The sequence below is a fragment of the Flavobacterium shii genome (genome assembly GCF_025847235.1).
Taxonomy (GTDB): Bacteria; Bacteroidota; Bacteroidia; order Flavobacteriales; family Flavobacteriaceae; genus Flavobacterium; species Flavobacterium shii.
In genome coordinates, this window is the sequence record NZ_JAOZEW010000008.1 from 115,343 (window position 1) to 173,013 (window position 57,671).

The 57,671-nt window shown below is 33.3% G+C and carries 52 protein-coding genes and 1 pseudogene (1 of these 53 cut by a window edge); 22 read left to right on the forward strand and 31 right to left on the reverse strand.

Going from position 1 to position 57,671, the window contains the following annotated elements; genetic code table 11:
• A protein-coding gene (locus OIU83_RS09310) for an alpha/beta hydrolase (RefSeq protein WP_264205980.1) crosses the window boundary here: on the reverse strand, nt 1-77 show its 5' end (the start). 889 nt of this gene lie to the left of the window's left edge; the window shows 77 of its 966 coding nt (coding positions 1-77); it begins with the start codon at nt 75-77; the stop codon falls past the left edge of the window.
• 12 nt (nt 78-89) lie between these two features.
• Entirely contained in the window at nt 90-1,037 is a 948-nt protein-coding gene (locus tag OIU83_RS09315) for an NADP-dependent oxidoreductase (protein ID WP_264205981.1), read from the reverse strand.
• An 86-nt stretch (nt 1,038-1,123) separates the two neighbouring features.
• Between OIU83_RS09315 and OIU83_RS09320 the strand changes: the two genes are divergently transcribed.
• From OIU83_RS09320 to OIU83_RS09335, 4 genes are all read left to right on the forward strand, one after another.
• Nucleotides 1,124-1,975: an AraC family transcriptional regulator gene (locus OIU83_RS09320; protein ID WP_264205982.1), complete on the forward strand. Its 852-nt coding sequence runs from the start codon at nt 1,124-1,126 to the stop codon at nt 1,973-1,975.
• 189 nt (nt 1,976-2,164) lie between these two features.
• Complete coding sequence (locus tag OIU83_RS09325; protein WP_264205983.1) at nt 2,165-2,839, forward strand: hypothetical protein; 675 nt, start codon at nt 2,165-2,167, stop codon at nt 2,837-2,839.
• 242 nt (nt 2,840-3,081) lie between these two features.
• A complete protein-coding gene (locus OIU83_RS09330; RefSeq protein ID WP_264205984.1) occupies nt 3,082-4,197 on the forward strand; it encodes a helix-turn-helix domain-containing protein in 1,116 nt (371 codons plus the stop codon).
• 202 nt (nt 4,198-4,399) lie between these two features.
• On the forward strand, nt 4,400-6,172 hold the full coding sequence (locus OIU83_RS09335; RefSeq protein WP_264205985.1) for a T9SS type A sorting domain-containing protein: 1,773 nt from the start codon (nt 4,400-4,402) through the stop codon (nt 6,170-6,172).
• Nucleotides 6,173-6,260: 88 nt separating this feature from the next.
• On the opposite strand, the gene OIU83_RS09340 is transcribed toward OIU83_RS09335, so the two are convergent.
• The 7 genes from OIU83_RS09340 to OIU83_RS09370 form a co-directional block, all read right to left on the reverse strand.
• Nucleotides 6,261-7,172: a carbohydrate kinase family protein gene (locus tag OIU83_RS09340; protein WP_264205986.1), complete on the reverse strand. Its 912-nt coding sequence runs from the start codon at nt 7,170-7,172 to the stop codon at nt 6,261-6,263.
• 90 nt (nt 7,173-7,262) lie between these two features.
• Nucleotides 7,263-8,954, reverse strand: coding sequence for a RagB/SusD family nutrient uptake outer membrane protein (locus OIU83_RS09345; RefSeq protein WP_264205987.1), 1,692 nt, complete (start codon nt 8,952-8,954; stop codon nt 7,263-7,265).
• A gap of 105 nt (nt 8,955-9,059) precedes the next feature.
• Nucleotides 9,060-12,164, reverse strand: coding sequence for a SusC/RagA family TonB-linked outer membrane protein (locus OIU83_RS09350; protein WP_264205988.1), 3,105 nt, complete (start codon nt 12,162-12,164; stop codon nt 9,060-9,062).
• 250 nt (nt 12,165-12,414) lie between these two features.
• Nucleotides 12,415-14,022: a glycoside hydrolase family 32 protein gene (locus OIU83_RS09355; protein ID WP_264205989.1), complete on the reverse strand. Its 1,608-nt coding sequence runs from the start codon at nt 14,020-14,022 to the stop codon at nt 12,415-12,417.
• Nucleotides 13,985-15,343: a sugar porter family MFS transporter gene (locus OIU83_RS09360; protein WP_264205990.1), complete on the reverse strand. Its 1,359-nt coding sequence runs from the start codon at nt 15,341-15,343 to the stop codon at nt 13,985-13,987. Before OIU83_RS09360 ends, OIU83_RS09355 begins: the two co-directional genes overlap by 38 nt.
• A 471-nt stretch (nt 15,344-15,814) precedes the next feature.
• Nucleotides 15,815-18,529, reverse strand: a complete 2,715-nt coding sequence (locus tag OIU83_RS09365; protein ID WP_264205991.1) for a substrate-binding domain-containing protein — start codon at nt 18,527-18,529, stop codon at nt 15,815-15,817.
• Nucleotides 18,530-18,787: 258 nt separating this feature from the next.
• Complete coding sequence (locus OIU83_RS09370; protein WP_264205992.1) at nt 18,788-19,543, reverse strand: LuxR C-terminal-related transcriptional regulator; 756 nt, start codon at nt 19,541-19,543, stop codon at nt 18,788-18,790.
• A gap of 354 nt (nt 19,544-19,897) precedes the next feature.
• Here OIU83_RS09370 and OIU83_RS09375 point away from each other — a divergent pair, with 354 nt between their 5' ends.
• Together OIU83_RS09375 and OIU83_RS09380 are read left to right on the forward strand one after the other, a co-directional pair.
• Nucleotides 19,898-20,578, forward strand: coding sequence for a Crp/Fnr family transcriptional regulator (locus tag OIU83_RS09375; protein ID WP_264205993.1), 681 nt, complete (start codon nt 19,898-19,900; stop codon nt 20,576-20,578).
• Between the two features lie 211 nt (nt 20,579-20,789).
• Nucleotides 20,790-23,813: a T9SS type A sorting domain-containing protein gene (locus OIU83_RS09380; protein ID WP_264205994.1), complete on the forward strand. Its 3,024-nt coding sequence runs from the start codon at nt 20,790-20,792 to the stop codon at nt 23,811-23,813.
• Between the two features lie 99 nt (nt 23,814-23,912).
• On the opposite strand, the pseudogene OIU83_RS09385 reads toward OIU83_RS09380, so the two are convergent.
• The 4 genes and pseudogenes from OIU83_RS09385 to OIU83_RS09400 form a co-directional block, all read right to left on the reverse strand.
• A pseudogene (locus OIU83_RS09385) lies at nt 23,913-24,464 on the reverse strand (alpha/beta fold hydrolase); the annotation flags it as partial.
• Between the two features lie 15 nt (nt 24,465-24,479).
• Entirely contained in the window at nt 24,480-24,806 is a 327-nt protein-coding gene (locus tag OIU83_RS09390; protein ID WP_264205996.1) for an alpha/beta fold hydrolase, read from the reverse strand.
• Nucleotides 24,807-24,811: 5 nt separating this feature from the next.
• Complete coding sequence (locus tag OIU83_RS09395) at nt 24,812-25,300, reverse strand: SRPBCC family protein (RefSeq protein ID WP_264205997.1); 489 nt, start codon at nt 25,298-25,300, stop codon at nt 24,812-24,814.
• Between the two features lie 4 nt (nt 25,301-25,304).
• Nucleotides 25,305-25,685, reverse strand: coding sequence for an ArsR/SmtB family transcription factor (locus OIU83_RS09400; protein ID WP_264205998.1), 381 nt, complete (start codon nt 25,683-25,685; stop codon nt 25,305-25,307).
• A gap of 367 nt (nt 25,686-26,052) precedes the next feature.
• Here OIU83_RS09400 and OIU83_RS09405 point away from each other — a divergent pair, with 367 nt between their 5' ends.
• The 4 genes from OIU83_RS09405 (at nt 26,053) to OIU83_RS09420 (ending at nt 30,739) form a co-directional block, all read left to right on the forward strand.
• Nucleotides 26,053-26,403 (forward strand): hypothetical protein, encoded by a 351-nt coding sequence (locus tag OIU83_RS09405; RefSeq protein ID WP_264205999.1) that lies wholly within the window; start codon nt 26,053-26,055, stop codon nt 26,401-26,403.
• A gap of 463 nt (nt 26,404-26,866) precedes the next feature.
• On the forward strand, nt 26,867-27,352 hold the full coding sequence (locus tag OIU83_RS09410; protein WP_264206000.1) for a DUF4625 domain-containing protein: 486 nt from the start codon (nt 26,867-26,869) through the stop codon (nt 27,350-27,352).
• A 9-nt stretch (nt 27,353-27,361) separates the two neighbouring features.
• Complete coding sequence (locus tag OIU83_RS09415; RefSeq protein WP_264206001.1) at nt 27,362-29,791, forward strand: TonB-dependent receptor; 2,430 nt, start codon at nt 27,362-27,364, stop codon at nt 29,789-29,791.
• A gap of 30 nt (nt 29,792-29,821) precedes the next feature.
• Nucleotides 29,822-30,739: a DUF4625 domain-containing protein gene (locus OIU83_RS09420; protein WP_264206002.1), complete on the forward strand. Its 918-nt coding sequence runs from the start codon at nt 29,822-29,824 to the stop codon at nt 30,737-30,739.
• Between the two features lie 62 nt (nt 30,740-30,801).
• Here OIU83_RS09420 and OIU83_RS09425 read toward each other — a convergent pair whose 3' ends face one another.
• Entirely contained in the window at nt 30,802-31,023 is a 222-nt protein-coding gene (locus OIU83_RS09425) for a helix-turn-helix domain-containing protein (RefSeq protein WP_264206003.1), read from the reverse strand.
• Between the two features lie 281 nt (nt 31,024-31,304).
• On the opposite strand from OIU83_RS09425, the gene OIU83_RS09430 reads away from it, so the two are divergent.
• Nucleotides 31,305-32,300: a metal-dependent hydrolase gene (locus OIU83_RS09430; protein WP_264206004.1), complete on the forward strand. Its 996-nt coding sequence runs from the start codon at nt 31,305-31,307 to the stop codon at nt 32,298-32,300.
• 304 nt (nt 32,301-32,604) lie between these two features.
• Here the strand turns inward: OIU83_RS09430 and OIU83_RS09435 are convergent, their stop codons facing one another.
• A complete protein-coding gene (locus OIU83_RS09435) occupies nt 32,605-33,402 on the reverse strand; it encodes an alpha/beta hydrolase (protein ID WP_264206005.1) in 798 nt (265 codons plus the stop codon).
• Nucleotides 33,403-33,567: 165 nt separating this feature from the next.
• Between OIU83_RS09435 and OIU83_RS09440 the strand changes: the two genes are divergently transcribed.
• Nucleotides 33,568-34,170, forward strand: a complete 603-nt coding sequence (locus OIU83_RS09440; protein ID WP_264206006.1) for a Crp/Fnr family transcriptional regulator — start codon at nt 33,568-33,570, stop codon at nt 34,168-34,170.
• A gap of 34 nt (nt 34,171-34,204) precedes the next feature.
• Here the strand turns inward: OIU83_RS09440 and OIU83_RS09445 are convergent, their stop codons facing one another.
• From OIU83_RS09445 to OIU83_RS09495, 11 genes are all read right to left on the reverse strand, one after another.
• A complete protein-coding gene (locus tag OIU83_RS09445; RefSeq protein WP_264206007.1) occupies nt 34,205-34,750 on the reverse strand; it encodes a hypothetical protein in 546 nt (181 codons plus the stop codon).
• Between the two features lie 13 nt (nt 34,751-34,763).
• A complete protein-coding gene (locus OIU83_RS09450) occupies nt 34,764-35,456 on the reverse strand; it encodes a pirin family protein (RefSeq protein WP_264206008.1) in 693 nt (230 codons plus the stop codon).
• A 22-nt stretch (nt 35,457-35,478) separates the two neighbouring features.
• Nucleotides 35,479-36,231, reverse strand: coding sequence for a dioxygenase family protein (locus OIU83_RS09455; RefSeq protein ID WP_264206009.1), 753 nt, complete (start codon nt 36,229-36,231; stop codon nt 35,479-35,481).
• Nucleotides 36,232-36,514: 283 nt separating this feature from the next.
• On the reverse strand, nt 36,515-37,204 hold the full coding sequence (locus OIU83_RS09460; protein WP_264206010.1) for a LytR/AlgR family response regulator transcription factor: 690 nt from the start codon (nt 37,202-37,204) through the stop codon (nt 36,515-36,517).
• Nucleotides 37,201-38,319 (reverse strand): sensor histidine kinase, encoded by a 1,119-nt coding sequence (locus OIU83_RS09465; RefSeq protein WP_264206011.1) that lies wholly within the window; start codon nt 38,317-38,319, stop codon nt 37,201-37,203. Before OIU83_RS09465 ends, OIU83_RS09460 begins: the two co-directional genes overlap by 4 nt.
• A gap of 106 nt (nt 38,320-38,425) precedes the next feature.
• Nucleotides 38,426-38,749, reverse strand: a complete 324-nt coding sequence (locus tag OIU83_RS09470) for a cupin domain-containing protein (RefSeq protein WP_264206012.1) — start codon at nt 38,747-38,749, stop codon at nt 38,426-38,428.
• 4 nt (nt 38,750-38,753) lie between these two features.
• On the reverse strand, nt 38,754-39,716 hold the full coding sequence (locus tag OIU83_RS09475; protein ID WP_264206013.1) for a bifunctional helix-turn-helix transcriptional regulator/GNAT family N-acetyltransferase: 963 nt from the start codon (nt 39,714-39,716) through the stop codon (nt 38,754-38,756).
• A gap of 690 nt (nt 39,717-40,406) precedes the next feature.
• Nucleotides 40,407-40,955, reverse strand: a complete 549-nt coding sequence (locus tag OIU83_RS09480) for a YceI family protein (RefSeq protein WP_264206014.1) — start codon at nt 40,953-40,955, stop codon at nt 40,407-40,409.
• 12 nt (nt 40,956-40,967) lie between these two features.
• Nucleotides 40,968-41,354: a c-type cytochrome gene (locus OIU83_RS09485; protein ID WP_264206015.1), complete on the reverse strand. Its 387-nt coding sequence runs from the start codon at nt 41,352-41,354 to the stop codon at nt 40,968-40,970.
• Between the two features lie 12 nt (nt 41,355-41,366).
• Nucleotides 41,367-42,209, reverse strand: a complete 843-nt coding sequence (locus OIU83_RS09490) for a DUF5777 family beta-barrel protein (protein ID WP_264206016.1) — start codon at nt 42,207-42,209, stop codon at nt 41,367-41,369.
• A 16-nt stretch (nt 42,210-42,225) separates the two neighbouring features.
• Nucleotides 42,226-42,615 carry an OB-fold putative lipoprotein gene (locus OIU83_RS09495; RefSeq protein WP_264206017.1) on the reverse strand — a complete coding sequence of 130 codons (390 nt, stop codon included), beginning with the start codon at nt 42,613-42,615 and terminating at the stop codon, nt 42,226-42,228.
• A 284-nt stretch (nt 42,616-42,899) separates the two neighbouring features.
• Between OIU83_RS09495 and OIU83_RS09500 the strand changes: the two genes are divergently transcribed.
• The 6 genes from OIU83_RS09500 (at nt 42,900) to OIU83_RS09525 (ending at nt 49,001) form a co-directional block, all read left to right on the forward strand.
• On the forward strand, nt 42,900-43,298 hold the full coding sequence (locus OIU83_RS09500) for a winged helix-turn-helix transcriptional regulator (protein WP_264206018.1): 399 nt from the start codon (nt 42,900-42,902) through the stop codon (nt 43,296-43,298).
• Nucleotides 43,299-43,381: 83 nt separating this feature from the next.
• The gene (locus OIU83_RS09505; protein ID WP_264206019.1) at nt 43,382-43,864 is read left to right on the forward strand and encodes a CAP domain-containing protein; all 483 of its coding nucleotides are present in this window, start codon (nt 43,382-43,384) and stop codon (nt 43,862-43,864) included.
• Nucleotides 43,865-44,199: 335 nt separating this feature from the next.
• Nucleotides 44,200-44,958 carry a GH12 family glycosyl hydrolase domain-containing protein gene (locus OIU83_RS09510; RefSeq protein ID WP_264206020.1) on the forward strand — a complete coding sequence of 253 codons (759 nt, stop codon included), beginning with the start codon at nt 44,200-44,202 and terminating at the stop codon, nt 44,956-44,958.
• A gap of 228 nt (nt 44,959-45,186) precedes the next feature.
• Nucleotides 45,187-46,359, forward strand: coding sequence for an oxygenase MpaB family protein (locus OIU83_RS09515; protein ID WP_264206021.1), 1,173 nt, complete (start codon nt 45,187-45,189; stop codon nt 46,357-46,359).
• Nucleotides 46,360-46,461: 102 nt separating this feature from the next.
• Complete coding sequence (locus OIU83_RS09520; RefSeq protein ID WP_264206022.1) at nt 46,462-47,277, forward strand: enoyl-ACP reductase FabI; 816 nt, start codon at nt 46,462-46,464, stop codon at nt 47,275-47,277.
• A gap of 464 nt (nt 47,278-47,741) precedes the next feature.
• Nucleotides 47,742-49,001 carry a phosphatidylinositol-specific phospholipase C domain-containing protein gene (locus OIU83_RS09525; protein ID WP_264206023.1) on the forward strand — a complete coding sequence of 420 codons (1,260 nt, stop codon included), beginning with the start codon at nt 47,742-47,744 and terminating at the stop codon, nt 48,999-49,001.
• An 84-nt stretch (nt 49,002-49,085) separates the two neighbouring features.
• Here the strand turns inward: OIU83_RS09525 and OIU83_RS09530 are convergent, their stop codons facing one another.
• The 3 genes from OIU83_RS09530 to OIU83_RS09540 form a co-directional block, all read right to left on the reverse strand.
• The gene (locus OIU83_RS09530) at nt 49,086-49,829 is read right to left on the reverse strand and encodes a polysaccharide deacetylase family protein (RefSeq protein WP_264206024.1); all 744 of its coding nucleotides are present in this window, start codon (nt 49,827-49,829) and stop codon (nt 49,086-49,088) included.
• A gap of 162 nt (nt 49,830-49,991) precedes the next feature.
• Nucleotides 49,992-50,369: a DUF1622 domain-containing protein gene (locus OIU83_RS09535; protein ID WP_264206025.1), complete on the reverse strand. Its 378-nt coding sequence runs from the start codon at nt 50,367-50,369 to the stop codon at nt 49,992-49,994.
• Between the two features lie 130 nt (nt 50,370-50,499).
• Nucleotides 50,500-52,944: a glycoside hydrolase family 2 TIM barrel-domain containing protein gene (locus OIU83_RS09540; RefSeq protein WP_264206026.1), complete on the reverse strand. Its 2,445-nt coding sequence runs from the start codon at nt 52,942-52,944 to the stop codon at nt 50,500-50,502.
• 517 nt (nt 52,945-53,461) lie between these two features.
• Between OIU83_RS09540 and OIU83_RS09545 the strand changes: the two genes are divergently transcribed.
• Complete coding sequence (locus OIU83_RS09545) at nt 53,462-53,620, forward strand: hypothetical protein (RefSeq protein WP_264206027.1); 159 nt, start codon at nt 53,462-53,464, stop codon at nt 53,618-53,620.
• A 142-nt stretch (nt 53,621-53,762) separates the two neighbouring features.
• Here the strand turns inward: OIU83_RS09545 and OIU83_RS09550 are convergent, their stop codons facing one another.
• Nucleotides 53,763-54,902, reverse strand: a complete 1,140-nt coding sequence (locus OIU83_RS09550; RefSeq protein ID WP_264206028.1) for a patatin-like phospholipase family protein — start codon at nt 54,900-54,902, stop codon at nt 53,763-53,765.
• Between the two features lie 172 nt (nt 54,903-55,074).
• On the opposite strand from OIU83_RS09550, the gene OIU83_RS09555 reads away from it, so the two are divergent.
• The 3 genes from OIU83_RS09555 to OIU83_RS09565 all read left to right on the forward strand — a co-directional run bounded on the left by OIU83_RS09555 (nt 55,075) and on the right by OIU83_RS09565 (nt 57,031).
• Entirely contained in the window at nt 55,075-55,713 is a 639-nt protein-coding gene (locus OIU83_RS09555) for a GNAT family N-acetyltransferase (protein WP_264206029.1), read from the forward strand.
• Between the two features lie 147 nt (nt 55,714-55,860).
• The gene (locus tag OIU83_RS09560) at nt 55,861-56,307 is read left to right on the forward strand and encodes a DUF2141 domain-containing protein (protein ID WP_264206030.1); all 447 of its coding nucleotides are present in this window, start codon (nt 55,861-55,863) and stop codon (nt 56,305-56,307) included.
• A 34-nt stretch (nt 56,308-56,341) separates the two neighbouring features.
• Nucleotides 56,342-57,031, forward strand: coding sequence for a DUF4397 domain-containing protein (locus OIU83_RS09565; RefSeq protein WP_264206031.1), 690 nt, complete (start codon nt 56,342-56,344; stop codon nt 57,029-57,031).
• Nucleotides 57,032-57,170: 139 nt separating this feature from the next.
• Here the strand turns inward: OIU83_RS09565 and OIU83_RS09570 are convergent, their stop codons facing one another.
• Complete coding sequence (locus OIU83_RS09570; protein WP_264206046.1) at nt 57,171-57,560, reverse strand: RidA family protein; 390 nt, start codon at nt 57,558-57,560, stop codon at nt 57,171-57,173.
• Between the last annotated feature and the right edge of the window lie 111 nt (nt 57,561-57,671).

A 57,671-nucleotide genomic window follows, 5' to 3' on the forward strand; every position in this document is an offset into this window, starting at 1 on the left:
TAATCTATTTCATTAAAAGGACTATTAGTAATAGCTTTCCAAAGTCCATTATCTATTTTTTTAATTGTACTTTCCATACTTGAATTGTTTTACACTTTCACCACAACTTTCCCCACCGTACGCCCTGTTTCGATTTGCAGATGTGCTTTTTCCATTTCGTCAAAGTCGAATACATGGGAGACATGAGGCTTCAATAAACCAGTTCCTAATAAGGAAGCGATATATTCAATATCCGAAGAATTGGAATAAACCGCCATAAAATAACAAGCATGCAGATGTTTTGTTTCTGCACTGAGCTCATCGTTATTCGTATGCCCGGAATTCAACGCGACGATGGTACCAAAAGGCTTTAGAACACGAACTGATTTTTGAAAATTATCACCTCCAACGGATTCCAAAACAAAATCAATATCTTCAAGAATTCGTTCAAAATGAGTAGTTTGATAATCAATGTGTTCGTCTGCTCCCAATTGCAGCACAAAGTCTCGATTGGATACCGAAGAGGTAGCAATAACATAAGCTCCGATATGTTTGGCAATCTGCACTGCAAAATGTCCTACACCACCCGCTGCTGCGTGAATAAGAACTTTATCTGTTGGTCTCAATTTTCCATAACGATCAAAAGCTTGCCAAGCAGTTAGCGCCGCCATTGCACTGGCAGCGGCTTCGATATGGCTGATGTTATCGGGTTTCAGAGCCAAGTGTTCGCTTGAGGCAGCCACATATTCTGCATACGCCATACCGTGTCCGATAAAGTTTATCATCCCAAACACTTCATCTCCGATACGAAATCGTGTAACTTTATTTCCAACCTCAACAACTTCTCCTGAGATATCCCAACCTAAGATCAGAGGATCAAAATGAGCCAAATCCTCTGCCAATGGCGCTTTTTTATTCCGAACCTTAATATCCACCGGATTGATGCTGATAGCTTTTACTTTAATAAGCACTTGATTTTCGCTTATTTCAGGTTTTTCAATATCTTGATGAACGAGATTTTCGACACCTCCAAAAGTTTTCAATACTATTGCTTTCATTTGTTTAACTATTTATTTGGCAAAAATAGACTGAATTACAAAGGAACTACAGGTACATTCAAAGTCTATTTAGGTATCTTTGCGTTATGGCAAGAGAAAATATCCATAATTCATTAGAGGTATATTACGAAAAGATAGACTGCTGTCCACTACAGGATCGCCAATTCAATTTTTTTGAATTTGTCTATGTATTATCTGGAAAAGGAAACCACGGAATCAATGGCAATCAACTTCCTTTTAAAGGAGGAGATCTATTTTTGATCACGCCAAATGATTACCACTCGTTTAATCTGGATCTGGTCTGTGAGTTTATGGTAGTACGTTTTGCTCCCTCTTACGTAAAAAGTTATAGTTGGCAAAGTATAGACCATATTGAATGTCTCTTATATTATGCCTCCCATTTTTCGGGTTCCATTATAATAAATGAAGCTGATAAGCTTATGGTTGCCAATTTAATGCAGAATTTACAGCACACAGCAGAACTGAAATCTATATATGCTGAAGATCTAATGCGTCATTTGGTCAATGCAATTATTGTGATTGCTGCCCGAAACATATCGGTTATCAAACCTGAGTCTATTTCACCAAATGCAGATACCCGAATACTACAGATAATTGACTATATCCAGGAACATATACGTCAGCCCGAACTGCTAAAAATAAATGTAATTGCTGAGAAATTCGGTCTGTCTGATACCTATTTGGGTAGTTATTTCCGAAAACAATGCAATGAATCAATACAACAGTACATTTCTTCGTACCGGATTCGACTGATAGAACATCGATTACGTTTCAGTAATAAAAGAGTTCATGAAATAGCCGATGAATTTGGATTTGCAGATGAGAGTCATATCAATAAGTTTTTCAAACGACACAAAGGAATGAGTTTGAGCCTTTATAGGAATACCTCTAAAAGAGAAAATGTTATAGCCTCCTGATTTTTTTCTTTATTTTTTAGGTATTAAATTTAAATGTACTTCCCGATTCTAAATGTTTTCAACTCCTATATACTTAGCAAAGCTATTCGTAGTCCACTATACTATTTTAGACAGAAAAAACATGGTCAATTTTACTGTTTTTTTTAATTATTCTGTAAATTTGTAACTCATAAATGAAAACATGTTAGTATGCATATTAGATCAATTACATTTTTTTTCTTGTTAATATTTAGTCTATCAGGAAATGCACATTCACCCTCTAAAGATAAAAGCTATATCGTAACGAAAACTAATGATACGATATACGGTAAAATCAAAGTTAATATTTTAATAGGAGGCTTAAAACTAATTACAGCAGATACTAGTTATGTAATAAATCCAAACATCTATTTGGCTTATTATAATGCGAAAAAAAAGGCTGTTTATCGTAGTAAAGTACTTCCAGGTTTTATTCCTGAGAAATTAGCCAAAAAATTATCTCTAGCTGAAAAAGCCGATTGGCTAAAATGTATAGAAGATGGAGAAATAAAATTGTATGAGTACAAACATTCTAACTTAGGTAATAATGCTGACAACGTACTCGATGTTGCGTGTACGATTAGCTCAGTTATTGCTACGAGCGGCGCTATTCCAAATATAGAATTTACCAACTGGTATGTCGAAAAGGAAGGAACTCAACTAACTCCAATTATATATAGCTCCTTTACAGTTGCTGGTAGTAAACCAAGGAAAGAGCGTAAGGAACTATTAAGAAGTTTGCTGGCAGACAACGGTAAAGTATCCCAAAACTATAGTCAAACCAAGCCTTTTACATTTAAGACCGTGCAAACATTAATTCAGGAATATAATATATCAAAAACATAAGTAGAGCGAAAACATAATTTTAGACTAGCAGTACCTTTAGATATTTTCATAGAAGATGCCAACGGAGAAAATGGATAGAACGATTTAAAAATCGTTCTATCCGGGTTAACATTCTATTTTTTTTAACAGCTGTACACCTAAACTTATTTTAACAGACTTAAAAGCAATTAATTCAACAATCAATCCTAATTTATCACTACCCACATAAAGGATTGCAAATTAATATTATATTTGCGACTGTTATGTTTCAGCAAAATTTGAAGAACTGGTTTAATCAGTTCAAGCAGTACTTTTTTACGTACAGCAATGGTTTTTATCATCTCCCTTATAGTAGCAAATCTCCTGAGGCCTTGGTGGAGAGTTTTGCTAAATATCCCTTTGTAAAACATAATAAAGAAAGACAAAGCATTTATGCTAAAACTCCTTTTTGCGATGGAGGTTTCAATTACCAAAAACTTGAAGAAGGATGCTGGATTATTTATTCTAAAGTGAGGTATAAAGCCAATGTCGCTTTTGATCTTATTTATGACGATCCAAAAGAGGAGAAAATAGAAGACAAAGGTTACTATATGTTAAGCCTGAATCATATTACAAATCAGGTAACTATTGATAAGAAAATTTATGAAAAACAGCTTTGTTTTTCAAACTACAGCTGGACATTCTTTAAGCCTAAAGAACGTAACTGCGATCTGAATTTTAAAGGTTCCGATAATAAATATATTACCCTATATTTTAATGATGAATGGCTACAACGTAACCTTGCCCAGAATAACCTTTTCTCAGAGGGAGGTCTTACCAGTTTTATTGCTTCAAACGAACCATATATTGCCTGGCCTTTAACAGGCAACGAAGAAGTGCTTAAAAATTTTAGCCATTTTGATGATGTTATGAACCTTAATGGTGAAGCTGCTTCTATAGACTTTCTACAACTAAAATTCTCAACGATAAACCTTATTTTCGATTTTTTCAGGCTTTGCAGTGAACAAAAGGTTATGGAGAATTATTCGGGTATAGACTATGATGATAAATTCAATATCAACAGGGTTGAAAACTATTTAACGAATCATTTGTTTGATAAATTTCCAGGTATCGCTATACTGTCAGCAAAATTTAAAATATCCGAGAGTAAGCTAAAATCGGAATTTAAGCAATTTTTTGGAAAACCTATTTATAAATATTTTCAGGAAAAACAAATGCAGCTGGCAAAAGAACTTATTATTGAAAATAAGTTTCTAATAAAAGAGATTTCCTATAAATTCGGTTATGAAAATACCAGTAAATTTTCGGCAGCCTTTAAAAAACATTATAATATCCTGCCAAGTGATCTGCAAAAGCAGGAATTTGAGATAGAAGGATAACCATCTTTATCATTATTTTTTACACTTTATTTAGCCCTAAAACTTTTCGGGCTATAGATTTTCTTTAGGAAAACTTTTTGGAGTATTCCTAATCATATTCCCTACTATAATTTTGCGATTAATATATGGCAGTATACAAAAGCCGCTGTAAAATGGGCGGTAATATCGATAATGCCTAGTAACTATTAAATAAAACGTGATAATGAAAAAAACTCTACTCTTATTTTTACTTTCCTTTATTAACTTTCAATGTATTGCACAGGTAACTGCACCTACTGTAGTTAGTAAAAAAGTTGCAATAGGAACAAATTCTGTAGTTTTGGCAGCAACAAACAACGCAATTACGACAAATAGCGTTGTATTAGGTACAAATGTTAATATTCCAAACTATGGAGTTGTAACGCTTACTGGCAATGTTACAATTCCCGATGGAGCAGTGGTTACTTCCGCTAACCTTGTCTTTAATGGATTCAATTTAGGAATGGGGTCGATAATTTTTGATTTTTATGTAGCAGCATCCGGTGCAGGAACTTTACCTAACAGTACGATATCTAATACTTCGAACACAAATAAAATATACACAAAACCCATTAATAATCTCACTAACGGTACAATAAATATTTCAATTTACGATGACTATCATAACCCCTTTATGAATATATCTGCAACCTCAACAAACATAACACTTGTTTATACCTATACTCAAACCAAATGGTATGATGCTAGTGTAGGTGGCAACTTATTGGGAACAGAAAATACTCTTGAAACTGTGGGTACATCGGTCTTACCAAATACTGCAACAGTCGGTACATACTATTTCTATACAGAAGCTATCAATGCATCAGGCACTAGTAGCAGAACTCAATCAGCTGTAACTGTAGTTCCGCTACTTGAGGCATCAATTATCTCTAATAACTTAACATGTTATGGCGTGCCTACCGGAAGCGCAACAGCAGTTACCTCAGGAGGAGCACCTCCATTTACCTATGAATGGCTGCCGGGAGGAACCACACAAACAATAACTGGTTTGGCAGCAGGTCCATATACCTTAAAAGTAACTGATGCCATAGGGCAGGTTGCCACACCTAATGTTACAATTACCCAACCTGAAGCAATAATAAATTCACAACCACAGAATCAGGCAATAGCTACGAATGCTAACGCCACATTTAGCATTAATGCATTAGATGCAGATCAATACAAATGGCAGGTAAGTAAAGATGGTGAGAATTGGCTTGATATTACAGATGGAGGAAACATTCCATTCTATTCGGGTACAAATACTGCTACACTTACAATACTAAATACTCCTTTTGGGTACAATGGTTATCAGTACAGAGTCTTGGTTAGCAGTAATAGCTGTGTAATGGAATCTAATGAGGTAACATTATTAGTAACCAATGCGCTTTTGGCCAATGATGACGACTTTAGTAACACTCCTCTTTTAACAGGTACTGAACGAATTGCTGGAAATTTACTTGCAAATGATCTTTACAATAATTTTCTTGTTGCTGCCTCCAATATAACAATATCACTTATAGATAATGGCGGGCTTACAGATACAGCTATTGCTAATGATGGTAATCTTGTAATTCCTGCAACAGCCTTACCTGGAAAATATACTATTACCTACTCAATATGCGATATAAATAAATCTTCAAACTGTAGTACAGCAGAAGCAACTGTTGTTGTATCAAAACTTCTTGGAATAGACGAATTTAATAATGATAAATTTACTTTATACCCTAACCCTGCTTCTACAGAGGTATTCATAAATCTAAACGACTTTGAATATAAATCGGATTTAATACTAAACGTCTACGATCTTAACGGTCGACTGATTAAAACATCCCAAATAACTCCCAAAACACAAAAAATTGATGTTTCGACAATGGAATCAGGTGTTTATATATTCACAATTACCTCAGGCAAGTCTAAAACCTCAAAACGAGTTATTATATCCAAAACTTTATAATTATAAACTTATGCAATTAAAAGGGGCTTCTCAAAATGAGATAGCCCCTTTTTTATATTTATATCTCTTAAAAGTTCAATCGTATCTCTTAAAAAAGCTTGATTTTTTCGACCATTAAACTTTCAATTTCCGAATAGGAAATCTCAGGATTGGCTCCTGGAGCTTGAGCAACCAAAGCTCCTATTGCACAAGCAAAATCGATAGCAGTTTGTGGTGCCTTTCCTGTAAGCAATGAGGTGATGAGAGCTGCCAAAAACGAATCGCCTGCTCCTACTGTATCAGCAACCTCCACAGGATAACCTCCGTTTTCATAGAGTTTTCCTCCCCACATTAATAATGCACCGTGTTTCCCTTTGGTTACACACATTGCAGTAACATTTGTTTTTTTGGCAATAAAATGCATATTATCTTCTAAACTGGTAAAAGGTGACTGCATCGCTGCGGCAATCTCTAACAATTCTTCATCATTAAACTTTATAAAATCGGCTGAATACATTAATTTTTCCAGTATTTCATACGAGTAATGAGGTTTTCTTAAATTGACATCAAAAACCTTATACACTTTTGTTTGCAACAATTCTTCCAAAGATTTTCTTGACACTTCGTCTCTACAAACCAGACTTCCATAAATTAAAACATCAGCATCGGCAACTATTTTCTTTGCAAAATCATTCAATACAATTTTATCCCAAGCCGATGGATAGCTAATTTCATAACTCGCAGAACCCCGATCGTTTAGTGTCACGTTTACTAATCCTGTTGCAAAATTTTCCGTTTGCATAATAGCATCCGTTTCGAGTCCTAAACTTTTTACCTGATCTATAATCGCTTGTCCATCTTCATCATTTCCTATGCAGCTTATCATGGCCACTTCACAACCTAATGTTTTCATGCGCAAAGCCACATTTAGTGGAGCTCCACCAATCTTCTTTTCATTGCCAAAAACATCCCAAAGCACCTCTCCATAGGCCACTGCCTTAAGGTTTTTTCCGTTACTCATTTTAAAATTATTTTTATATTAATGTTATTTTGGTTGCATAATCTTGAGGTTACACAACCAGAATTTTGTTATCCTTCAGCTATTAAATCATTAATAGCCCAGATTTTGCTTATACAATCCTTGACTAAAATTAATTTGCTTTAACGGAATTGGACAATACTCCTCTTTATGAGCATCAAAAAAGGCATCTTGATAATAGGTGCGTTTAGTTTTTTCTCCTGTATAAAAATCATTCATCACCTGATCTGTAACGCCCCAGCGAACTAAATCAAAGAAGCGATTTCCTTCCATTGCCAATTCCAAACGGCGTTCCCAACGCATGGCTTTACGAGCAAAATCTTGTGTCCAATTACAATTAACGCCATCAACATAAGTATTGATCTTAAAGTTGTTTACATACGGTAGCCTTCCTGTACTTTGAGTCGCGCGTTCCCTGATTTGATTAATTAATGGTAAAGCTTCTGTTTGTCTTCCTAATTCAATCAGAGCTTCTGCACGCATCAAAATCACATCGGCATAACGAATCTGTATTCTGTTTTTTGAATTTCCATAAAATGGATCAATATTAACTATACAACTACAACTTGGAGCTACGTTTTCTTTTAATGATGCAAAATATCCATAGGTTCCCGGAGATCTTACCCAAGCTTCTACATATAAAAATTCAGGATCATATTTATAAGGTAAACCAGGCATTGCTACTGTGTGATATAATCTAGGATCAACTGTATTGGCATTTATATTTTTATAATCAAAATCCTGATCGTTGTAGGTATCAAATTCCGGTAAACCATTGGCGTCTGTTTTAAAAGCATTTACTAAGTTCTGACTTGGTTTATGAAAATCGCAACATCCTAAACCTTGCGGAGTTGAGAGTACATCTGAAAAGTTTAATCTTCCGTACAAAGTCCCGTCATTATCAGAAAACTGAATTGAGAAAATAGATTCAGATCCGTTTTCAAAAGATCCAGGCAAAAAGTTGTTGGCAAAATCAGGCTCTAAACTTGCTTTCCCAATTACTTTATCTGTCGCAGCAATTACTTCTTGCAAATGTTGCTGATTGATTCCTATAACTTTATATGTTTCGTCCTGTGTATATGCCTGATACAATCGTGTCTTAGCCAAATAAGCGTAAGCTGCTTTTTGAGTAGCACGACCTACTTGTGGTTGTATTTCTGGTAAATTATCGGCTGCAGCCTGAAAATCTTCGGCAATTTTATTCCAAAGTTCCTCATTCGAAAGTGTTTTATTTGAGATCTTTTTATACTCTTCTACCGGAATATCTTCTGTGATATAAGGAACATTTCTGAACATAATTTTCAGCATAAAATAAAAATGTCCTCTTAAAAAACGCATTTCAGCCATACGTGTTTTCTTCAACGGATAATCCGATTCTGAAATTTGTTCTAATGCTTTCAATGCTTTATTTGCCCTTGAAACACCAACATAACTGATGTACCAAAAATTATCCAATTCGTCAAAATCTGGTCTGATATTATTCGAAACTTCAAAAAAGTGAAAATCCTGAATATCGTTAGTTCCGCTTCCTCCTTTGTAAGCATCATCAGAACGAACATTTCCAAAAGGCCATAAACTGTATGGCGAATCATAATGATCATTACCCAATTGTGCATAAGCGGCATTCATAAATCCTTCTACCGATTGTGGTGTCACAATATCTTCTTCGGATAATACGCCTCGAGGGTTATTCTCCAAAAAATCCGAACAGGAAGTAATAATTCCAAGTATTAAAAACCCTGTTATATATAGTATTTTTTTCATGTGTAGATGCTATTTGTTTTTTAATAGAATATGGTATCGCCAATCTTCATTACAGTTTATGATCTTGATTCATGGCGATTTCATGTTTTTCAATTTAATCTTTTATTATAAAGTAAAATTAAGACCAGCTGTAAAAGTCATCGGCTGCGGATATCCGAATCCTGCATTTTCAGGATCTACACCAGTGAAATTTTTAGCATCAATGATCAGTAAATTTTGTCCGCTGATGTACAATCTAAAACTGTCGAAATTTATTTTCTTCAATAGCTCTTTTGGCAGGCTATAGCCAAATTGTAAAACTCTAAGTTTCAAATAACTTCCATTTTCTACATAATAAGTTGAAAATCTTGATTCTGCATTTCTATCTACAGTTGTTAAAGCTGGAATAGTCGAATTTGGATTATCTACAGACCAAGCATTTAGTAAACGAGTTCCTTTATTAGAACCTACATCATCAACACTCCAAAAATCCGTTTGATATTTTGTTTTATTAATTACATCAACATTACCTACTCCTTCCCAGAAAGTTGTGAAATCGAAATTTTTATATCCTAATCCTAAATTAAATCCGTAGAGCAAACCCGGATTTGGATTTCCTATCCAAGTACGATCTTTATCTGTAATAACCCCATCTCCATTTAAATCTTTATAGCGAATTCTCCCAAGGCCTTTTCCTTCCTGAGTTGCCGAGTTATCTACTTCTGCCTGACTTTTAAACAATCCGTCAGCAACATAACCGTACATAGAATTAATTGGACGACCTAAAATATTATCGCTTAATCCATCGCCACCGTAATTATTTCTTACTTCATCAGGCAATTGTGTAATCTTGTTTTTGTTTGCCGAGATATTAGCCGAAATATCATATTTTAATCCAAATGAAGTTTCATCGTGATATCCTAAAGTAAATTCCCATCCTGCATTTTGCATTGAAGCACCATTAACCCAACGATTTCCTCCTTCGCCAATTACTCCTAAATAAGGTGGCAAAACCAAGATGTCGTCTGTTTTTTTGATATAATAATCAACAGAACCGCTTAATTTTTGTTTGAAGAAACCAAAATCCAAACCTATGTTCGTTTGTGTAGTAGTTTCCCATTTTAAATCCTCATTACCCGATTGCGTTGCAATAAAACCAGACGGTAATAAACCATTTCCGTTTCCTGCAATGTCATAAGCTGTACCAAAAGAAGTTGCCCAAGTTGGACTTCCCCCTGCATAACTAGCCAAGTAAAGGTTATAAACCGCAGTATTACTAATTTCTTGATTTCCGGTTTGTCCCCACCCCACTCTTAATTTTAAATCAGAAATAGTAGGTACATTATTTTTAATGAAATTTTCATTGCTAATTCTCCATCCAGCCGAAACTGCCGGAAAGGTCCCGAATTGATTGTTTTTACCAAAACGAGACGAACCATCACGGCGAATTGTAGCCGAAAGTAAATAACGATTATCAAACTCATAATCTGCTTTTCCGAAATACGAAAGCAATGAATACACTGTTGATGTTCCGCTTGTAAACGATTCACCAGTTCCTGCATCAGGGTACATATAATCTGGCGTTTCGATCAAAAAGCCGTTTTTTCGTAAAGTAGTTGTATCATAACTGTCTTTATACATCTCGGTTCCTGCCATTAAATTCAAATTGCTTTTTCCGAAATTCAAACTATAAATAGCCGTATTTGTCCAAGTCCATTTATCGCTCACCGATTGATCGATAGTAACCGATGTTTGATCATTTTGTAAATACCCGGATTGGTAACTTCTTTGCAAAGTGCGCTTTTTATAAGATCCATAATCGATACCAAAACTACTCTTGATATGGAGGTTTTTGATTATCTCTAAATCGGCATACATATTACCAAAAAGGCGCAAATAATCGTATTTATTATCTTTATTATATTCTAAAAGGCGAACTGGATTCTGTCTGTCGTTCATTCCTCCTACTGGTCCACCCCAACCTTTGCCATCGACGGTATGTATTGGAATAATAGGTACTGCACGAAGAGCTTGTTCTAAAACTCCTGGATCTGCAACTTCATTAGTACGATTTAAACTAAAGTTTTCTCCAATAACTAATCTTCCATCAAAATATTTATAAGAACCATTCATTCTGGCAGAAATTCTTTCAAAATCTGTTGTTTTTACAACACCTTCATTTCCATAATATCCTAAAGAGAAAACATAACTTCCTTTATCGGATGCATTCGAAACCGATAAATCATAAGAATTGGCTATTCCTGTTTGCGAAATCGCATCATACCAATTTGTATCTGAAGACTTAAGTGTTTTATTTGCATCTAAATATTCCGGAATTAAAATATTGTTTAATTGTGGTTTGTTATTATTTAACGACCAATCAAATTGGTAACGCAGGTTATTGCTGTTCGGGTCTAATCCATCGTTAATATTTGCCTGCCATAAAGCCTGACCAAATTGATTTGCATTAAGCACTTTCTGCTTTTTTGAATAATCAGAAATAGACGTATAAGTACTAAAATTAATTCTCATTTTGCCTTCTTTTCCTTTTTTGGTCGTGATGATTATAACTCCATTTGAAGCACGAGAACCATAAATACTCGCCGAAGAAGCATCTTTTAAAACCTGAATCGATTCAATATCATTCGGGTTTAGCTCTTGCATTCCGGATTTAGTAGGCATTCCATCAATAACATAAAGAGGATCTGTGTTGTTTAAAGTTCCTACACCTCGAATCACCACTTTTGTATTTCCCCCACTTGGCGATCCGTCCGACGAAATTTTCACCCCGGCTACTCTTCCTTGTAACGCTTTTATTGGGTTCGGTTCCGGTTGCTTCATGACTTCCTTCATGTTTACAACAGCAACAGCCCCGGTGATATCTGTTTTCTTTTGTTTAGAATATCCTGTTACAACAACTTCATTCAATTGATTATTATCTACTTTTAAAGTTATATTTAATATTTTTTGCCCTTTGACAGAAATCGATTGCGGTGCAAATCCGATAAAAGAAACAACAATTATAGCATCTGGATTTATTTCTTGAAAAGAAAAATTTCCATCAAAATCTGTTACGGTACTGGTATTGGTACCCGAAATAAGTACAGTCGCTCCGGGAAGAGCCATTCCGTCATCAGACGAAATTACCGTTCCTTTAATCCCTCCTTCCTGTGCTGTAATAATCAGCATGGGAAAGAAGAAAAATAGAAAATAAATAATTTTGGTTTTCATAGTTAATAGTTTTGGTTTGGTTATTTTTAGTTTATATTTAATTGGTTAAGTACTAGGTTGCTCAATTCTATCAAGTCATAAAAATTTTGTTTAACACATAGAAACATAGTTTTCTTTCTTTTGAAAGAGAGTAGAAAGAAACTCGTTTCTCACACATAGCTATGTGCTTTTAAACAAGTGAAACGCCTACTTTCTTAGCCTACAAAATCTATGTTTCTATGTGTTAAAATCAATTACATCAAATGGGATCTTATTTTATATTTAATTGGTTAAGTACGAGATTACTCAATTCGATTCCTTGGTTTGAAGAAATAGAAAGTGAAGTAAATGGCTGGTTTGGAAAAAAGATTTCGGTTATTACTTTTTCGCCATTATTGTAAAATATTTCAATAGATGTTTTGTCTAAAATGATTTTAAAAACACCTTCTTTTTGATTTCCATCTAAAGCTGCTTTGGTAATCGTGGAAGCAAATTTTTCAGAAAAATCATTTTTTCCAGATTTCGAACGGTCTACAAATAAATAATGCTCTGAATTATTTATTCCGAAAGTCAAAGATTCTCCACCAGCATTTGAAAGCGTAAAAGTGTACGTATCTTGTTTTAAGTTTTTTAAATTAAAATTGATAATCGCTTGTGTCAAATCAATTTTTCCTGCTTCTGGAATCAATAGTTTTCCTTTTCCTTTCAGGTTTTTTCCTTTGATTGTTTTAGAAATGTATTTATTAATTTCTTTTACAGGATTACTAATCAAGCTGTAGTCATTACCTTTTTTTACTAATTGAATTTCACGTGCAATTGTGGTACTGCTTCTCCAAGATTGTGTTGGAACTTCTTGTGCGTAATCCCAATTTGACATCCATCCTATAAATAATCTTCGTCCGTCGGTACCAGGGACATTATTCCAGGTAACACCCGCATAATTATCTTTTCCGTAATCGAGCCAAACGGCATTTTCTTTTTCTACTTTTTTAGCAAAATTAGAGTCCAATGTAAAAGTACTTCCGTCAAAATCTCCAATAAAATATTGCGTTCCTGAACCTCCGTTGGCTCCTCCTGGATTTAAATTCAAAATTAAGACCCATTTGGTTTCGTTGGTTCCTTCAGCTTTTATCTCAAAGAAATCCGGGCATTCCCAAACGCCACCATGAGCACCAATATTTTTTCCAAATTCAGATAAATATTTCCAGTCTTTTAGATTTTTAGAACTATAAAACTGAGTTCGATCTTGGGCTGCCAATACCATTATCCACAGTTTGTGAGTTTCGTCCCAACTAACTTTTGGATCCCGAAAATCACGAATACCAGGATTTTTCACGACAGGATTTCCTTCCTCAAATTTCTGCCATGTAAAACCGTTATCATTCGAATATGCAATATCTTGCTGCTCTACATCAATTTTATTTTCTTTTTCTTTTGTCATATCATGTAGCGTATAAATCGCTACAATTGGAGCCGTTTTTCCAGTACCCAAACCCGATGTATTATGTGTATCTACAACAGCACTTCCGGAAAAAATGTATTTATCATTGTCTGGATACAAGGCAATTGGTTGTTCTTCCCATTTAATTAAATCTTTGCTGGTAGCATGTCCCCAATGCATTGGTCCCCAAACACTTTTATCTGGATAATATTGAAAATACAAATGATAATATCCATCAGCATAGAACATTCCGTTAGGATCATTCATCCATCCTTTTTTTGGTGTAAAATGAAAATTAGGACGGTACATTTGTTCCTCTGAAGTAGTTGATATTGAAATAGCTGTAGTTTGTGCAACAGCCGAATATGGTTTTAAACCTCCTGTTAATAGTAGTATTGCACTACAAAATGCCAGCGGTAGATGTTTCTTTGATTTCATTTTTTTTGATTTTTTTTTTGGTTAAATTTTCACTTAATACTTCTAAAGAAATTCCTTTGGTTTCCGGCATTATAAAAATTACAAAGAGTAATTGCAAGACCATCATCAAGGCAAAAATTAAGAACACTACGTCAGGTCCAATTTCAGAAAATAACATTGGGATTAAGGACGGAATAATCGCTGCCAAAACCCAATGCACTGAACTTCCAAAAGCCTGTCCTGAAGCACGTATGTGGTTTGGGAAAATTTCTGAGATGAAAACCCAGATAACAGCGCCCTGCCCAATAGCATGTGATGCAATAAATAAGAAAAGGAAAATAGGAACCGATAATCCTCCCCAATTGTAGTAAAACGAAGCCGAAACTAATCCTAAGGAAATAATATATCCAATAGAACCTATGTACATTAACAACTTTCTTCCTAATTTGTCGATTAATGCTACGCCGATTAAAGTAAATATAAGATTGGTTATCCCGATTCCGATGCTGCTCAATAACGCTGTATTTTGTCCCAAACCTGCTTCTTCAAAAATTCTGGGTGCATAATACAAAAAGGCATTGATTCCAGAAAACTGATTGAAAAATGCAATAAAAAAAGCTAACATTAATGGAAAACGGTATTTTTTCATGAAAATATTTTCGTGTTTCGTAACACCATTTTCTCTAGAATCATCCATGATGTCTTCGAGCTTTGCAGACGGGTCGATTTGAAATAATACTTTTCGGGCTTCTTCGTCACGATTTTTAGATAATAACCATCTTGGGCTTTCTGGGATTGTAAGTATAAAAAGGATATAAATAAGAGATGGAATAGCCTGAACTCCTACCATCCAACGCCAGGCGTTTTCGCCAATATCTTTTAAAAAGTAATTTGAGATAAAAGCAATTAAAATTCCCAGAACAATATTAAACTGATATAACGCTACTAATCGTCCGCGTTTATCTGCCGGAGCAATTTCAGACACATAAGCCGGAGCTGCAATAGTTGATGCTCCAACACCTAAACCTCCAATAAACCTGAAAGCAGCAAAAATATAAGGGTCATTTGCAAAAGCAGCACCAATGGCAGAAATGAAATATAAAATCCCGATCCAGAATAGTGTTTTTTTACGACCTATTTTATTGGTGGGAATTCCTCCGAAAATAGCACCAATAACAGTTCCCCACAGCGCCATTGCCATAACAACAGATCCGTGAAAAGCATCGGAGGAATGCCAAAGAAGCTGTAATTGTTTATCAGCTCCAGAAATAACTACGGTATCAAAACCGAATAGAAAACCTGCCAGTGCAGCAGTAATAGACCAAATCAATATCTTATTCATTGTAGATGTATTAAAAACTTGTTGCTAATGTATTCGCAAAAAAAACAACTTATTTTTAATGATGTTACAATTTAATTCTATAATTATTGATAGTTTGATACTTTTAAGCCAAATCGTTTATTTACAAGCTTTTAAATATATTAAAATTTATTTACGAAAACCTTGTAGTTTCGATTTTGTTACATTTTGTATAAAATTGATACATGAAATGATTGAAAAAAGGTGCAAAGGTTCTGAGGTTCTGAAGTTTTAAGTTGTTAAAAATTATAAATAAATAAGATTTTATATTTTATTCTAAGTTTTATCTTTTAAAATGGTTTCAGTTGAAGCTGAAGTTTATGTTGTTATCCTAACAGGTTTCTAAAACCTGTTAGGTCTTCTTTATATTGTATTCTATCCGCAAGGCCAAAAAAAATACAGAAAAACAATTGACATAAACTTTCTACTCAAAAAAACAATACTAAAAGTTCATTAATACTTATCATTTTTATATTCTTTTGGCGAAATTCCAAATTTATTCTTAAAAGCGGTAGAGAAATAGTTTGGAGAAGAGAATCCAAGAGAATAAGCAATTTCAGAAATATTCATCTCATTCGACTTTAAAAGTTCTGCTGCTTTCTCTAGTTTTATATTATTAATATGATCACTAATATTAATTCCGATAATCGCTTTTACCTTTCGATACAATTGAACTCTGGAAACCCCAAGTTTATCGGCTAAATCCTCGACAGAAAATTTAGGGTTTTCCACATTCGTTTTAATAATATCATTCATTTTCGTAATGAAAGTTTGTTCCTGATTACCAAATTTTGATTCAGGTTCTATGCGATAGATATTATTGGTATAATAATAACGAAGTTTTTCTCTGTTGAAAAGCAAACTTGAAATAGATTGTTTTAAAATAGAAAGACTAAAAGGCTTGGTAAGATACTGATCTACACCACTCTGCAATCCTTTTAAAATAGATTCTTTATTGCTTTGTGCCGTTAAAATAATAATTGGGATGTGCGAGGAACGCAAATCTTTCTTCAATTCTTTACTAATTTCATAGCCATCTTTATCTACTAAATTAATGTCGCAAATAATAATGTCGGGAACAATATCCATTGTTTTTTCGATAGCATCACTCCCATCAGAAGTATACACTATATATTCAGCTGATAATTTAGCTTTAAGAAATGTAACCAAATCATTGTTATCTTCTATAATCAAAAGAGAGTGTTTCTCTGCATCAGAAATAATATTCACTTCATTTAAATCAGATTCTATATCTAAATTATTTGTTATTAAATTTGGAGTTATATTTAAATCTTCGGCTTTATTTACAATTTCAGAAGGTTGTAAATGGCTATTTCCTTTTAATAAAGTTATGACAAACTCGCTACCCTGCTTTGATTTTAGTTCGATGGTTCCGTGATGCAAAAGCATGAATTCTTTAGACAAGTGAAGCCCGATTCCGGAGCTATTTTTATTATTATTGGAAGCTTTAAAAAAAGGATTAAAAACATTAGACAATTCATTTTCGGGGATTCCAATTCCAGAATCTTTAAAATGAATTTTTGCTGTATTATCTTGATTTTCAATAATCGAAATCGTAATTTTCCCGTTATCAGGTGTAAATTTAAAAGCATTAGAAAGCAAATTAAAATAAACTTTATCCATCAGGCCCCGATCGATAAACAATTCCATATTTTTATTTTTACAAGCAAGCTGAAAATCAATATTTCTGCGGGCTGCCTCCCCTTTAAAGTTAGTCATTACTTCATTTGAAAAATCATAAATAGTAGTATTTGAAGCTCTTAAAGTAAACTTTTGTTCCTCTATTTTTCTAAAATCCAGCAACTGATTTATCAATCTCAATAATCTATTCGAATTCTTATGAATCAGTTTGACTTCATCAATAAGCACGGTTCCTTTAATTTTTTCATTTTCTATTAATGACTCCACATAACTCATAATCAAAGTTATTGGCGTTTTAAATTCATGAGAAAGTCCTGTAAAAAAATTCAATTTGGCTTCATTACTTTTCTCTGCAATTTTTGCCATTTCTTGAATTTCATTATTCTGATCTATTACCGTTTGATTAATCCTTTCAAGTTGTTTTTTCTTTTTGGAAATAGAAATCGTCGAATAAATACTGTAAATCGTTAAACTCAAAATAATCACCAAGAAAAAACTCAGTAATCGAACCAAATTATTTTGCGAAGCATACTCACTTTCCTGAATTTTTATTGCTCCTTGTTGGGACTCAATAACCGCTTGTTGCTGATTGACTTTATCCATTTGATTTCCGATAATTTCAGCATTATTCCGGTCGATAATAATTGTATTTAGTATATTATTTTTTGAAATTGGCTCTTTGTTATACATTTTTAAGGCCAATTTCAATGCTTCATTTCCTCCTGTCGGATACAAAATAGTACCGTCTAAAACACCATTTTTCACCAATTCTATTCCGCCATTCACAGAGTTTAATCCGTCGACTCCTAAAAATTTGATTTTCTTTTCTAATCCTATCGTTTTGGCAGTTTCCCAAGCACTTAATGCCATACGATCGTTATGGGCAAAAATATACTCAATATCTGGATTTTGTAAAAGAATGGCTTTTAAAGGAGCTTTAACCGATTCTCCCTCCCAATCTCCATGAATTGTATTCACTACTTTGCAACGTATATTTTCATTGATTACTTGATCAAATCCTAAACTACGTTCATAAGCCGGCGACGAACCGTTTGCTCCGGTAATTTCAATAATTTTACCTGAACCTTTACTGTGTGTAACGATATATCGGGCAGCAATTCTTCCTATTTCAATATTGTCGGCTCCAAGATAAGCAGTGTAGTTTTCGCTATCAATTTTTCTATCTACCACAAGAACTGGAATTCCTGCTTTTATCGATTTTTCGACAACTGCCGTTAAAGGTTTTGATTGAATTGGAGATACAATAATTACATCTACTTTATTCGATATAAATTTTTCTATATCTGCGATCTGTTTCTCGATATTGTTATTGGCATCACTAATCCTTAAATCGACTTCTGGACGTAACGAAGCTTCAATTTTTATGGAATTGTTCATTTGTTTACGCCAATCATCTGTAGTCATTGCCTGAGAAAATCCAATTTTGATTTTATCTCCTTGTTTTTGTTTACAGGAAACAAAACTTAATGATGCTAAAAAAAGCATCAAAATATATTTTATAAATTGATACATAGAATTATGAGTATATATAAATAAAAATGAGTTTTTAAAAATACCTTCTTAGACCTACAACCTGTCAAAATAATTAGGAAGGATTATTTTGTACTGACAAGCAAGAAGGGAATATATAATTTAAAAAGTAAAATTAAACTTTTATTTTATTTACACAAGTCCACAACCTAATAACAGAGATTAGAAGTTATGAGAAATACTCCATGAGCATTTTTAAGCGTTTAAAGTAGATTATATTATGCCTTGAAGAACGCAGTTTTTAATGAGTTCAATAGTGTTTTTACACTCTGATTTTTCCAGAATATTACGGCGGTGCTTTTTAACGGTTAAAGCACTGATAAAAAGTTTTTCGGCAATTTCATTATTACTTAAACCATTACTAATTAACTTAATAATTTCCATTTCTCGCTTAGAAAACTCTTTTATTTCCTGATTGCTTTCATCCATGCTTAAATTCATAAAAGAAGGTTCCCCATGTAAACCAATAAGTGAGACTTTATAGGTATTTTTATTGCTAAGATGATCAATTCGGGTGTGTATGTTTAACGATTTTCCATAACCTCCATTATCATCCATAGTGAGCATTAATGATTGATGATTGAACAGCGTATAGTCTCCATTCTTTAATCGAGCCCTAAAACTATAACTTATTTTATAGCTCATCATTTTTTCCCTACCGATCTTCTCAAAAAAAAATTTGGTTAAAAATGCTTCTGCTTTTATAACAAATTCTATATCATCTGGATGAATGGCCCCGAGTATATCATTAAATATAAATTTTTTGGGTTCAAATCCATGTATGTCGTAAATAGAAGGGCTAACATGTGATACCGACATATCATAAAAGTCTATAATATAGAACGAAAATGGTCCTGTACTAATAATTGAATTAGTGAGGTCATCAAAAGATATTTGATGCGATGTAGTGGTTCTAACCGTTCTATTGGAAAGCCAAACATCATGAAGGGTTTGTATTTCAGAATTCATGAGGGAGGAATTTTGTTCAACAAATTAACATAATAATTTGTTAATTTCAAAATCATATTTAACAGACAAACACTTAATATCAACACATTACATCACAAAAAAAACTCCTGAAAAATATTTATAAAACCTACGAAATATCTACAAAATTAGACAGTTTATTATACTAACTCATGTAAAAATATTTCACTTTTTTGACTTTTTACGAACACTGGGATCGAAAAGTTTATTTTGAATATTATAATAAAATGTAAGTATACGCTTAATGCAAATATTGATATTTACGAATTATTATATAAAAACTTTGCTACTTTTATCGGGAAATAAATGTCTTTTCCTTGATTAGTATTTAGTATTATGAAGGGATTTTTTTTAAAATACCACAAAACCCCAATAATAGCTATGCAAGGACTAACCAATAATCCCCAAGAACACAGCACACCTGAACAAGCTGCAACTCTTTTGTATGTTTTTAATAGTGTTTATCCAATTAGTAAAAACAGCCAAACCTTTCTTATTGAAAACACATATCCTATTACAGTAAAAAAAGGTAAAAAATTACATAAAGCCGGTGAAATCTGCGACATGATTTATTTTGTAAATAAAGGCGCCATTAGAGGTTATGTCAAAGAAGAAAAAAAAGATATTACAACCTGGATTACAGTCGAAAATGAATTGGTAGCTTCCATACACAGTTTTATATTACAAATCCCTAGTTTTGAAAATATGGAAGCCATTGAGGATTCCGAATTGCTGCGAATGAGTCATAAAGACCTGCATCATTTATATGACATAGAACCACAATTTAATATAATGGCACGGAGAATTTATGAAAAATATTATGCCGATGCAGAGATTAGAGCCTTAATCGCCCGATTGAGCAAAGCCGAAAAAAAATACGAATACTTCTTAAAAACCTACAGCCATCTTTCTACAAGAATTCCACTTAAATATATCGCCTCCTTTTTGGGTATTAATCTGGAAACATTAAGCCGTGTTAGAGGGCTAATTCGCAACTTCACTGAAAATAAAGTTTGACAATTGTCAAATAATCACACTGCGCTATTTTTAAAACACCTTCGACACACACATTACAAACTGCTAAAAACAAACAAGTTACACATTAGTTTTTTCAATATAAATTCATATTAACTTTATTTGGCTATTATTTAGCTGTCATATTTCTCAAAATTTTAACTCTATTTTCGTAGCATTAAATTGCGCTACGGTGCTTTAAAATTTAGTTATTATGAAACAACTTTACTTTTTATTTTCACTCTTCTTTTCGATCTTTTATTGTCATCTGCAAGCACAAACAACTACCACGGCAAATCGCAAAACAAATACTGTAGATAACTTTCAAACAGCAAAAAATAACATTTCACAAAACGCTGTCGCCTCCGAAATTTGTATCACACCGACTATTTTTAACGTAACTGGTGGAGGAAATGGATGCTTTACTACAGGAGTTCCTGTGGGATTACTAAGTTCGGAAATAGATGTAAATTATCAATTAAAATTAAATGGTGTTGCTACGGGTAATTTAATTGCAGGAACAGGAGCAGCATTATCATTTGGAAATAAAACCACTTCAGGAATTTATACTATTGATGCAGTAACTAGTGTTGCAGGTTGCCCTACTACTGTTATCACTATGGGATCAACAGCAACTGTAAATATAGACCCCGTTTCGGTTGGTGGTAGTATATCTGGGACAAAAACTGTTTGTAAAGGGGAAACAAGTGATCTCTTAACATTAAGTAATCAAACAGGAAATGTGTTGAGATGGGAAAGTTCCGTAAGTCCTTTTTCAAGTTGGACACCAATTACAAACACTACTCCAACCTATACATCCGGAGCTTTAACGCAAGCAACTCAATTTAGGGCAATTGTACAAAATGGATCTTGTTTGGGAATGGCTTCGGCAGTAGCAACCATAACAGTAAAATCTATTACAGCTACAATAGCCAGAACAAACATTTCTTGTAATTTGGGAAGAGATGGTACCATAACTGTAACTCCAGATGGTGGTACTGCTCCCTATTATTACCTATGGACATCGACATCTGGAGGTCCATCTGGAGCAACAACAGCCAAAGTTACTGGATTATTAGCAGGTAATTATACTTGTACTGTTACGGATGCTCTAGGATGTTCTACTGCTTTTACTAATCTTATAGTTACACAACCAACTGCATTACGAACAACTCAGGTTCGTTTAATACCCGTTTCTTGCAATGGTGGCTCCAATGGATCTGCAACTATTTCTGCCACTGGAGGAACGTTTCCTCTCACCTATAATTGGACTCCCGGAAATCCCACAGGAGATGGTACTACCACGGTAACGGGTTTAACGGCTGGATTATGGACTTGTAACATAACCGATGCCAGTGGCTGTACAATAAGTCGTGATTTTACGGTTAAAGAACCAACAGTAATAGTGACTACTCAGGCAAGCTTAACCAATGTTACTTGCAATGGAGGCGCAAATGGGACAGCAAGAATTTCTGTTTCTGGAGGAACTACAGGCTATACTTTCGATTGGTCACCTGGTACTCCTGTCGGCGATGGAACGGCGAGCGTAATAGGATTATCAGCTGGCGAATGGACGTGTAACATAACAGATGCCAATGGTTGTACTGCAAAAAGATTTTTTACAGTTACAGAACCTGCAGTTTTAGCTGCTTCAACCACACAAACTAATGTTTCTTGTAATTTAAATTCTAATGGTACAGCAACTATAAATACTCCAACTGGGGGAGCTTTTCCTTATACTTATTTATGGAATACTGGAGCCACATCTCAATCTTTGTCTGGTTTGAGTGCGGGAATATATTCTTGTACTATTACTGATAACAATGGCTGTACTTTGGACAAGGATTTTACTATTACAGAACCTGCAGTTCTTGCTGCTACTACAACACAAACTAATGTTTCTTGTAATTTACAGTCTAATGGTACAGCAACTATAAATACTCCAACTGGGGGAACTTTTCCTTATACTTATTTATGGAATACTGGAGCGACATCTCAATCTTTGTCTGGTTTGAGTCCAGGAATATATTCTTGTACTATAACTGATAACAATAACTGTACTTTAAAGAAGGATTTTACTATTACAGAACCTGCAGTTTTAGCTGCTTCGACCACTCAAACTAATGTTTCTTGTAATTTACAGTCTAATGGTACAGCAACTATAAATACTCCAACAGGAGGAACTTTTCCTTATACTTATTTATGGAATACTGGAGCCACATCTCAATCCTTATCTGGTTTGAGTGCGGGAATATATTCTTGTACAATTACTGATAACAATGGCTGTATTTTGGACAAGGATTTTACTATTACAGAACCTGCAGTTCTAGCTGCTTCGACCACACAAACTAATGTTTCTTGTAATTCAGAATCTAATGGCACAGCAACTATAAATACTCCAACTGGAGGAACTTTTCCTTATACCTATTTATGGAATACTGGAGCGACTTCTCAATCTTTATCTGGTTTGAGTGCAGGAATATATTCTTGTACCATTACTGATAACAATGGCTGTACTTTGGACAAGGATTTTACTATTACAGAACCTGCAGTTCTAGCTGCTTCGACCGCACAAACTAATGTTTCTTGTAATTCAGAATCTAATGGTACAGCAACTATAAATACTCCAACAGGGGGAACTTTTCCTTATACCTATTTATGGAATACTGAAGCGACATCTCAATCTTTATCTGGTTTGAGTGCAGGAATATATTCTTGTACCATTACTGATAACAATGGCTGTACTTTGGACAAGGATTTTACTATTACAGAACCTGCAGCAATCGATATTTCGCTTGCATTATCTTCGGGTATAATTACAACCAATCAAAATGGGGCAACTTATCAATGGATTAAATGTCCTAATACTGCATTAGTAGGACAAACAAATCAAAATTTTACTCCAACAATCTCAGGCGATTACAAAGTTAAGATAACCATTGGAAATTGTACCGTAACTACAAATTGTATTACAGTAAGTACATTGGGCAATGAAAAATTTGAATCGAAACCTAAAATAATCGTATATCCTAATCCATCAAACGATGTGTTTTTTGTAAATATAGCCACTAACTGTACTATGATTACATGTGATTTATTGGGTAAAACAATACAATCCCAAAAAATCGATTCGGGTACTACAAAGATTGATTTAAGCAATCAGCCAACTGGAATCTATTTACTGAAAGTAACTACCGAAAATAACCAAACTCAAACAATAAAGCTGATTAAAAAATAAAATTTCAGATTATTATAAATAATTTAAAGAGTGTCGAAAGGCACTCTTTTTTGTATAAAAGACTGTATTTACATGATGAAAATAAAACAAGAGACTCTTTTATTTTTTATTACTTTCGGGTTTATCAAGGAAACTTTCAATCATCGGAATAACAAATTCTGCTTCTTTAGAATTAGACTTCAGAGTTGTTATTTCTCCAATATATTCACCATGAACACCTGGAATTATTGCTAGTTCTGAGTTGGCGATCTGTCTGTGCATTTCGATTGCATGCTCAGGTTTTATAATATCTTTATCGGCAATAATAATTAAAGTTGGAGCTTTTATAGATTCGATTTCTTTATCTGGTATATCTTTAAAATTCACCATTCTTTTGGCGTCCTTATCATGCATTACTTTCAATCCTTTTGAGTTTGGCGATACCTTTAAATAAGCCTCTTTTAGCGGTTCGGGCATATTGGATAACTGTGCATTTTTCATAAAATCCCAAAATTGTACAGGAACTCCATTGCGCTTACAAAGTGCAGAACCTAAGATAATTTTATTGACTATTTTCGGGTGCCTAATAGCTATTTGAACAGCAGTTGTCCCTCCATTACTAAAACCAAAAAAATCTGCTTTGTCGATATTCAAATTCTTCAAAAGTATCGCAACATCATCAGCATCCTACACAAAGGATTCTTCCTTTTCTCTATCACCGGTTCTTCCGTGAGCTTGTGCTTCAACAGCTATAACTTTTCTGTGTTTAGCAAGCATTGGAATAACTCTCCCAAATGTTGTTTCAATTGTAGAGCCACCACCATGAAGCAAAACAAGTGGTTTACCTTCTCCATAAATTTCATAATACATCTTGATTCCGTTTACTTCCGAATACCCCTTTTTGAATATTATACTATCATTTACTGTTGCTTTAATTTGATTATTGTTTGCTTCTAAACAGTTTGATAGCAACATCAGAATCATTAAAACTAAATATCCGATTGCTTTTTTCATTTTTATTAATTTAAATTAAACATCGTTTGCAAATTATTTAACATTTGTAACCAACTCGGATATGCGCCAGTCTTTTTAGCTATTTCTTGAGAAACAGTTTGTCGCAGTTGTAATTTAGTTTTTCCGTTTTCTTCTTTGAGCGTTACGGTAACCAAAGTTTCCCCTGGCCAATTGGCATCCATTCCCATTTTGACTGGATCTATTGGATTTCCGTTTTCATCTGCATTTATTAGTGTAAAAACAATCTTTGTGTTGGGTAAAATCTCTTTGTATTTACCTATACACCAGCAATCTCCAAATTGAGGATTAGAAATACAGGAGTGAAATTCTCCTCCTGTTTCAACTTTAATTTTCTTGAAGTGAATAGTACAACCATCTGGTGCATACCATTTCATTAATTTTTCAGGGTCTGTCCACGCACTAAAAACTTTTTCGGGACTTGCATTAAAGGTTTCTTCAATGAAAACCTCATTCTTATTGACACGATTTTCCATTTTATTACTTATTTAATTTATTGATATCCTTAGTTTTTTTATCCTCAGAAGTATTTCCATTATTAGATTGTAGTTCTTCCTGCTCGACAAAATTCTTGAGTGCACTCAATCTACCTGCCCACAATATGTGATACTGTTCAACCCATTCATGTACTTCGTTAAGTTTTTCCAGTTTGGCTTCGCATAAGCGTTCTCTCCCTAATTTTTTTATGTTTAGCAAACCACATTCAGAAAGAATTTTAAGATGCAATGAAATAGCCTGTCGGCTAACATCAAATTGTTCGGCTATAGTATTAACATTAACTGGTTCTTGAGCAATCATAGCTATTATTGCTCTTCTTGTAGGGTCGGCTATTGCCTGAAAAACATCTCTTCGTGCTTCCATAATACGCAATCATTTGATTGCAAATATATAAGCAAGCATTTGGTTGCGCAACTATTTTAAGATTTATTTTAGGAGAAATCATTTTGAAAATAATTAGAGTTACCTCTAAAGCATAAACAGTTAGCAGATAATTGTACTACAAAAAAAAAATAAACACAATCTAAAGAAGAAGTAATTCAGCCCTAAAACATCTTATCTCATTATTAGAAATTCTATAATAATTATACATCAACTTCTATTTATATAAAAGTTAAAAAGAAATCCATAGACAACTTATTATTTTATTATCGCAACATTGTTGCGTTTACAAATAAGATTTCTATATTTGCAACAATATACTTGCTTTATAAAATCCTGATTCCTCAGAATGAAAAAGAAATTTAAAATTATTAATCTTCTTATGCCGTTAATAGTTGCATTCGCAATACTATTTCCGGTAATTCATTCTTACGAGCACATCCAGAATCATAATGCCACTCATAAAAGTACACTACACTATAATGATACAGGTAAAAGCGAACTCATAACACACAATCATCCTTCTGACGAATGTGCAATATGTCATTTTAAATTTACTCCTTTCAGTACTTTCTCATTCGCGCATTTTGATTTTTACAAAAGTCAAAGCATAACTAGATATGTTTATTTTTATTTTAAAACATATTCCAGTTTCTTCAAAGGATCTCTATTTGCTCTTCGAGCGCCTCCAATAATTTAAAATAAAATCAATTGGCAATTGTCTCATTAGGCATTTATCAATTTTAAAAAGTTTTTCTTAAAATATTACTATAAAAACTAGCTCTATAAGTTATGTAAGTTCATTTACACAGCGTGTTTATGAAACTTATATTTTCTTAAATGACTTATATATGTTTTAAAAGTTTTATTGAAGAAAGAAGATGAACTTATTAAAGCTGTCTTTGAATTTATTTACTACAAAAACTTACCAAATAAGTTATGTAAGTTCATATAAACGATTCGTTTACAAATCTTATATCTCCTAAATAACTTAAATGGTCTAAAGTAGTTGTATTGCTATTCCATTAAAAAAAAGAATCTCATTTCATAGAATAATATTCTACGAGTATATCCATCTATGCCCTTTTTTAAGTTGTCATTGTTTATGACTATGTAATTTAAAACAAACAAATACCTTATTCAGTAACCCAAAATTAATACATATGAACAAAATGAAATTCACAAAATTTGTACGGGCTTCTTTTGCATTAGCTAGCATCTTTACAGCCTGTGATAGCGGCGATGATACTAAAATTGATACTGAATATCCCGTAATTGATATTTCGGCAGCAAGTGCATTCCCTATACAATGCAGTGAAGTAAGCCCTGGGCAAAAAATTACATTCAAAGCAAGATTCACCGATAATACAGCATTGGGATCTTATAGTTTGGATATCCATCATAATTTCGACCATCACAACCATAGTACCGAAGTAAATGATTGTTCTGTTGAAGCTATTAAAAAACCGATAAAACCACTACTGTACATAAATTCTGTTGCTATTCCCGAAGGATTAAAAAGTTATGATGCCACACAGGAAATCAGCATTCCAGAAGATATCGATCCCGGAGATTATCATTTCCTTATTCGCCTAACCGATAAAGAAGGCTGGCAGACTATTAAGGGTTTGAGCATCAAAATTAAATAAATGATTTTGATGAACGAACATAAATCAAATCTATTACGGACTATTTATCTATTATTGTTTTGCGTTGGTTCTTTTGCAAAAGCATCGGCTCAATCTGTTAGTATATCAGGTAACGTATTCTCCAATAGGCACACACCATTAGAAGGTGCAATCGTAACGATTCATCCCTCATCTATTACCACTGTTACCAATAAAGAAGGCTCATATTCTCTCCAAATACCTAGAGATTCCAAGAAATTGGCTGTTAGTTATTCCGGCTACATCCTCTATGAAATAGAACTTGGTTTGGATAAAAGCTCAAATATAATATCAGACATTTTCTTAAAACAAGAGATTAAGGAATTAAAAGAAGTTGTAGTAAGAGATAATCATGCAGCGCATCATAAAAAAGCAGAATCACTTAATCTGGAAATAGTCAACAGTAGCTTTATTCAGCGTAATCTTGGTGGTAGCTTGATGCAATCTCTCCAAAGATTACCAGGAGTTAAAACTATTTCTATCGGTTCCGGCAGCTCAAAGCCTCTTATTCGAGGACTAAGTTTCAATCAGGTAATTGTCGTGGAGAATGGTATTAAACATGAAGGACAACAATGGGGAGCCGATCACGGTCTTGAAATCGATCAATATGCCGTGAATCGGGTAGCCATTATCAAAGGTCCGTCTTCATTTATCTATGGATCGGACGCCATAAGTGGAGCTATAAATATAAAACCTTTACCATTCCCAACTAAGCATGTTTTGGGAGGAAGTGTGGATCTTACCGGCAAAAGCAATAATGAACAATATGGAGGATCGATTAACATATTCGGACGTAATGACAATTGGTTCTTTGATACCCGAATCACTACAATGGATTATGGAGATTATCGTGTTCCTACCAATTCTGTTAATGTATATAATTACATAGTGCCTTTGTATAAAAATCATTTACGCAATACGGCTGGGCGTGAACTCGATTTGCATGCAAGTACAGGATATATAAGACAGAGATTTAAATCGGTTTTATATCTAAGTAATATTTATAGCAAAACTGGCTTTTTTGCCAATGCACATGGACTTGAACCCCGAAATGTAGATACAGAACTCCATGATAAATCCAGCAGAGATATACAAATGCCCCATCAGGAAGTAAACCATACCAAAATAAGTAATACAACTTCTTTTCAATTGGGTGAGCACAAAGTAGAAACACAATTGGGTTTTCAAAAGAATTTTCGCCGTGAATGGAGTCATTATGTTAATCATGGTTATATGCCACCCATATATCCCGAAGATATGTATGTACCGCAAGATCTCGAGCGACAATATGATAAAGAAGTATTCTCAGTATCCATTAAAGATGAATTTTCATTAGGCAATCATCAATTTACTGTGGGGATAAATACAGAGTTGCAACAAAATAAGATTGGGGGCTGGAGTTTTTTAATACCTGCTTTTACGCAAATTAATTCTGGATTTTTTCTTTATGATAAAATCCAACTAAATGAAAAATGGTTGCTACATGCAGCATTCCGACTTGATTATGGCAGAATCGAAATGAAGCAATATTCGGATTGGTTTGAAAGTGAAACCACAAACAATAGTCAAACAAAATTCGAATACTTGAAGCGTTCCGAAGAGCTTACAAGAACATTCAATAGTTTTACCTGGTCGACAGGAATAAATTATAATCTGGAAAAAATTTCTTTGAAAGCCAATATAGGAACGAGTTTCAGAATGCCGATTGCCAAAGAACTGGCATCAAATGGTGTGAATTATCATTATTTCAGATTCGAAAAAGGAAATTCCAATTTATCTGCCGAAAAATCATATCAGCTAGACCTTGGAATTGAATGGCAGGATACGAAATGGTCTGTGCAGCTAAGTCCGTTTTTGAATTATTTTCCGAATTACATCTACCTAAACCCTACCGCCAAACACGATGTTTATTACGGAGCAGGAAATCAGGTTTTTGAATACGAACAAAGTAAAGTCATGCGCTATGGTGGAGAATTGCAAACTCGCTACCAATTCCTGAAGAATCTAGGTGCCGAAGTTCTGGTAGATTATCTGTATTCCGAACAATTATCGGGTAATAAAAAAGGATATACACTGCCTTTTTCTCCTCCTGCATCTGTTTTATTCGGTCTTACTTACAGCCCCGAAATAAAGAGACTTAGAGATACTTATTTCTCTCTTGATTATCGATTTACAGCGCAACAAAATCAAATCGTTCCACCGGAAAGAAAAACGGCAAGCAATAATGTTTTCAATCTTGCTATGGGCACAATGGTAAAAGCAGGACAACAGGAGTTATCGATTTCCTTGCAGGTTCAAAACTTATTTAATACAAAGTATCTCAATCATACGAGCTTTTACAGATTAATTGAACTTCCTGAAGCTAGCAGAAATATAATTCTATCTATCAAAATTCCCTTTTTAATACTTAAACAAAAATAATATGAACAAATTTAAACAAACAAAAACCTTATGAAAAAAGCAAAATTATTTCCCCTGTTTTTACTATTTGCCAGTACATTTACAGCCTGTAATAATGATGATGAGAAACCCGAAGTTTTAAAACCTACAGCCAAGAATATTGAAATTGGCAGTGGTAATAATAAACAAGGTCAAATTGGTCGTGATTTTCACTTTAATGCCGATGTCACGGCTGGAGGCAAAATTGCCGATGTACAACTTAAAATACTTCCTAAAAAAGGAGAAAAATACGCAACCGATTGGAAATTGGAACTAATCTGGAATGAATACATTGGTGCTAAAAATACAACTGTACACAAACACTTTAATATCCCTAATGATGCTCCCGAAGGTAAGTATGATTTTTATTTTATAGTATTGGATACCAATGGATCTAAACTGGAAATTAAAGAAGACCTTACTATTGTTCACCCTGCCAATTTACCCACAGATCCGGTAATTGGACGAGATATGATTTCCCGAAATGAAACCTTAATTTACCATATGGGAACTTGGGTAGAGCCAGAACTAATCTTCAAAAAGAATGATGAATTAACGGCTCATGCACAGATAAGCCAAATAAAAGGTGATGGAATATTATATTCTGTTCTTATTAAAAAAAGCGCCAATTATCATCCTGAGAGTATTGATAATCTAGATTTTAATAAAGTAATTGTGATTTCAAAAGTCGAACATAAAGACCTTGCTCCTGCATCTAAGATTACAACATTGCAAAAAGTAAACGACGTTTGGGGAGGTGAAAAAATTCTAATAGGAGCTCCAAATGATGCAAATAAACCTAATGCAAATCCTATAACTAATGAAAAAATATGGGAATCTGGTGTATATAATTGGGTAGTATTGTATAAAAATACAACATACAATCTAAATGTATATAAATCAATGCCTATTACAATTAACTACCAATAAATTGAAGCGAATAAGTATTAATCAGTAGTAAGATAAACCGTCTAAAAAATCTAGACGGTTTTTTATTTATCTATAAATTTAAAAAAATCTGAAAGCTTTATATTCCTTGCTTCACAAATTTTATTGAGTGTGTATAGTGTTATCGTGTAATCTTTATCTTTTACTAATCTGCGAACAGTTTTTTCATCGATATTATGATTTAGTGCGAATTCAGTTTTTGGCTGAATTGTACCAATCCATTCAGTTACAATATAATCACATATTTTTCTGTTCAAGTCTGTCATATAAACAAATTAAAACGTAAATCATTAAAGTTTATCGGACAACTGTCCGAATATTGAAATGTTTTGTTATATTTGTTTCAATCTTAATCACGTGTGAGAAACGGATTTTTAAATACCACGAAGAGATAAGTGATGATGCTCACGTCCTTGAGAACGACGTGAGCTCACTTATTTTATTGTATCTCCCATGATTAATGATAAAAGAAAGTACTTAAAAAAGTTATTTTAGAAGCTGCATAATAACCTCCATTCTGTTTAAATTTGCTACTTAACAATAACTCATGGATTCTTTTACTCAGATTGTTCTAGGAATTGCAACAGCCGAATTATGTGCAGGCAAAAAACTGCAACGAAAAACACTTTTATATGGTGCAATTCTAGGCACTATCCCTGACTTAGATGTTGTAGTGGGACAGTTTTTAAATCCTGTAGAGGGCGTAGCAATACATCGGGGATTAAGCCATTCATTGCTTTTTTTCTTATTGCTTTCGCCAATTTTAGGCTGGATTATTACCAAAATAGAACGGGGAAAAATCAACTTGCGTAGTGCCAGCATAATGGTATTCTGGTGTTTATTGACACATGTATTGCTAGATATGTTTACCTCATGGGGAACACAAATTTTCTGGCCTCTACCCGACCGAATAGCCTTTAAAACTATTTTTGTAATTGATCCACTGTATACTCTGCCATTACTAATATACCTCATTTTAGCCTGGCGAAAACCTACTTTTTCCTTACGAAGAAAGTATGTTTTGCGAGGTATCTATATAAGTTCATTTTATCTGTTATTAACTTGTGTTTTGAAGCTTTATGCCTTAGAACAATTTAAAAATGCACTAAAGCAACAAAACGTAACTTATGATAATCTAATTGTAAAACCAACAGCTTTCAATTGTATTTTATGGAATGCCAATGTAGCCACAAAAGATGCTTATCTTCTGGGAGACTATTCCTTAATTGATAGTCAGCCGGTTACTTTTAAACGTTATAAAAAAAATGATATCCTATCGCAACAACTCGCTGGAAACCCAGATTTTGAAACCTTAAAAATTGTTAGTGAAGGATGGTATATCGTAACCAAAAAAGATAATGAATACTACTTTAATGACTTGCGTTTTGGGTTGCTAAATAAAGATCCTCAAAACCCACAATTTGCTTTTAGCTATATTTTTAAAGATGAAAACGGAAAGTTTAAAGCCCAAGAAGTTCCAAAACAAAAACGCGATGGAAAAATTTTAATGCAAGGGATTTTAGAAAGGATTAAAGGGAATTAATGAATTTTTATTTTAAAAAAATAAACCCCAACGGTGTGACAGCAATCATTAAGATAAGCATAGATATCGCTCCGTTTAATCTTTATAATTCTATCTAACTCTTTACGAAAGGAACGCAGATGATACGAATTTACAAAAGTAAAGACGCGGATTAAAAAATGATTTTTAAAAATAATAGATAGAAAATCCGTTTAATCTGTGTTTTCGCCTTGGCGAATCCGTATCATCCGCGTTCCTTTATAGACAATTCTATCTCACCCATTTAAAGCCTGTGGATTAAAAATAATTACACCACAGCTTAAAATTATTCTTTGTTTGTAAAGAATTGATTTAAATGAAATAACTGAGTAACCGCAGCTTTAGACCAATATGCTGCATTGTGCTCTCCCGGACGTTCTTCATAAATATGAGGTACTCCTAACGTGATTAGTTGCAAATGCAATTTTCTGTTTTGTTCTAATAAATAATCTTCTGTTCCACAACTAATAAGGATTTTTTGTTTAGAATTTTTTAGTTTTTCTATCTGTGACAAAGCAGTATAGTTTTTCCAATTTTCAGGATTGTCACCTAATATTTTTGGTATACCATAATCTTTTGCTGCAGGAGTAAAATCTACAGCAGCACATATACTCCCTATGGCACTAAATATATCCTGATGTCTGGACCCAAGATATAATGCTCCATGACCTCCCATACTCCAACCCATTATTGCAGTTTTAGATTGATCGGATTTGTAATTTTTTTGAACATACCCAACTAGTTCTTTGGTAATAAATGTTTCGTACTTAGAATTTGTGCTTTCACTGTCGATATACCAACTGTCAAAATTTCCATCAGGCAAGACAAAAATCATCCCCATTTGTTTACTCAAAGATGTTAAAGCTGGAATATCCTGAATTAAGGTTCTTTTTGGGTAACCACTATAACCATGTAAAATGTAAACTGTTGGATATTTCTTTTCTGTGTTTGCTGACGGATGAACCACCAATGTTTTAACTTCTTTTTTCATAGAAGGGCTATACACTTTTAATGTGTCAACCTTTTGAGAAAAGGCTTGAAATCCAATACTCAAAAAAGATAATGTAACTAATAATACTTTCATTTTATTTTGTTTTTAATATTTAAAACAAAGGTATAGTCACTCCTTTTTCAAAACATGTACATATGTTGAGGAAATAAATATTTGCCTTAATTCCACTAAATAAAATCGATTTGATCCTCCATAATTGAAAATAAAACAATCCAAAAATCAATACCTTTGTAATCTATGACATCATTTTGGGAATATATAAACAGTTACGCAACGATATCTGAGGAATCGAAAGCAGCTTGGACAATCTTATTAAAAAAAACAGAACTTGTCAAGGGTAGTTATTTTCTAGAGGAAGGTAGCGTACCCAAAAAAATTGCTTTTGTAAAAAAGGGATTGCTTTCCTATGATTATGTAAATGATAAAGGAGAAAAAGTAATCAAGAGGTTTTTTACCGAGAACTCATTAGTCACATCTACAAGTGCATTGCTGAAACAAGAGCCCAGTATTTTTTCTATTAAGGCTCTGGAAAATTGTGAATTAATCACTTACCCGTTTGAAGACCTAAGAGAATTGACGCTAAAACATACTGATATAGCCGCTTTTTACATCGCCTATCTGGAACGCCATTGGGTAATTGAAAAAGAATTTGAAGAAATCACTCTTAAAGCAGATACTGCAAAACAAAGATATCTAGAATTCGAAAAAAATCATCCTGACCTTATAACACGACTCAAACTTCATCATATTGCCTCCTATCTTGCAATTACTCCTACGCAACTTAGCCGAATTAGGGCTAGTAATTTTGCAGCAGCAAATGATGAATCTATATCTGGATAATTAAACAATTTTAATATTCTTTCCCGAATTATAATCAATTTTGGGACTCTATTTCATTTTTAAAATAGTGCTTACTGGTATTTTTCTCATAATAACATATTGACAAATGAGATTGTACGGGAAACATTAAAGTTTCTAATCCATTTATGTCTTCACAATTTTTGGAGACCAGATAACATCCCTCTATAATATCCATTAGTGTTAATAATGGAGAGTAAAAGGTAATCCCTATTTTATGCTTAGATTGGTCTGTAATATCCGAATTTACGATGTCTAATTGATAATTGGTAAATGGCAAATAATTATTTCCAAGCACATCTGTAACCCGATGAAGATTGCCTTTAAGTTGCGCCACATATCCACTTGCTGCAATGCCAACTAAATAGTGCAATTGAGCTGCTTTTTCATTTTCGGTCAATAATTCTCTAAAACTATTTTTGAGGTTTTCCTCTGGATTAAATTGCTGATTTTGCATCAAATATTCCTTGTATGTATCTTCCCAAACATATTTATCCCATGTAAGCGTCGATGTATTGTCGATTACAATGCGATATGCCAACCGTATTTTAGCTTTATACATAAGACTTATATATTTACATTGGAACTTCGAGCAGTAATAAAATAGCATTCTCAGAGAGTGCTTCCCATTCTACCGTTTCTATATCATTTAAACTCAAACCGTCTTTTTCTTGTAACAATCTGTTTTCTATTTCAAATGCGCCATTTATAACAAAAACGAAAACTCCGTTTAAATTATTTTTCAATGTATACGAACCTTCTTTTCTTCCATCATAGATACCAATAAAACCCATTGTATTGGAGAAATAAAAAAGAAGATTCATTTTATTCCTTTCAGAAAAACTAAATTCAAATGAAGCAGAATTTTCTTTAGAATTTAAAATTTTAGGTGAAAACCAAATCTCTAAATAACTCACATTTTCCAATTTATAAGGATTAGAAAGCTCAAATGACATTCCCTTTTTTACCGAAATATGTTTTATTTGTTCAATTCTGATAAAATCCTCAGTACCCAAATTGTCTTTATAAACGATTCCGCCAAAAAGAGGCAATAGAATCACTTCCGTATCAGCATCAATTAATCTGGATATCTTTTGCAAAGGAGCCAATATTCCTTCATTTAAAACTTCCAAAGTACCAAACGGCTTTCTCGAATCGTCTTGATAAGTTCCAAAATTGAAAGTAGCCAAATTTAGAAAAGCATCCGATTTAGAAATACCTCGTAAATCGGATTTAAAAATTTGTGCAGGTGATTGTTTAATCATCATAATAGTCATTAAAATCAATTATCTACCCGGCAACATTTATAGTATGTGTTAATACATATCCATCTGCAACACTTCCTGTTATTGTAGACATTTCCTCGCTTACAGAATCCGAGAATACATTATCGGTGGCATTATATGTATATCCATTAAGTCCTTTGGTATATCCATTGGCAGTAGAAGCATTTACCAAAGCTACCGCACTACCAGTTCCCTCTGGGAATGCAATTTGTGTTACCAATAATGATTTTCCCGAAGCATTATAAATATGGACATGAATGTGTGTTGCACGACCTTGATACCAACCTGGAAAAATAGAAGTAAAAAGAACCAAACCATTTGTATCGGTAGTTTGTCTTCCTCTTAAGAAATGTACTGATGTAAAATCGGCTTGTTGCATAGACGTTCCCCCATACTCCGAGTAATATCCATCCTTATCGCAATGCCAAACATCTACAAGTGCCCCTGCAAGTGCTGCACAACTGGCATTGGTATTTTTTATGTAGATTTTCATAGTAAATGCCACACCTGTTCTATCACTAACAATATTAGAAGAAACAAGAGACGCAGGTACTTTTGTTGGGAATGGCCCTGCTGTTTCTGATGGTGTAACGGTACAACTTCCCGAAGAACCGCCTGAACCTGAGTCTGTGGAAGAATCAGTCCCTGAGCCTGATGAAGAATCTTCATTGTCTTTGCTACAAGAATTGATCATAGGGATTGCCAAAGAACCTAGTCCTACTAATCCCAATCCTCTTAAAAAATCTTTTCTTTCCATAGTGATACTTTTTAGTGTTATAATTATAAAATAAAAGTATTTAAAGACAGAGAAGTATTAAAATTTATGAGGTAATCGAATGAATTTATGAGGTAAACAGATTTAATCTGCTATTAATTTGTAATTTTTTAACAATATAATATTCTGACAATTTCACATTCAGCTATTTAAAAACTAATCCTACAAGTTCATTTAGGCAAAAGTCTTAAATCTTATATTTTCTTAAATAACTTAAATGATTTTGATCTTTGCCAATTAATAAAATTCCCGAAAGCAGCCACTTTTATTTTTTATTAAGCATAGCAAAAAAGGCTGCTTCATAACTCGCGCTTACCGGAATTTCATCCTGATTAATATGGATTACCTTGTTTCGTACTTTTTCTATTTTGGAAACAGATACTATAAATGAGCGATGCACTCGTACAAATTCGATCTCTGGTAATTTTTGAAGTAAAGCTTTCAATGTCATTCTGGCAACAATTGATTTTTGATTTTGGATATGTATTTTAAGATAATCATCAAGTCCTTCGATAAAAAGAATATCCGATAAAATAATTTTCATCAAGCTATAATCCGCCCTAATAAATAGATATTGCTGTTCGGGATTTTGATTATGGAGTTTCCATTGTGCAAATGCTTTTTCTACCGCTTGCTGAAATCGCAAAAATGTAAATGGCTTCAATAAATAATCTGTTGCATTTAGCATAAATCCTTCTACAGCATATTCGGAATAAGCCGTAGTAAAGATTACCATTGTTTTATGTGGTAATTTTTTATAGAAATCAATGCCTGAAATCGATGGCATATTAATGTCCAAAAACAATAAATCGACTGGATGTTTCTTTAAATATTTAAATGCATCATCAGACTTAGTGAATATTTTTTGCAGATCGATACAATCAATTTCATCACAAAAACTTTGCAAAACATCGAGTGCAGGTGGTTCATCATCAAGAGCAATCGCTTTTATCATCCTACTTTTATCTTTAGGTTTATCTTATACATTTCCTGTGTATCATCAATTGTTAAAACATGATTATTTGAATACAAAAGAGATAATCTTTCGATAGTATTTTGCAAACCAATACCACTATCCGATTGAATCGATTGTATTTTATTATTAGATACAAATAATGTTAGATAATCTTCAACAATACGAATTCGAATACAAATTTTAGAATCTTCATTTGGGTTTACACCGTGCTTAAATGCGTTTTCTATAAAAGAAATTAAAATAAGTGGCGTAATCGCTTTTCCAAATGTATCTCCTTCAAACGTATAATCAACGATTATCGTATTTCCTAATCTCGTTTTTTGCAGCAGAATATAATTATTGATATAATTTATTTCTTTATCCAAAGCAATTACATCTTCATTTGCATTAGTAATAATATACCGCATCAATTCGGATAATTGCACTACTGCATCGGCTGTTTTATCGTCTTTTCTTATAGCCAATGAATAAATACTATTCAAGGTATTAAATAAAAAATGCGGATTAATTTGCGCTTTCAAAAATGATAATTCCGATTTCATTTTATCGTCTTCTACTTTTTGCAAACGGATTTTTATAGCAATAAATAAACTGGAAATAGCACCTATTAAATAAACCAGAATTGTATGACTGAATTGTGTAGGCGGCCCTCCAAAGTGTGTTAAACTACTTAATCCCGGAGGCTTCATTTTATGAGGTAATGAATCGTTTAAATGTTTAAATCCTTCGTGCTCGGGAGGAGGAAGATTACCATTTAGTATTTGATGGGGATGCTGTCTAAAATCAAGAAAATTTCTATCCGGAGTATCAAAAATGGTTGAAATCCAAAGAAAAAACAATAGAAACAAAACCAAAATAGCGATATATTGCAACTGTTTCTCTTTGAAATAAATCTTAGGAATTAAAATATAATAGTTGAAATAAAAGAATAAAAGCAATAAAAAATAAATGAAAAAATAAATTCTATCGTGTGGATTATCAGCTAAATCGGGTAAGGTAAAAATACTACCTGTAGAAGTAAACGCATACGGTAAAAATAAAAACATAAAGCACAGGCAACAGTGCATTGCATAAAAAGAAATGTTTTTTTTCATGTTGAAATTAATTACTCAAAAATAGGATTATTAACTTATCTTGCATAAAAAAAATAAAAAAATTTAGGGTTTTACCATTTTGGATAACAATACTATGGAAATCAAACTATAAGTAATCCTGTCTTATTGGTGTAAATACATCGACAACCTCACCGGCTTCGATAATGGTAATAGAATGTTCAACATTAGCAGGAATAGAATAACTATCTCCTTCGGATAATGGATATTCTTGTCCTCCGAACTTCAAATTATATTTACCCGAAATTACATAGCCACTCTGCTCATTAGGATGCTGGTGAAAAGGTACATTGTCTGTAGACTTATACAACATCTTGGTAACCATTGAATCTTTACCAATTGAAAGCACTACAAAATCAACTCCTAAAAATTGTTTTGAAACAAAATCTTCTTTTTTTACTACATTTTTCATATTCTTATTTTTGGTTTAAGTCTAATTCCATTTGTATATTACAACGTTTATAAGGTGTTGCCAATCCTGTTACTTTCTCAAAACCCAATTTATGGTATAAATTAATAGCCGGTTTTAAAATCGTATTACTCTCCAAATAAACTTTTTTGGCGCCTAATGTTCTTGCACTCTCAATAACTGCCTGCCCCAGTAACCATCCTATATTTTTACCTTGCACCTTTGGAGAAACTGCCATTTTTGCCAATTCATAATCATAACCTGTACTGGCATCCATTTTTATAAGCGCACAAACTCCTAATGGTTCTCCTTCGTAGAGAGCCACAAAGATCTTTCCACCTTTTTTAATTATATAATCCTCGGCATTATCCAAAGCTTTGCGATCTGTTTCTTCTATTTCAAAATAGTTTGAGATCCATTCTTCATTTAAAGCTTTAAAAGCCGAATGATACTCAGGTGAATAATCTACTATTTTAACCTCTTTACTCTCGCGTAGTTTCTTCTCTTCATTTACACGTCGAAGCAACGATTTTTGCTCAAGCAAAAATTCCCATTCTTCCAAAGCTTCCCAAAGATTATGATTTGCCTCGGAGATTAACCCTTCGATAGCTACGGCTACATCTATACATTGCTGAGCAATATTTTTGGAAAGTATTACTCCTTTTGGAGATAAAGTCACAACTGTCCTGCGTTTATCCTGTGCTGTTGTGTTTTCTTCTACCAATCCGGCTTTGGTCATTTCCTTTATTATTTTACTTACCGAAGGTTGTGAATGACCAATATCGGTAGCTATTTCTGTGATGGTTTTCTCACCATCATGACCTAGTACAAAAAATACCGGAAACCACTTAGGTACAAAATCTGCTCCATACAATTCATATATTTTGGCTGCATCATCGGTAACAGTCGCCGTCATTAATCGCAGGCGACTGCCCAATGCCGCCTTACCTACTGTGTTGAAAAATTCCATATATAATCAATTACATAATTAGTTATGCAAATGTAGTTAATTTTATAAACGTGCAACTATTGGAGGCAAAAAAAATTTATTATTATCTAATGAAACACACGAATTATCGTATTTGTGTTTCATAATATGTCACATAAGATTTAAATATTTGTTCAAAATTATGATCAAACCAGTTTACCTCCCAGATTATTTCTGCACAAAGCTCATCTTGATAGTTTAAAAAAAGACTTTTTACATTCGTATTGTGATTGATATATAAAATCCATTTCGATAGAAAAACACTGTGTAACATCAAATTTTTATAATAAACGACTGTATAATTCTCTTCTTATAAATCGAGTTGCAACATTTTAAATTTAGTTTTTGAATATCCTTTTTCGAATAAAAATTGATACAATACCTGGAGTGTGTAAGAAAAATAGGTAAGGCTTTCCATTACCATAAAATCATCTACATCCACGCCTTTTACCACATATTTTTTATAAACATTTTATTAAATTTGATTTATCCTAATTTCCCATAAACCAGAATTGAGGCTTAGCATTTACACTAATAATTTCAATATAAAAAATAAGGTCAGCTTTTAAACTGACCCCTCCGAATGTGGTATTTGATAATCTAACTAATCAAAATAAACAGCTCATTTAATCAATAATAACCATACCAAACAATCGAATTTTCTTTTATTTCTTATTTGACAAGCAAAAAATTATAATTAATCTTAATCTTATCAGCTATCTTTTTACTAACTAAACTTGGAACTTCAATTGCAAAATCTACTGGTTTTACATCAAAATTTCCATTTATTACAAGTCCATTCGACGATTTATAAACTTTTGCAATAACCGAAATTGCTTTTGTTTTGCCATGTACCGTAAGATCTCCTTTGAGCGTATAATTTTTAGGCGTCGTCGTAATTTTGTTTATATCAAAACCATCGAGTTTTCCCTTAAAAGTAGCTTTGGGATAAGTCTCCGATTCCATATAGTTTTCGTTAAAATGCTCTTCCATAAGTGCAACCTTAAATCGGAATCCTTTTATCAATGCCAATGCAGCAAAATCACCTGTAGATTGTTCTAAAACTGCTGAAACACTTTTGTTTTCGCTTGTAATTTCTTCGTAAGTAGCAACCGATGCCTCAAACTTAATGTTTCCTGTTCTTGTAGCTATTTTTTGTGCTCCCGCCCATATACCCGATAGGAGCATTAGTAATAGCATACTATTTTTTATACTTTTCATTTTCATAATAATTTAGTTTTCAACAAGTCCCTCAGTATTCCATTTAACTATCAAATCTATATTGGTTTGAGACATTCTACCTCCTTGGGGCATAAGTCCCTGTTGCCCGTTTTGTAATTGTATGCGATTTAATAAACCTGCATTAATAACCGCTGCTCTTACCTGTGTATAACTAGTTAATGGTAGGAATGAAGCAGATCCACCACTGGAATGACAACCGGCACAACTGGCATCGATTATTGATTTTACATTTTTGGTATAAGAAACTGTTTCTACAACAGGATCAGTACCTGGTGTTGGAGTAGTTACAACTGGCTCAGCCTCGATGTCTTCGTATGTATTTGAGCTACAACTTAAAAGTCCTACTAAAAGAATTGCAAATGCTATTATTTTTTTCATAAATTATAATTTTTAAAATACTCTGTATAAGTTAAATCCAAAGAAAAAATCCCCTTTACCCCATTTCCCTGCTGCATTAGTAAGATAGCCGCTCTCACTCATGGATTGTGAATTGGTAAATATTAATTGAAAGACATGCCCTCCTGTTTCTACATCAAGTCCTACAGATAAGGGATTTTCATAAAAACCAGGTTTGTCAAAATTGTGCATGTACTCTAAATTCACCGACAATCTTTTGGTCAATTTATAACGTCCTCCTCCACCAAATGAAAACTGATTGTCATTTTCTATACTTGGGTTATAAAGGTTTTTATGTACAAATGACGGAATAAGCTCTATCGAAAATCTTTCGCTGAACTTCCTTGATATTAATAACTGTTGCACATAAGCCAAACGATCATTAAATTCTATTCGGGGATATTGATCTTTTTCCAGAAATGAATTGATATCGGCAACACTATATCCCACAATATCTACTGGAAAATTGGCATCTTGCCTTGCCATTCGATACTTAACTCCTGTTTCATACATTTTGTTAAGTGTGTGTCGGGAAAGACTTACCGACAACCAATCGGTTACACCATAAATACCACCAAGCTTTGTTGTTGCGTTATCAAGACCAAAAAACTCCTTAAATCCTCTTTCTACGCTTCCAAACCGATGCGAAACCACAAAGTAGAATTCTTTTTTTGCTGGCATTTTGGTAGTCTGCAACGTTACAAGTTGTAAAGCTTTAAAAGTTGCTGTACTATAAGTTTGTTCGACCTGAGTCGAATCAAGGCTTTTAAGCAGGTCTTCCTGCGAATACACCATAGTAGCCAATAGAAGGCAAACGGGTAATAAAAATTTCTTCATAAACTACTTTAAATGATTAATTAATTGTGCACTGATCTAACTTGACCTCCTGAAATAATTCATCATAACCAATGCATTTTCCTTTAAGAACTATTTTATTTTTAATCAAATCCCTTTTTAATTTATTTCCAAACAAGCAAAAAACACTTTCATCGACCATCATAACTGAGTCGGTTACCTTAGTGACAACTCCATTTATTTCTATCGTTTTATTGAGATAACGTGAATCTGCCTTTTGGGAATTGGCATTATATTCCTGCGACAATTTTGCTGCCGATATTTTAAAAACCGGCTCTTCTGATACAATATTTCTGGAAGGTCTAATTAAGTGTTTATAATACACATAAGTTCCGCCGCACATCAATACAAGTACCAATACAATCAGTACAATTTTATTTTTCTTCATCTTATTATTTAATAATTTAACTTCTCAAAACTCCCCTATACCTACCCCTTCTCTTTTACAAAAACCTCAGGATTTCTCGTTTTTACCTCACTTATTTGGATATTTGAGTATCGTGTATCACATTTAACATTTCTTATAAAAAATTTTCATAATAATGACATACGATTGTAGAACAATTAGACGTTATAACCCAAAAGCAAAAATACACATATTTACCCCTAAAAATTAACCCCTTACCTAAAGGTAACCACTTACTTTTACGTAACTAACCCCCAAATAAAATCATGGAAACAACAACACAAGAAAATGTGTCGAATCAAAATTCAGGAATTGCAAGAGTTGAAGAATGCAAATCGGAAGTAGTTCCAATTATGGATGCCCTCTATGTAATAAGTGGAAAATGGAGAGTTCCTATCACATTAGCACTTATGGAAGGGAATAAAAGATTTGGCGAAATCCAAAAAGCTGTCTGGAAGATAACATCCAAAGTCCTGGCACATGAATTAAAAGAAATGGAACTTAACGGATTTATAGAAAGAAAAGTGAATGAGACTCTTCCTGGCCGAATCGAATATGAACTAACAGAATATAGCTGGTCCATAAAACCTATTATAATACTGCTAAGAGATTTTGGTCGCCAACACCGTGATAAAATACGTAAAGAAAGAGGTCAAAAAGCCTAGACAGAAAGTAACTATTTTTAATTTAAAAAAGATCTTAAAATAAAAAACGAATATCTTTATAGCTTAATTAATAGTCGATTACTATGTCTTCAAAACATCTTATTTATATTATTTTAACTGCTTTATTATTTATCTCTTGTAGTAATGATAATGATACTCCTGTTGCTGCTGATACAAACATTACAGATTCTGTTTTGATCGAAATAAACAAACTTAGAGCAACGGGATGTAAATGTGGTGCCGATGATATGCCTCCTGTACCTGCATTGGTGAGTAATTCGATATTAGCCAAAACGGCTATTGATTATGCGCATGATATGAATACGCGTGATTTTTTCTCGCATATCTCTCCCGAAGGTATAAGTCCTATACAAAGAGCCGCTACAGCTGGTTATACTGGTAAATATGTAGGCGAAGTGATTGCACGCAATTATAATACTCCTGCCGAAGTTGTAATAGGATGGAAAAATAGCCAAGACCATTGCAAAGCTATGATGAGTAGCACTTATATAGAAATGGGAACCGGGAAATCTGGAAATATTTGGGTTGTAAATTTAGGAAAGTAAACCTACTTCTTTCTAAAAACAACTATCTCACTATATAACAACGTATTACAAACAACTTCTTATCACTACAATTTGGTTAAATAATAGACTTATTCTTACTATAATGAGAATAAGTCTATTTTATTTTTTACAAATTATGGTATTCTCAGTTTTTCATTTTATTTATGGTCATTTTTACCATAACTAAAAAACATTTTTGCATTTTAATGAATTATATTTTATTTTTTATGAATATAATTTAAAAATACATTGGTTTTTTAATAAAATATATGCTAAATATGTAATTATTAATACTTTAGCGAAACTATTAATTAACCATTAAAATCAAAAATTTTATGAAAAAATCAATTTTATTTGTAGTATTATGCCTTGCGGTTATGGGTTGTGAAACAGCCGAGACAAACAATCAATCGGAAGTTAAAGCCTCATGGTCATCATCAGATCAATATGCCAGTTGGTCCAATGGAGGTTACACCGTTTACAACAACATATGGGGTTCTGGCGCAGGAAGTCAATCCATATGGGCTAATAGTTACAGTAATTGGGGACTTTGGGCAAACCACCCCGATACAGTTGGTATTAAATCATACCCAAATTCAACCAAATATATAGGCACACTACTTAGTGCTGTCAATACACTTAGTACTAGCTTTAATGCAACCACTCCTGCCGGGGGTGCATGGGTATCGGCTTATGATCTGTGGGATAGCAATAAAGCCAATGAAATAATGTTATGGTTAAACTACACAGGAAATGCAGATGGCACGGGAAATGTAAAACCAATTTCTTATAATTATTCCTCAACAGGTGCTGCAGTTCCGGTATATACAAATCAAACTATTGGCGGTCACACCTGGAACGTTTTTCGAGGAAACAATGGTTATAATAATGTGTATTCCTTTTTACGCACAACAAAAACCAATAGTGGTACAATTGATGCAAAAGCAATCTATAACTGGATAAAAGATAAGGGATGGTTTGGTAACGTTACAGTTGGCGATATACAATACGGATTCGAAATCTCATCTTGTTATGGAACAAATGGAGGCGGACTTAATTATACTTGTAACAGCTACTCTGTAACCAGTAATTAATTAATTTATAAGATGATAAAAGCAGGCTCAACCTAAAAAATTGAGTCTGTTTTTTTATAATAAAATAAATTGAGTGCATGAAAACTATGTTTATATATGTAATAATTAACTACAACCAATGGGTTAAAGTAAAAGCTATTTTAAATGCGACCGAAACTCATTTTTTTGTATTTTAGGTTAAATAATTGGGTGAGTAGGATTTACTTGTTTGTTTAATCAATATTAGACATGGATCAACACATTAAAACTTTTTGGGATAAAGGCAACGGTAGCCAACTAATTAATTGGTCTGGCGCCAAGATCGACACTAATAATCAAGATTATTGCAAATCAATAAGACTCGAATACGATGTTCTGGGTGATCGAGCCGCCAAAGAAATATTTGCAGATAAAAACTTTGAACAAGCCTACTCTTATATCCAAGAATTATCTAAAACTACAATTTCTGATAAAGACATTTTGCCGCAAAGCATAAAAGAAATGATGCTCGGCATGCAGGAAATACCAACCTGGTTGGATAAAAGCCTAATTACTGCTGGTTGCAACCTCTCTATGCGTAGCGGAACTAATGCTCTTATCTCGCTCCGGGATTACAGTCTTATGGGTGGATATGATTATGCTTATCTCAATAAAGCGCTCATTTACACCGAAGCATTAAAAAAAGGGGCAGCAAAAAGAATAACCGATACACTGGATTTCTGGACACATGTAACGCGCAACAATGCATTGAAAATTAACCAAAATGGCTACCAGTATATCTTCAGAACCCGAATGATACATTCTTTTTCAAGAATAATGATAAAAGAAAAACATCCCAACTGGGAAAAAGAAACTTGGGGAGAACCTATTAATTATGCCGACATGGTTGCCACCAGTATCGGATTCAGTCTTATATTCCTTCATGGACTTCATAAACTTGGTCTTACCATCTCACAAAAAGAAGAACTTGGAGTTTTTCATCTCTGGAAATACATAGGTTATCTACTTGGTATTCCCATTGACTATCTCCCGAATAATAAAAAAGAAGCTACCGAAATGTTTTATTTATGGACTGCTTCTCAACCTTCTGCCGATGAAGATTCTGTGATACTGGCAAAAGCTTTGGAAAATGAATCTTTGGTTTCTAATATATTCAAAAAAACCTATCAAAAGAACTTCCTCAAATACCTTCATACGAGTTACGTTCGATTTCTGGTTGATGAAGAAACATGTGAGCGCCTTCAGATTTCCGAGATCCGAATGCCTTATTTTTTTCCCCGCTTACGCAAAATCAGAAATATCCTTTTCCAGAAGCTAATTTCCGGTAGTGATAAAAATTATCACCGCTCGGTATATTTAGGTAATTTAATTCAGGAAAAAATATCCAAAGAATACTTAAAGGCTGGAAATGGTGGGCATTAAAGCACTCGATGTAATTAAACACATAGGAATAACTGATGGATTTCGATCTCATTCTATAAGGGAAAAAATTATTAACTTGCGCAGCTTTAAAACAAAAAAACTATGCATAACTTATTAAAAGGAAAACGCGGAATCATTACTGGCGCATTAGATCAAAATTCTATTGCATGGAAAGTTGCTGAAAAAGCCCATGAACAAGGTGCTACTTTTGTATTAACAAATGCACCAATCGCAATGCGTATGGGAGAGATCAATGTCTTGGCCGAAAAAACAGGATCACAGATTATTCCAGCCGATGCGACCAATGTTGATGACCTTACTAACTTGTTTACCCAAGCACAAGAAATATTAGGCGGCAAGATAGATTTTGTATTACACTCTATTGGTATGAGTGTGAACATTCGTAAAAAGATTCCGTATACCGAATCTAATTACGATTACTTTATGAAAGGAATTGATGTATCGGCATTATCATTTCATAAAATGTTGGCTGTAGCCAAAAAACTAGATGCTATAAGCGAAGGCGGAAGTGTTGTAGCGCTTACTTATATGGCTGCACAACGCACCTACCCTTTTTATACCGATATGGCCGATATTAAAGCAATGTTGGAATCTATTGCCCGTAGTTTTGGTTATCACTATGGATTAGAGAAAAAAGTACGTATCAATACCGTTTCCCAATCGCCTACAAAAACTTCGGCTGGTACAGGAATTAAAGGATTTAGTGATTTTTATGATTATGCCGATGCAATCTCTCCATTAGGGAATGCCGATGCAGCATCATGCGCAGATTATTGTATTACATTATTCTCCGATTTGACACGCATGGTAACTATGCAAAACCTTTTTCATGATGGAGGTTATTCCTCGACGGGAGTAAGCGATATCGTGATGCAAAAAATGGGATTGGAAGAATAAAAGACTCAAAAAAACTCCATACTAAAATTTTAAGAGGCCTCTATTTTTTAGAGGTCTTTTTTTGTTTAATAAATTTCGGCTGTCACCTTCTTTATTTCCCTACATCCAAATACCTAAGTTTAAAAAATAATGAATTTTGATAATCTCATTAACTTTTACTATTCATTAATTGTAATAATTAAAGGACTTAAAATCAAAACATTACTTTATAGCCGAGAGAATATTTTTACATAAAAAAATTTCAACAACTTAAAAATCAAGTATTTATACTCGTAATTCAACACAATAGATGATTTAATTTTGTAAAAGAATAAAAGTTTTTTCTCCCATTGTCCTTTAAGCAATTAGAATAAAAAACATCATTTGAACCCTATAAACAGTTCTGTATAATTTTAATAAAATCATGCATAAATGTACAAGTTGAATCACCAGAAAAGGAAATTATAAATCTTAAAACAACAAAAATGACTAGAAGAATGACAATTACAGTAGTGAATACTAATGTAGACGAAAAATGGATTAGAGATGCAGATCATTTAGAACATGGAAAATGGATGGATGGCGGTCCACCTGCCTCTATTTCACAAAATGGAAAAACAATTGTAAAATCCGAAAAACAAACCGGGGCAGCCTATGGAACAACAGGATGGATTCGCTTTGTGAGCAATACACACCCAGGAAGCACCATGACAATTACCTGGAATAAACCTTATGGTAAAGACGCAACCACTTGTATAGTGGATATGAATAGTGTAAAATATACTGCTAAGGTAGAAAACAAAGATTTTCAAACATCCGAAGCATGGTGCGATGTGGTAATCTCCGTTAACCAAACTCCTGTAATAGATACAAAAAACTGGATGAGTAAAATTCCTAAAACCACAACAATAGACAATATAATAATGCCCGGAAGTCACGATGCGGGAATGTCCGAATTACATCATTGTTCAATTGGAGCAACGGATTCTAACACGCAAACGCAACAATTGGATATAAAAGGGCAACTCGAAGCAGGCTCCAGATATTTTGATATTCGTGTAGATTATGATCATAATGAATTAATTACCTACCATCGCATCGAAGTTATTGGTTTGGGATGTAGTGGGCAATTACTTAAAACGGTACTTAATCAGGCAACTGAGTTTTTAAAGCATAACAAAACAGAAACTGCTATTCTAAAATTTTCGCATATTCGAGATAACAGTGAAGACACTAAGAAAAGAATTAATGATATGCTGCTTTCTTCAGAATTTAAAGACCATTTATATAAAAGCAGCGATGTTAATTTGGCTAAAATTAAGTTAGGTGATGCAGCCGAGAAAATTATTGTGGTATTTGATTATAATGAAGGTGTCGATCCTGCCAAAGGTTTCTTCCGTTTTCATGACGGATTTGTAGATAAAGTATGTAGTTTTAGAGGGAAAAATGTAACTGTATGCGACTTGTATTCTAAGACAGATTCCTACTCTGAAATGGCTGCGGATCAAATTGCAAAATGGGATAAATATGCTGGTTTTGGAAAAGATTATCTATTTCTTTTGTCATGGACACTTACAGCTGGTGCCGGTGGATCCATAAGAGATTTGGCAAGAGTAGCCAATGAAAATCTACCTAATGTATTGGCTAATCAAATTACCGTACTCAAAAAAGGTAAACCAAACATTGTGTACATCGATTTTGTAAATGTAGCCACTACAAGAGCAATAATAGCTTATAATTTTTAAGTTTAATTCCCTAATTTAATTATAAAGAAGTGGCATATTATAGTAACTCCTGTTATCGTAGATTTACAATAACAGGAGTTTTTTTTAGTTTTGTGGAAGTAGATTATCCAAGTCGGATAAAGTATAGAATTTCATATCGTTAAGCTTCATATATCTACAAATGAACTCTAAGGTCTCAATTTTTGTTTGATAATTTGCTGTTACATCCTTAACAGGTCTGTGTCCGCATAAGATTAAAATTTTATTATTCTTCTTAGCATAATCCAATAACTCCAAGAGATACGGAATACTAAAATGGATGTGGCTGTTATCTATATCGAAGGCAAATACAATCTTGGAATTATTAAAATAGCAATTTTGTTTTTTAGGAAGCTGACCTCCAAAAGCTCTACCTCTTATAATTTTATATTTACTGGATAATGCCTTATCAAGCTCATCGGACCTTTCTCCGTAAGGATAGGCAAATGAAGTAACTTTAAATGGTAATTTTTTCATTGAAGCAATCATAGGATCAATTTCTTGTTTCATGTATTCATCGATTCCATATTTTTTAACAAACTTAACCGCATTGTAATGATGGTAACCATGACCTGCAATTTCGTGACCTTCTTTTTGTAATTGAAGGAGTTTGTCTATCTGTGGAGCACCTATAGAGTCTATTCGACAAACACAAAAAGTTGCTTTCCATGAATATTTTTTCAAATCCTTATCTGCATCAAACCACTCATCTACATAAGCATCATCAAAAGATAAAATTACACCTGCTTTGTATGGTTTAGGTTCTGGTTGCTTTTTTTTACTTTCACATGAAAATAAAGTTAAGAACATTGAAATAAAAATGATTTTTAAAAAAGTTATCTTCATAAATTACTTAGCTTATTAAAAGTATAAAATTTCAGCTTCAATCTTTTATTAAGATCAAATCTGAAATTTCAAATATAAACTATTCTCTTTGTTACTAAGAATAAATTGAATTAAAAATCTGAGAAGTTATTCTTTTATATCTTTATTTTTTTGCCACGGAAATTTCCCTTCGATTTCCACTTCTAGCGATAAGCTTAAAAAAGTTCTAATTAATACAATTACTGCCAATGAAAGAACGCGATCCATCGTAGGTTCTGTAACCACAGTACCAATAATATCACCAGCAACTAAGATTTCCAGACCCAGTAAAATACTTTTACCAAGATCTTGTCTCAATATATTATAGGAACGTGGAACTGTATTTTGGAGTGCCAAAATAAACTTGCCCATTGCCAATACTATACCTATAATCATCGTGATAATACCTGCTATCTCTATTCCTTTGGCTACATACTCAATGTATATTTTTATTTCTTCCATTTTTATCGGTATTAAAATGTTCATTATATCAATAAACTAATATAGCGTAAATAACCTACATATAATGTATTATATTTCATTAATTTTCAACTACATAAACATACAAATGCCTCACATAAAATCAATAGTTATCAAATAAATACAAATTAAATTTTTATGATTTTGATTTTAATGCTTTGATAATTATAAAAGAATCTTCAAGATCAGGTGCACTAACTTTAAGTTTGATATTACCATTTTTTTTAGTGCTTTTTATAACAACTTGCGCGCGTCCATGCCAAGCTTTGCAAGTAGTGCCAGTATATTGATTAACATCTTGCAGATTTGCATTTCCTATTGCTGCGATTACTCCTGAGTTTCCTTCTATATTAAATTGTAATTGATTATCTGCGTTTGGCACCGGATTTCCATCTTTATCACTTACTTCAACAGTTATATATGATAAATCCTGACCATTGGCAAGGATAGTTGTACGGTCTGCTTTTAGCATAAATTTTGCAGCATTCCCTGAAGTTTGCAGTATTTTAGTTTCTACTTCTTTATCCTTTATTATCCCAACAGCTCTTAATTTTCCCGAAGTATAAGGTACCGCAAACTTAGCTTTAAATTCCTGCTCTACAGTTGTTTCTTGCTCCCCAATGAGTTTATCATTTAGGTACAACCTAACTTTTGGATATTTGGAATATACCTCAACTTCTATATTTTTTCCTTCATACCCCTTCCAGTTCCAATTTTCCCATGTGGGCCAAACAGACCACATCGTTTCTTTAATTTCTAATTTTTCCGGATTTGGTTCACGAACAGCCAAATATAATTTTTCGTCATCGTTATACAACATACTTCGGTAATGCGATATTGGTTTTCTCCATCCAAGTAAATCAATATCTCCGCAATATGCGCCATGCCAAGGAAAGAAATCTCCTTCCCAATGTTCACCTGGTTTCTCATTAGAATAAAACGAACGACCAATACCAGATTCTCCCAAGTAATCCATCGCTGTCCAAACGAAATCCCCAATAATATAACTATTGTTTTGTACCAATTTCCAATTAGAAAAAGCCTCTCTTGGATATGATTCTGTTTGAACAATAACTCTCGAAGAAACCCTCTTATGGTCTAAAGGGGCACGATGTAATTGATAATTATACCCTCCGATATCGTGAGCTGCAAACAAGGGATCGAATATTTCCCAATCGGCATCCCAGGTGGTCATGGCAGAAGTTACGGGACGTGTTGCATCTAATTTATGAACACAATCAACCATCATTTTGGCTGTTTCAATTGCCTCAGGTTTCTTTCTTTCTATAATTTCATTGCCTATACTCCACATAATAATGGCTGGATGATTTCGATCCCGCAATACCATCGATTCTAAATCGCGTTGCCACCAATTATCAAAAAGTGTTGCATAATCATGTGTTGTTTTACTTTCCTTCCATCCGTCAAATGATTCATCCATTACCAAAAGTCCTAATCTGTCACAGGCATCCAGGAAAGCTTCAGATGGAGGATTGTGCGCCGTTCGTACCGCATTGAATCCTGCAGATTTTATTAATTCGACTTTCCTTTCTTCTGCCCTGTCGTACGCTACAGCGCCTAGAATTCCGTTATCATGATGCGCACAACCACCATTAATCTTTACCGTTTTTCCGTTAAGCTGAAATCCATTTTCTACAGTAAATTTTATTGATCGTATACCAAAGCTATTTTTGGTAACATCAATTACCTTATTCCCTTTTAAAATTTGTACCTGAGCCTGATAAAGATGTGGATTTTCAAGACTCCATAATAATGGATTTGATACTGTTACAACCTGCTCTATTTCTTTTTCACTATCCGCCGGAAGTTCTATACTGGTTTCATTAGCTCCTGCATTTTTGGCATTAGGATCAAAAAGCTGTGTTTTAATACTAATTTGTTGTGTAGTTTTTGTTTCATTTTTAACCTTAATCGTAATATGTGTTGTTGCTTTCTCTGGTGTAATTTCGGGTGTAGTAATCCCAATACCATGATCCACAATATGTACCTCATCGGTTATAATCATCCACACATGTCGGTAAATTCCGGAACCGCTATACCATCGACTATTTTGTTGTTTAGAATTATCTACTTTAACCGAAAGAACATTTTCTTTATTAAAATCTAAGTAAGGCGTAAGATCATACTTAAATGATGAATACCCATATGGATACACCCCCAGAGATTTTCCGTTGATGAATACCTCCGAATTCATATAAACACCTTCGAAATAAATAGAAACCTGTTTGCCTTTCCATGTAGAAGGAATATTAAATGATTTTCGATACCAGCCAATTCCCGCAGGAAAATATCCACCAGCACCTCCAGTCGGGTTTGTTGCGCTTAATTTGCCTTCTATACTCCAATCATGTGGTAAATCTAGTTTACGCCAACCTTTATCTTCAAAGTTAGGATTCTTAGCTTCCGGAACATCTCCTAAAAAGAAATTCCAATCATAATCAAATAATTGCTTTCGCTGAGTACTCTCCTGCGCAGTTGTAGTTAGGAAACAACACAGTAATAAGATAATTGATAAATGTTTTAGCATATTTTTATACCTATTGGTTAATATAATAATCATTGACAGTTTCACTTTTTAATAATATCCTGGTGATAAGAAACTAGACCTTACGTGTCCCGTTTTCACTTAAAACTTATTCTCAATACCAAGATAATTGTAAAAACAACACTTACAAAAATAGACATTATTTTTAATTTCTTCCTTTTAGTCCAAAGTAATTTCAGAGGTCTTCTCTCATGACTTACTTTTAAAGGAAAAAAAAAATTATTTACATTTTAATGGTGTTTAATGCACCCGAGTAGAGTATCAAATGAACTGAAGATTCAATTTTTTGATACTTTAAGATGTGACTTTTTATATAATCGTTTTATAGCATTATCAATTCTAATAAATAGAATTAAGACAAACCAGAAAAAGACAAACTACTTCATTTTGAGAAATATACTATCATTTTGATAGCATTATTTTAATATAGAAACAAGACAAATCAAGTATAACTATTTGAAAACAAAAAGATTAAATATTTAAAAAATTATGGGTATTATGTTTGTCACCATAGTAAAAAAAATAATTTATTATGAAAGTAGCCATACAAGAAAGTCAACCGAATAACAGACACCGCCAAATATTAAAAAAGATAGTTTTACTAAAGAAAAGAATGACACCTGGCAATTTACTAATCATCACGTATGCAATTGTATTAACATTTATTGGGATTGTAAAAATGGTAAACTAATAATGTTGCGTATACTTCCTGAAGTTTTGTTTAACACATAAAACATAGATTCATCGGTTTTATTTGAGTGTCAAAATCTATGTTTTTATCTGTTAAAATGATTATAATCGACGTAATAAGTTACTATAGCAAAACTTAATCATTAAAGATTAGAACTAAGCGCAGTAACAATTTCATTAAAAATATTATTTCCTTCTGCACTGGCAAGATAATCAGTTGCTGTCGTAACTAGAGATGTAATGTTATCAGGATCTATATTATCCATTTTAGATTGATCAAATGTAATTGTTGGCTCAAGTCGATAATATAATAATCCTGAATTTTTTAATCCTAATAATTGCAAATTTGATACTAACTGTACAGCTTCACCTATTATATTTACTATTGCACCATCCTTTTTTTCAATACCCGATAAATCAAATAATTCACTCACCATCCAGGGAACCTTTCCCCAATTTCCATTATTAGGATCCAATCCTCCTTCATCGGCTACGACCAATCCAGCTCCCGAAGGATAAATACCAGTTCCCAATGATACTAAAACTATATCGCTTAATGAAGTTGCTAATCCTGTTCTAAATGCTTCGCTAATAGCCCAAACAGCAGGATTATTAGACATGACACCTCCATCTAGCGCCCATCTTTCATTGGCTTGTGAATTTTCCCCAATACCTCCTCCTACATTGGCAACAGGAAAAAATGTTGGAGCAGCGCTTGTAGCTCTTGCTGCCTCCCATAATAGATAATCATCTGTCGAAGGCGAATTGGAAGCATCGTACCAATTAAATAAATAAGGACCGTAATCGCTCCCTTTTTGTGGATTTGTAATTGCCTCTCCACTACTATTAATAGTGTAGCTGGTTGTAAAAACGTGTTTTGTTCTTGCTCCCAGACTAGGATCTGTCATATTATTTTTAGCATCATTTAGAGTATAAGGATTATATATACTTCGTAAATAAGGCTCTATACCATTCCCTTTTCCATCATCTCCATAATAATGCGCTACTTCTATATCACCAAGCTTTTGGGGAACAAAAATTTTATCCCCATTATCCTGGTAAATACTTAATACATCCGATGCTGCCATAGGAAATTTATTATCTACTATAGGAGAGGTCAAAGCTGTAGCAATAATACCTCCTGTAGATGTGCCTCCTATAATATCAAATATCTGATAACAAGGCACATTATTCATCGCACTCTCTAGTTGTGAAAGAAAATAAGCGGGGATAATCCCTTTTATACCACCTCCATCAACTGCTAAAATTAAAATCTTGCTCATATCTTTTTATTTATAATTAAATATTTCACGAAATAAATAGTAAACTTTTTGATACTCAAAGCTATAAAATACTATCCAATACTGTCTAAGTAGAAATACCCTTTTAATTTATGCATCCCAGATTATAACAAAATATTTTTTTTTACATTTATAATTCAGTTTTTTAAGTGTTATGAAAAAAGAAGTTCCTTTGGATATAGTAGAGAAATGGCTTAAAGCTTGGTCTTTATCAAGAGAATTGCCTTTACCTATTAAATACAAATCGGGTTTTATGGTCGATGTAGGTTATGAAAATCAAAAAAGGCGCTATGTTTTTCAGGAACTTAATGATGACTTTATCCAATTATTAAAAACTATAGATGAACCAAACATCTTCTTAAAAGTTTGTACTTCTCCCAATGAATTAAAAGCTGTATTATCCAAAAAATGGATCATTCTGCCGCAAGGTTATATGATGGCTTGTTTTCACAAAATGGTTATTCCAAAAGATCATTTAAACGAAAAATACAAATTAGAATTCGAGAGCTATAACTCGACTTTTGTTGTTCGAATTGTTAGCCAAAATGGTGAACTAGCCTCAATAGGACGTGTTGTGCTTGTGGATGATCTGGCTATTTATGATAGAATTTCAACCGAAGCTAATCATCGTCGAAATGGTCTAGCGAGTTTCTTAATGAAAGAACTTGAAAAGATCGCTTTGGCAAATGGTGTTCATTATAATTTTCTTGTTGCCACAGAGGAGGGCAAACTATTTTACCAATCATTAGGCTGGGAACTTTACAGCCTTTATACCTCGGTTGTTATTAATTAAGCTGTAAAACCTACTTAACCTAAACAGCAAATTTAGCTTCAATACCGCTTCACCTTCAAAAATGTCCGTTTGCATTTTATTTTTTTAGATTTTAACTTTTTGTCCCACTACTTTCGTCACAGAAATTAATATTAATCTAAAAAAATTATGAAAAGAATGATCACATTTTATGTCAGTATACTTGTTTTTTTTCTAGCCATTCTCACCTCGCCAATTTTACGGGCACAGAATTCGCAAATCGAAATCTCGGGAATTAGATCGGAGAAAGGAAAAATTATACTGAACATTTTTAAAAACAATGATTCCTACGATAACGGAAAGGTTTTAAAAAAACTTGTTTTTGATAAAAAGGACATCATTAAAGGTAAAATGACTGTAACCTGCAACTTAGATCCCGGAATTTGTGGCATCACTCTAATAGATGATGAAAACGAAAATGGTGAAATCAATAAAAACTTACTTGGTATCCCGAAAGAAGGTTTTGGTTTTTCGAACTTCTTTATGGAAAAAATGAAGAAACCTTCCTTTAATGACTTCAAGGTAGACATAAAAAACCAAGACAATAAAATTAGTATCAAAGTAAAATACATGTAATCTTAAAAAGTAGAATTCAACAAAAATTAAAATTATGAAAACAATAAAAGTAAATAAATTTATCCATGCAACTATAATGGTTATAGCTGCTGTAGTGCTCTTATCATCTTGTGACAGCAATAATGTAGACCTCTTTAATACTTCTAAACTTAAAGTAGTAAATGCGGCTCCAAATTCGGGTTCTCAACGATTTATCATGGCAAACATTCCTTATATTAGTAAACTCAGTTATTTAGATAATTCCGTATCCTATCATGATGTAAGTTCGGGAAGCAATCTTGTTACGCAATATAGAGATCAGGATGATAATGATTTGTATGCCTCTGAGAAACTAAACCTAAGTGATAATAGAAACTATACGGTATATTTAACAGGGGAATCACGGGACGATGCAAAGGTTCGATTATTTCAGGATGATTTATCTGTTCCTGCAAGTGGGAAAGCCAAAGTTAAGTTTCTTCATTTAAGCGCCGGAGCACCAGCTTCGATAGATTTCACAGACTCTGACGGAAACAATATCACTACCAATTTAAATCGTTTTAATGAAAGCGGTTATATCGAAATCAATGCTGGCTCTTTATCTTTAAAAGCGCATGGAACGGGTCTTACTGAAAATCTTGCTACTTTGGCATCCAGTACATTTGATTCTGGGAAAATCTATTCGGTATATATAGCAGGTTCATCCGCATCTGGGTATACGATTAAACAAATTTCACATAATTAAAAAAATAGAGTATTAACTATATAACTATTGTAAATGTCATACCATTTATCACATATAGTTTAAACTTAAAGAGTATTAAAAGAGGCTGTATCCATCTTTCTTAAAATGAACACAGCCTCTTACATTATATAATATTTTATTATTTTACTGCTGTAGCTTCAAGCTCCACTTTTAATGTCTCAAAAAGACTTTTTACTTCCAGCAAAGTCACAGTAGGCTTAATATCATGCTTAGCTATCCAGTCCTGAAGAATATGAAAATGAGGCCAAAGCTCTGCTGTAGAAGTTGTATAGATATTTAATCTAACAATACCACTACGATCATAACCTGCCTGAGAGATAACTAACTCCAGGTTTTTTATAGTTTCAATAAGTTGCGTTTCCATGTCTTCGTTACTCGATATACCATCGGCACTTATAGCCGTTTGTCCCGAAACATACAACGTACTTTCTACATTTTTTACTTCTACAGCTTGCACATAACTGCGTATATCCTGCCACTCCCAAGGATTAATGATTCTTTTTTCCATTTTATTAGTTTTTTTATTTTGTGCCAATACAGGCATAGTAGCAATTAATAGTAATGCTAAAAGTTTTGTCATTTTTTTCATAATTGCAGTTTTAAATTCACACTACAAAAT

Bases quoted from the DNA above. Each gene is read 5' to 3' on its own strand.
- OIU83_RS09530 (WP_264206024.1), bottom strand. From the start codon at position 49,829: ATGTTCTTAACTTTATTTTCATGTGAAAGTAAAAAAAAGCAACCAGAA.
- OIU83_RS09360 (WP_264205990.1), bottom strand. From the start codon at position 15,343: ATGAATAAGATATTGATTTGGTCTATTACTGCTGCACTGGCAGGTTTT.
- OIU83_RS09370 (WP_264205992.1), bottom strand. From the start codon at position 19,543: ATGAATTCTGAAATACAAACCCTTCATGATGTTTGGCTTTCCAATAGA.
- OIU83_RS09490 (WP_264206016.1), bottom strand. From the start codon at position 42,209: ATGAAGAAATTTTTATTACCCGTTTGCCTTCTATTGGCTACTATGGTG.
- OIU83_RS09520 (WP_264206022.1), top strand. From the start codon at position 46,462: ATGCATAACTTATTAAAAGGAAAACGCGGAATCATTACTGGCGCATTA.
- OIU83_RS09415 (WP_264206001.1), top strand. From the start codon at position 27,362: ATGAACGAACATAAATCAAATCTATTACGGACTATTTATCTATTATTG.
- OIU83_RS09455 (WP_264206009.1), bottom strand. From the start codon at position 36,231: ATGGAAAGAAAAGATTTTTTAAGAGGATTGGGATTAGTAGGACTAGGT.
- OIU83_RS09525 (WP_264206023.1), top strand. From the start codon at position 47,742: ATGACTAGAAGAATGACAATTACAGTAGTGAATACTAATGTAGACGAA.
- OIU83_RS09430 (WP_264206004.1), top strand. From the start codon at position 31,305: ATGGATTCTTTTACTCAGATTGTTCTAGGAATTGCAACAGCCGAATTA.
- OIU83_RS09445 (WP_264206007.1), bottom strand. From the start codon at position 34,750: ATGTATAAAGCTAAAATACGGTTGGCATATCGCATTGTAATCGACAAT.
- OIU83_RS09570 (WP_264206046.1), bottom strand. From the start codon at position 57,560: ATGGAAAAAAGAATCATTAATCCTTGGGAGTGGCAGGATATACGCAGT.
- OIU83_RS09505 (WP_264206019.1), top strand. From the start codon at position 43,382: ATGTCTTCAAAACATCTTATTTATATTATTTTAACTGCTTTATTATTT.
- OIU83_RS09465 (WP_264206011.1), bottom strand. From the start codon at position 38,319: ATGAAAAAAAACATTTCTTTTTATGCAATGCACTGTTGCCTGTGCTTT.
- OIU83_RS09450 (WP_264206008.1), bottom strand. From the start codon at position 35,456: ATGATGATTAAACAATCACCTGCACAAATTTTTAAATCCGATTTACGA.
- OIU83_RS09345 (WP_264205987.1), bottom strand. From the start codon at position 8,954: ATGAAAAAAATACTATATATAACAGGGTTTTTAATACTTGGAATTATT.
- OIU83_RS09390 (WP_264205996.1), bottom strand. From the start codon at position 24,806: ATGAAAAAAGCAATCGGATATTTAGTTTTAATGATTCTGATGTTGCTA.
- OIU83_RS09410 (WP_264206000.1), top strand. From the start codon at position 26,867: ATGAACAAAATGAAATTCACAAAATTTGTACGGGCTTCTTTTGCATTA.
- OIU83_RS09515 (WP_264206021.1), top strand. From the start codon at position 45,187: ATGGATCAACACATTAAAACTTTTTGGGATAAAGGCAACGGTAGCCAA.
- OIU83_RS09480 (WP_264206014.1), bottom strand. From the start codon at position 40,955: ATGAAAAGTATAAAAAATAGTATGCTATTACTAATGCTCCTATCGGGT.
- OIU83_RS09550 (WP_264206028.1), bottom strand. From the start codon at position 54,902: ATGAGCAAGATTTTAATTTTAGCAGTTGATGGAGGTGGTATAAAAGGG.
- OIU83_RS09485 (WP_264206015.1), bottom strand. From the start codon at position 41,354: ATGAAAAAAATAATAGCATTTGCAATTCTTTTAGTAGGACTTTTAAGT.
- OIU83_RS09315 (WP_264205981.1), bottom strand. From the start codon at position 1,037: ATGAAAGCAATAGTATTGAAAACTTTTGGAGGTGTCGAAAATCTCGTT.
- OIU83_RS09565 (WP_264206031.1), top strand. From the start codon at position 56,342: ATGAAAACAATAAAAGTAAATAAATTTATCCATGCAACTATAATGGTT.
- OIU83_RS09420 (WP_264206002.1), top strand. From the start codon at position 29,822: ATGAAAAAAGCAAAATTATTTCCCCTGTTTTTACTATTTGCCAGTACA.
- OIU83_RS09425 (WP_264206003.1), bottom strand. From the start codon at position 31,023: ATGACAGACTTGAACAGAAAAATATGTGATTATATTGTAACTGAATGG.
- OIU83_RS09335 (WP_264205985.1), top strand. From the start codon at position 4,400: ATGAAAAAAACTCTACTCTTATTTTTACTTTCCTTTATTAACTTTCAA.
- OIU83_RS09340 (WP_264205986.1), bottom strand. From the start codon at position 7,172: ATGAGTAACGGAAAAAACCTTAAGGCAGTGGCCTATGGAGAGGTGCTT.
- OIU83_RS09365 (WP_264205991.1), bottom strand. From the start codon at position 18,529: ATGCTTTTTTTAGCATCATTAAGTTTTGTTTCCTGTAAACAAAAACAA.
- OIU83_RS09475 (WP_264206013.1), bottom strand. From the start codon at position 39,716: ATGGAATTTTTCAACACAGTAGGTAAGGCGGCATTGGGCAGTCGCCTG.
- OIU83_RS09560 (WP_264206030.1), top strand. From the start codon at position 55,861: ATGAAAAGAATGATCACATTTTATGTCAGTATACTTGTTTTTTTTCTA.
- OIU83_RS09440 (WP_264206006.1), top strand. From the start codon at position 33,568: ATGACATCATTTTGGGAATATATAAACAGTTACGCAACGATATCTGAG.
- OIU83_RS09540 (WP_264206026.1), bottom strand. From the start codon at position 52,944: ATGATTATTATATTAACCAATAGGTATAAAAATATGCTAAAACATTTA.
- OIU83_RS09395 (WP_264205997.1), bottom strand. From the start codon at position 25,300: ATGGAAAATCGTGTCAATAAGAATGAGGTTTTCATTGAAGAAACCTTT.
- OIU83_RS09495 (WP_264206017.1), bottom strand. From the start codon at position 42,615: ATGAAGAAAAATAAAATTGTACTGATTGTATTGGTACTTGTATTGATG.
- OIU83_RS09470 (WP_264206012.1), bottom strand. From the start codon at position 38,749: ATGAAAAATGTAGTAAAAAAAGAAGATTTTGTTTCAAAACAATTTTTA.
- OIU83_RS09535 (WP_264206025.1), bottom strand. From the start codon at position 50,369: ATGAACATTTTAATACCGATAAAAATGGAAGAAATAAAAATATACATT.
- OIU83_RS09350 (WP_264205988.1), bottom strand. From the start codon at position 12,164: ATGAAAACCAAAATTATTTATTTTCTATTTTTCTTCTTTCCCATGCTG.
- OIU83_RS09500 (WP_264206018.1), top strand. From the start codon at position 42,900: ATGGAAACAACAACACAAGAAAATGTGTCGAATCAAAATTCAGGAATT.
- OIU83_RS09555 (WP_264206029.1), top strand. From the start codon at position 55,075: ATGAAAAAAGAAGTTCCTTTGGATATAGTAGAGAAATGGCTTAAAGCT.
- OIU83_RS09330 (WP_264205984.1), top strand. From the start codon at position 3,082: ATGTTTCAGCAAAATTTGAAGAACTGGTTTAATCAGTTCAAGCAGTAC.
- OIU83_RS09545 (WP_264206027.1), top strand. From the start codon at position 53,462: ATGAAAGTAGCCATACAAGAAAGTCAACCGAATAACAGACACCGCCAA.
- OIU83_RS09325 (WP_264205983.1), top strand. From the start codon at position 2,165: ATGCATATTAGATCAATTACATTTTTTTTCTTGTTAATATTTAGTCTA.
- OIU83_RS09320 (WP_264205982.1), top strand. From the start codon at position 1,124: ATGGCAAGAGAAAATATCCATAATTCATTAGAGGTATATTACGAAAAG.
- OIU83_RS09400 (WP_264205998.1), bottom strand. From the start codon at position 25,685: ATGGAAGCACGAAGAGATGTTTTTCAGGCAATAGCCGACCCTACAAGA.
- OIU83_RS09510 (WP_264206020.1), top strand. From the start codon at position 44,200: ATGAAAAAATCAATTTTATTTGTAGTATTATGCCTTGCGGTTATGGGT.
- OIU83_RS09460 (WP_264206010.1), bottom strand. From the start codon at position 37,204: ATGATAAAAGCGATTGCTCTTGATGATGAACCACCTGCACTCGATGTT.
- OIU83_RS09405 (WP_264205999.1), top strand. From the start codon at position 26,053: ATGAAAAAGAAATTTAAAATTATTAATCTTCTTATGCCGTTAATAGTT.
- OIU83_RS09435 (WP_264206005.1), bottom strand. From the start codon at position 33,402: ATGAAAGTATTATTAGTTACATTATCTTTTTTGAGTATTGGATTTCAA.
- OIU83_RS09375 (WP_264205993.1), top strand. From the start codon at position 19,898: ATGAAGGGATTTTTTTTAAAATACCACAAAACCCCAATAATAGCTATG.
- OIU83_RS09355 (WP_264205989.1), bottom strand. From the start codon at position 14,022: ATGAAATCAAAGAAACATCTACCGCTGGCATTTTGTAGTGCAATACTA.
- OIU83_RS09380 (WP_264205994.1), top strand. From the start codon at position 20,790: ATGAAACAACTTTACTTTTTATTTTCACTCTTCTTTTCGATCTTTTAT.